Here is a 56,507-nt window from a genome sequence, read left to right as displayed (position 1 = left end):
GCAGCGGCTTGAAACCGAACACGTTGCCGATGATCGACGAGGTCAGGTTGGTGATCGATCCTTCCTCGAACAGGTCGAGATCGTAGGCGATGTAGGCGAAGTACTCGCCCGGCCGCCCGGGGACCTCGTCGATGCGGTAGCACTTCGCCTGATAGCGCGAGTGCGCGGTGAGCCGGTCGGTCCACACCACCGTCCAGGTCGCCGTGGAGGATTCACCCGCCACCGCGGCGGCCGCCTCGATCGGATCGACGCCGCGCTGCGGGGTCACCCGGAACACGGCGAGCACGTCGGTCTCCGTCGGCTGGTAGTCGGGCGCGTAATACCCCATCGAGGCATAGGTTTGGACACCCGGATCCCAGCGGTCGCGTTCGATTTCTTCGGCCATCGTTCCTCCTGCTGTGCCACTGCGGAACACCCGCACCCGGGCGAACGGGCGTGCCTTGGGATTTCCAGGATGACGGGCCGGATCCCGACAAACAATTTGATTGTTTCTCGGGATACTCAACGTTTTCTTCGAGTTTGTTACCGTCGTTCGATGGGTACGGTGAGCGCGGCACGGATGGAAACCTTCCTGGCCGTCGCCCGCCACGGCGGCATTCGCCGCGCCGCGGCGCAACTGCACATCACCGAAGCCGCCGTCTCCGCGGCTGTCGCGCATATCGAGAAACAGCTGGGGGCCAAGCTGATCGCGAAGTCCGGGCGCGGCATCACGCTCACCGAGGCAGGCCGCGTCTACGCCGAATACTGCCGCGGCATCCTCGGGCTGATGAAGGAGGCGCAGGCCGCCGTGCGCCGCGCCGAGACCGGGCGCCTGCGGATCGGCGTGGTCGCCACCGCGGGTGAATACGTTCTGCTGCGGCCGCTCGCGTCGTTCCGCCGCCGGTTCCCCGACATCGAACTGAGCCTGTCGGTGCATCCGCGCGACGCGCTTTTCCTCGAATTGCAGCATCACGAAACGGATCTCGTCATCGCGGGCCGCCCACCGCGCGACACCGGGCTGGTGGTGCGCGCCCGGAGGCCGAGCAGCCTGGTCGTGGTCGGCCTGCCGGAATTCGATCCGCTGCACGCCACCTGGCTGCTGCGCGGGCGCGGCTCGGGCACCCGCGAGGCCACACTCGGTCTGCTCGACCAGCTCCGGATCGAACCGGCCACGCTGACCCTCGGTTCGCACGGCGCCGTCCTGGCCGCCGCTCGAGAAGGGTTGGGCGTCACGCTGATCCACAGCGATGCCATCTCCCAGGATCTGGAGAACGGTGTCCTGCGCGTGCTGCCGGTCGAGGGCACCCCGCTGGACCGTCCGTGGCATGCCATCACCACCCGCACCCCGACGCCGACCACCCGGCTGTTCCTCACCCATCTGCTCGACCCGTCCGAGGTCGGCTCCGACGCCTTCCACTCCGGTTGATCCCTCTCCTGGGCGGGACGAGCGGGCGCGCAGAATCGCCGGATGGATGTGACAGACTGGCTGCCATGACCCGAGGGGACGTACCGTCCAACGTGTCCGACACCGCGCGCTGGGTCGCGGCCTACCGTGCGCGCGAAACGACGCGCCGGGACGCGCTGTTCCGCGATCCGCTCGCCGACCGGCTGGCCGGAGAACGCGGCCATGCCATCGCCGACAGCGCACCTCCCATGATGCGGGACGGGTGGCCGATCGTCACCAGGACCAAGCTGATCGACGACCTCGTCGCGAAAGCGATCGCCGAGGGATGCGACCGTGTGCTCAACCTCGCCGCCGGCCTGGACACCCGCCCCTATCGGCTCGAGCTCCCGGCCGAGCTGCTCTGGATCGAGGCGGACCTGCCCGAGATCGTGGCCGAGAAGAACGACGCGCTCGCCGGTGAGACGCCGCACTGCGTGCTCGTGCGCCGAGCGGTCGATCTGGCCGACCCCGACGCCCGCGGGAAGTTCCTCGACGAGGCGCTCGGCGCGATCGGCCCGGTCACCGCCCGTGCGTCGAAGGCCCTGGTGCTCACCGAGGGGCTACTGATGTACCTCGATCCGCCTACGGTCACCGAGCTGGCGGATGCCCTGACCCGTCCGGAGATCGCGTGGTGGCTGCTCGACCTGAGCCTGGGCATGAAGAAGATGCGTTCCGGGGACACCTTCGCCAACGCGCCGATGAAGTTCGAGCCGCCCAACGGTGTCCGCTTCTTCGAAGACCTCGGCTGGCAACCGATCGAGTTGGAGAACCTGGTGGTACACGCCCGCAAGTTCCGCCGTGCACCTTGGTACCTACGCCCGTTCACCTATCTGCCCCAGCCCGACGCCCGCAAACCCATGCGCAACCCCTGGTCGGGCATCATCCGCTTCCGCCACGCCTGACCGCGGCCGCAGCCGTGCCGATCGACGCTGCGGCCCGCCGTTACAGCTGGCCGTGCTGGGAGTCGAAGGTCAGAACGCGACCGCCCAGTTGGATCTGGGCGCCGGGTGCGAGGGTTACCGGCAGGCCGGGGGCCGCCCGGACCCAATCCTGACGACCGGGATGACGAATGTGGGTGCCGTTGGTCGAACCGCCGTCCACGACCGTGACGTCCCAGTCGACGAGACGGATCTCCGCGTGTGCTCGCGACATCCCGCCGGAGCTGTCCTCCAGCCGTATCGGGCGGGCGCCACGCGCGACCGCCGCCGAATACTCCGGCTCGCGACCGAGAACGCAATCGTTGTCCAGCACGAACGACGTGCCGTCGTCGAGTAGCAGCACACCCAGCGGTGGGCGCACCCCTTCGCTGAGCACACAGGTGAGCTGATCCATCCGGATGCCGCACACCGCGCAGAACGACACTCGCGGATCGTTGTGATGATGCCGTGCGCACTGGAAGCCGTGCACGATCACCCGGCGCCCCAGCGGGTTCGAGCCGGTCGAGCCGAGCGCGTCCGCGACGGCCTCGGAGGAGGGCACCATCGTCTCGGCGAGATTCGCGTCGTTGGCGATCGCGTACTCCCGATCGGTGCGATGGGCGGGCCGCGCCGGCCCCTGCTCGGAACCCGGCGGTACCGGCTGTGCGACCGGAGGTGTCGTGCCTTCGCGTGGCGCTGCCCGCCGCGGCGCCGCCTGGAGATCGACTTCTGTTGCGGCGTCCCCGGATTCCTCGCCTTTGCGCAGGCTCGGCGCCCGCTGTGGCGATGTTCCGGACACCTGCTCGGCACCCGGCTGGGTCGCCGGACGATGCGGTTGCTGCGCGATTTGCGGTCCCGTGGCAGGGTGCGGTTGCGGCGCCACGACCAAGGGCGGCTCCGGGACGACTGGCGGTTCGGCCGCTGCTCGTACTTCCAGGGGCTGCGGCTGCGCCGTTCGGCGGGGTGCCGGGCCGCGCTCCCGCGCGCAGGTCGCCCGGGGCTCGGCGGGGGGCGGCTCGTGCGCCGATCGAGGTTGCCGCATGGACCCGAAGACGCCCTGGCTATCCGGTTCGCCGTCGATCGCACCCGGCCACCGCACCGCGCCCGACCCCGGGGCGGTCCCCTCGCCGAGCGCGAAGATCCCGCGCCCCGGCAGGGATTCCGCGGCCCAGCCCGCCTCGTCCACGAACAACCCCGCGCCATCGACAGGCGCGGGCGTCACCATGCGGTCGACGGTGAATCCGGCGTCCCGGCCGCGGAGCACCTCCGGGTCGCCGGGACCGGCGAGGACCGCGGTGACCCCACCGTGCAGGAACACCGCGAGACCGTCGTCCACCGGCGTGATCACCCCGAATTCGACCTCGTCCTCCTCACCGTTGGATAGGCTCATCAGCCACGTCGTGGCCAGCCGCGCCACCGCGCGCCCGCTGCGGCGCCGGTCGCGCGCGACGGCTTCACGCACGATGTCCAGCAGCGCCGTCATCGTCCGGGCCGCCACCGTCTCCGCCGTGACGGCGCTGTCGCCCCGGTGCGCGACGACCACGACCACGCCGCTCGCACTCGCCACCAGATGGGCGCCGGGCAGCACCTCGATCTGCGCGCTCACAGGAACCGGCCGCCCTGGAACCGCCACCGGTGGAACACCACCCGCATCGGCCCGTTGACGATGAGCCAGAAGACGATCCACGTGAGGACGAATTGGATGCCGAACGCCGCGGCCGACGGACGCAGATGCTCGGGCAACACCACCGTGGTGTGGCGCACGAGGATCCACATCAGCGCCCCCTCGTTGACGATGGTGACCAGACCGAACAAAGTCGGCCAGTCTTTCTCCCAGCGGAATTGCTGGAGGAAATGGTAGAGCAATTCCCACAGCACACCCACCAGAACGGTAGCCAGCAGGACCGACAACGTCACCCGGTACGCCTGACCGATGCTCGACGAGCCGGTCGGCAGAAACGGAGTGATGATCAGCGCGACGACCAAGCCGATCACACTCAGCGCGAGAAGACGGGTCTGGATTCGCCCGTTCAAGGTAGGAAGCATGTGCTCAGATCTTCTCGTTCGTAACCCACAGCCACCATTGCCGCGTCGAGCGCAGCGGACCCATCCTGCGGCAGAACCCGACCGCGGCCAGATCGTCGGCGATCTCCTGCGCGGCGATCTGCAGCCCGAGGAAGGTGTCCACGCCGGCGAACGGCCCGCCGAGCGTGGCGCTGCCGGAGGCGTACATCCGTCCGGTGCCGCTGCGAGTGCCGATCAGCTCGAACGAGGTGTCCACGTCGAGCCTGCCCAGCGGATTGCGCCCGGCACCGGCATGGTCGAGTAGGTCGGCAAGCAGACGGTGCTCGCGGATGTCGGCTTCCAGCCCGGTACAGTCGACGATGTAGTCGACGGTCGTGTCGAGCGGTTGCGTCGGCGGCGGAAACGGCAGCGGCGCAGTGGCATCCGGAAGAATCGTCGCGACCACGCCTTGGCGTCCCTCGGCCGGGCGCGGAGCCCGCATCGTGCCCGCCATCACCTGATACCACCCCTCCCGGCGGCCCCGGCGCAACTGTTCCTGCCAGTTGTCCCGGATCGGGGTATTGGTGCCGGAGATCTCCTTGTACGCCCGCGCCCGTTCCTCGCCTTGCAGGTTGCGCACTTTTTGCTTCAACTGACCGCCCCACACCGACTTCGGGTAGTTGAACCCCTGATAGGCCCATCCGTCGCCGCCCTTGCGCCTACTGAAGACGTTCTTGCCGTGCGGGCCGGCGACATACGTGCGGAACAGGTGCAGGATGCGGGTGTCGAGCCGGTACTTGTCCCGGTCGTCGATGAGCCGTTGCAGGACGCGGCTGGCCACGATCCCGCTGCCGCGGATCAGCACGGTACCCGGCCGCCGCTGCAGCGCCTGGTAGACGTGCTCGTGCGGCTCGTAGGCGTTGACCACCCGCGTCGGGTCACGATGGGTTTCGCGATACTCCTGCAGATCCGGCAGCAGCTTCAGACCCGGATACCCCACCGCCACATGGACATAAGTGCTGCGGAAGGCGACCCGCTTGGTCGGCGCCGCACCCGCCGGCGGGGTGAGGATGGTGAAGTATCCGCCACCGTGGCGCTTGCGGACCATGCGTACCTGGCCGCGATGCAGGGAGCGGGCGTAGCCGATGCGGTGGAACTCCCGCTCCATGGCGGCGAACGCCTGGCCCGCGCGCGGGGTGTAGTAATTGGCGAAGATGGGCTCCACGAAGACGTTCCACAGCGGTTTGATCGACTTGTCCGCGATGGCCTCCCGCACCGCGTAGGAGGGGAAGCCCCAGATGTTGTCCGGCATCGAGGCCGAGTCGCTGCGCAGGCGCTCGCCGCGCGGAATCTGCGAGACCCGGGTCAGGTACTCGTAGGAGGCCCAGGGGTGCTCCTGCGGTCCGAGCACCGCCATCGCCTCGGCGGGCACGCCGAAGATCCGGAGCGTGTCGTAGGTGACGAACGATCCGATTCCGCTGCCGATGGTCACGAACGGCACGTCGATCACCGGAATCCCGGCGCTGCCCAGCATTTCGTCGGTCCACACGTCGGTGTCGACGAGGGCCTGCGTGATATCTCCCCGCATCGGCCGGACTCTACCGGCAGATTCCTATCAACTGCTTGTCATCGGCTTTCGGCTGACGATGCCGCTGCTGACGCGCGGTGCACGACGCGCGCGCAACGATCTGCGCCGAACCTGCCACGCGGTCCGCCCTCGCGGACGTACCATGCCGTTCGTGGCCGATTCCCCTCGTTCCACCCCTCTGCGGGTTCTCGTATACAGCAACGACGCCGACACCAGGCGCCAAGTGATCCAGGCCTTGGGCAAGCGTCCCAGCCCGGAGTTACCGGAGTTCGAGTACCTCGAGGTCGCCACCGGTGCGGTGGTGATCGCGCAGATGGATGCCGGCGGCATAGACCTGGCCGTTCTCGACGGTGAGGCGAGCCCGACCGGCGGACTCGGCATCGCCAAGCAATTGAAGGACGAAGTGGACGCGTGTCCGCCGATTCTGGTGCTGACCGGGCGGCCGGACGACGCGTGGCTGGCCAACTGGTCCCGCGCGGAGGCCGCGGTGGCGCATCCCATCGATCCGCTCCGGCTGACCGAGGCCGTTGTCGCGCTGCTGCGTAGCCGTTCCACGGCCTGAACACCGAGGCCCCGCCTCGTGCAATTCATAGCGATCATGAATTAGTCACGGACCTTCCCCGAGCACACTTCGGCGCGGAGAAAACCCGTTCCCGAGTTCCCCCCGGTAGCACTCCCGGACACCGCGCATCTGTCGCCGTCGCCGACTCTGAGCCCGCTCGGGACCACATTCGACGTCGCGGTATCCGCGATCGGCCACCAGCCAACTGACCGTTCACCCAACGTCGGGAGCGCTCGCGCGGATTACCACCGTTTCGGTCATAAATGCTTGTACTGAATTCGATCAAACGGCGGGCCCAAACCCGCTGCGGAGCGACCGTTCGGTTGTAGGCTGTGCCCTACCTCACATGGAACCGGATCCAGGAATGACCGGTTCCGAGTGGAGCCGAGGGGCGAGTCCGTCCGAGGCGGACACCGACGTCAGCCCGCCTCGGACGCTGTTATCAGCTGCAGCTCGCAAGAGGGGAAGTGCAGTCGTGAATATCGAGGTGCCGACGCTCGTACTCGGCGCGATCGCGGCGGCGTTCGCGCTGTTCTCCATCGCCCTATCGGCCCTGGTCGGGCCGAAGCGGCGTAATCGGGCGAAGCTGGAACCGTACGAATGCGGGATCGAACCCACCCCGCATGCCGTGGCCGGGGGTCCCGGAAACGTTACGGGACAACGCTTTCCGGTGAAGTACTACCTCACCGCGATGTTGTTCATCATCTTCGACATCGAGATCGTGTTCCTCTACCCGTGGGCAGTCCACTTCGATGCGCTCGGTCTCTTCGGTCTCGCCGCGATGGCGTTGTTCATCGTCAACGTCTCGGTGGCCTACGCCTACGAGTGGAAGCGCGGCGGTCTCAGTTGGGACTGAGTGCCGCGCAACCGAATTCGTAGCAGACGAGTGGAAGCGAGTCAGTAGAACATGGGTCTCGAGGAAAAACTGCCCAGCGGCTTCCTGCTGAGCACGGTCGAGGATTTCGCCGGATACCTGCGCAAGGGCTCCCTATGGCCGGCCACCTTCGGGCTGGCCTGCTGCGCCATCGAAATGATGGCCACCGGCGGGGGCCGCTTCGATATCGCCCGCTTCGGCATGGAAGCATTCCGCGCCTCACCGCGGCAGGCGGATCTGATGATCGTCGCGGGCCGGGTGAGCCAGAAGATGGCCCCGGTCCTGCGCCAGGTCTACGACCAGATGACCGAACCGAAATGGGTGCTGGCGATGGGCGTCTGCGCCTCGTCGGGCGGGATGTTCAACAACTACGCCATCGTGCAGGGCGTCGATCATGTGGTGCCGGTCGACATCTACCTGCCCGGCTGCCCGCCCCGGCCGGAGATGCTGCTGAACGCGATCCTGGCACTGCACGCCAAGATTCAGCAGATGCCGCTCGGCGTCAACCGCGAAGAGGCCATCCGCGCCGCCGAACAGGCCGCGCTCGCCTCGACGCCGACCATCCGAATGGAGGGTCTGCTGCGATGACCTTCGACACCCCCGACGACACCGACATCCCGCCCGCGCACGACGCGATCGACGCCGCGGCCACAGCGGGCCCCGAAGGCACTTTGCCGGAAGAGGATTCCGCGCAGAGCGGAGCCGACGTGATCGGGGTGCGCCGCGGCATGTTCGGCGTCACAGGCACCGGCGACACCTCCGGTTACGGCGGCCTGGTCCGCCCGGTCACTCTGCCCGGCAGCACGCCCGCCCCCTACGGCGGGTACTTCGACCAAGTGGTCGACGCGCTGCGCGCCGCCCTCACCGCCGCCGGCACCCGCTCGGACGCGGCGCTGGAGAAGGTGATCGTCTTCCGCGGCGAGCTCACCCTGCACGTGCACCGGGAGCAGCTGCTGCCGGTGGCGCGCGCGCTGCGCGACGATCCCGCACTGCGTTTCGAACTCTGCCTCGGCGTCAACGGGGTGCACTACCCGGAGGATTCCGGCCGTGAACTGCACGCCGTCTATCACCTCATGTCGATCACGCACAACCGCCGCGTGCGGGTGGAGGTCTCCGCACCGGACGCGGACCCGCATATTCCCTCGCTCTACGAGGTGTACCCGACCACCGACTGGCACGAGCGCGAGACCTACGACTTCTTCGGCATCTTGTTCGACGGGCACCCCTCGCTGACCCGGATCACCATGCCGGACGACTGGCGCGGCCATCCCCAGCGCAAGGACTACCCGCTCGGCGGGATCCCGGTCGAATACAAGGGCGCGCGCATCCCGCCGCCCGACGAGCGGAGGGCTTACAGCTGATGAACGACACCGACACCGCGCCCGGCGTCGCCGAGGGCGTCGCACCCGAGCCCGTCACGGTCACCGTGGCCGGGCAGGACTGGGACCAGGTGGCCGAGACGCTGGCGGGCGCGGGCGAGGAACGCATCGTCGTCAACATGGGCCCGCAGCACCCGTCCACGCACGGTGTGCTGCGCCTGATCCTGGAGATCGAAGGCGAAACGGTCACCGAGGCCCGCTGCGGAATCGGCTACCTGCACACCGGGATCGAGAAGAATCTCGAATTCCGCAACTGGACCCAGGGCGTCACCTTCGTCACCCGCATGGACTACCTGTCGCCGTTCTACAACGAGACGGCCTACTGCTTGGGCGTGGAGAAACTGCTCGACATCACCGAGCAGATCCCGGAGCGCGCCACGATCGTCCGCGTGCTGCTGATGGAACTCAACCGCATCTCCTCGCATCTGGTCGCCCTGGCCACCGGCGGCATGGAGCTCGGCGCGCTGACTCCGATGCTGTTCGGCTTCCGCGAACGCGAGCTGATCCTCGACGTGTTCGAGACGATCACCGGACTGCGCATGAACCACGCGTACATCCGCCCCGGCGGCTTGGCCCAGGACCTGCCCGACAACGGGGTCACCAAGGTACGCGAACTGCTCGCACTGCTGCCCAAACGGCTGCGCGACATGGAACACCTGCTCACCGCCAACCCGATCTGGAAGGCGCGCACCCAGAACATCGGCTATCTCGACCTGCAGGGGTGCATGGCCCTCGGCATCACCGGACCGGTGCTGCGCGCCACCGGTCTGCCGCACGATATCCGCAAAGCCCAGCCCTACTGCGGCTACGAGAACTACGAATTCGACGTCCCCACCACCAGCGGGTGCGACTGCTACGGCCGCTACGTCATCCGGGTGGAGGAGATGAAGGAGTCGCTGAAGATCGTCGAGCAGTGCCTGGACCGGCTGCGGCCCGGCCCGGTCATGATCGATGACAAGAAGATCGCCTGGCCTGCCGACCTCCAGGTCGGGGCGGACGGACTCGGCAACTCGCCCCGGCACATCGGCAAGATCATGGGCACCTCCATGGAGGGGCTGATCCACCACTTCAAGCTCGTCACCGAAGGCATCCGCGTCCCCGCGGGCCAGGTGTACACGGCGGTGGAGTCGCCGCGCGGCGAGCTGGGCGTGCACATGGTCAGCGACGGTGGCACCCGGCCCTACCGGGTGCACTATCGCGACCCCTCGTTCACCAATCTGCAAGCGGTCGCGGCGATGTGCGAGGGCGGCATGGTCGCCGACGTCATCGCCTCGGTCGCCAGTATCGACCCGGTCATGGGCGGAGTGGACCGATGAACCCGACATCGAACAGCGAATCCACCGACGGCGGTGGCCGCGTGCCGGGCGGGACGCAAGTCCTGCTGAAGCTCGGCACCCGGCCCGAGCCCTATCAGCCCTTCGTGCGCGAACGACTCGAGACCGACGCCAAGGAGATCATCGCGCGCTATCCGCATCCGCGCTCGGCGCTGTTGCCCCTGCTGCACCTGGTGCAGTCCGAGGAGGGTTACGTCACCGGCACCGGGATCGAGTTCTGTGCCGAGCAATTGGGCCTGACCGGCGCCGAAGTCACCGCCGTGGCCACCTTCTACTCGATGTTCCGGCGCACACCCACCGGCGACTACCACGTCGGAGTGTGCACCAACACGCTCTGCGCGGTGATGGGCGGCGATGCCATCCTCGCCACGCTCGAGCACCATCTCGGCATCGGGCACGGCGAGACCACGGCAGACGGATCGATCACGCTCGAGCACGTCGAGTGCAACGCGGCCTGCGATTTCGCGCCGGTGGTGATGGTCAACTGGGAGTTCTTCGACAACCAGACCCCCGAATCCGCGCGCGCCCTGGTGGACGCGCTGCGCGCCGGCGAGCAGGTCACCCCGACCAGGGGCGCGCCGCTGTGCACGTTCAAGCAGACCGCGCGCATCCTGGCCGGGTTCCCGGACGAGCGCCCCGGCGCGCTCGACGGCGCCGCGGGCGAGGCCACGCTCGCCGGTCTGCGGATCGCCCGCGAACAGGGCATGCAAGCCCCTGTGCCGCAAGCGGATCCGGAGGGCCCGCGATGACGCTCACACCGGTATTGACTACCCACTGGGACGATCCGCGGTCCTGGACGATGGACGCCTATCTGCGCCACGACGGCTACCAGGCGCTACGCACCGCTCTGCGGATGGAACCGGACCAGATCATCCAGACCGTCAAGGACGCGGGCCTGCGTGGCCGCGGCGGCGCGGGCTTCCCCACCGGCATGAAGTGGAGCTTCATCCCGCAGGGCCCCGGGCCCGACGGCGTCACGAAACCGCACTACCTGGTGGTGAACGCCGACGAGTCGGAACCCGGCACCTGCAAGGACATTCCGCTCATGCTCGCCTCGCCGCACGCGCTGATCGAAGGCGTGGTCATCGCCGCCTACGCCATCCGCGCGGCGCACGCGTTCATCTACGTGCGCGGCGAGGTGGTGCCGGTGCTGCGACGGCTGCAGGCCGCGGTGGCGCAGGCCTACGAGGCGGGCTTCCTCGGGCACGACATCCTCGGCTCGGGTTACGACCTCGAACTGATCGTGCACGCCGGGGCGGGCGCCTACATCTGCGGCGAGGAGACCGCGCTGCTGGACTCGCTGGAAGGCCGCCGCGGCCAGCCTCGCCTGCGCCCGCCGTTTCCCGCTGTCGCCGGTCTCTACGCCTGCCCGACCGTAGTGAACAACGTGGAATCCATCGCCAGCGTGCCGCCCATCATCCGCAACGGCATCGCGTGGTTCCGCTCGATGGGCAGCGAGAGGTCGCCCGGATTCACCCTCTACTCACTGTCCGGGCACGTGGCCCGGCCGGGGCAGTACGAGGCGCCGCTGGGCGTCACGCTGCGCGAACTGCTCGGTTATGCGGGCGGCGTGCGTGCCGGGCACCGGGTGAAGTTCTGGACACCGGGCGGCTCGTCCACGCCGCTGTTCACCGAGGAACACCTCGACGTGCCGCTGGACTACGAAGGCGTCGCGGGCGCGGGATCCATGCTCGGCACCAAGGCCCTGCAGATCTTCGACGACACCACCTGCGTGGTGCGCGCCGTGCTGCGCTGGACGGAGTTCTACGCCCATGAATCCTGCGGCAAGTGCACCCCGTGCCGGGAGGGCACCTACTGGCTGGTGCAGCTGCTGCAACGGATCGAAGCGGGCGCGGGCGTCACCTCCGATCTGGACAAGCTGCTCGACATCAGCGACACCATCAACGGCAAGTCGTTCTGCGCCCTCGGCGACGGCGCGGCCAGCCCGATCATCTCCTCGCTGAAGTACTTCCGCGAGGAGTACGCCGAACACCTGCGGCTCGGCGGATGCCCATTCGACCCGGCGCGCTCCACCGCGTGGGCCGAGTCAGGAGAAGAGGTCCGATGAAACCGGTATCGCGCAGCGATTCGATCAGGGGTGGCGGCCGGGCGACGAGTGGGCCTGCCACGGTGGGCGACCGCACCGGCGGGGCTGCGCCCGCCGACCTGGTGACCGTGACGATCGACGACACCGCCGTCAGCGTGCCGCCCGGCACGCTGCTGATCCGGGCCGCCGAACTGATCGGTATCCAGATCCCCCGCTTCTGCGACCATCCGCTGCTCGACCCGGTCGGCGCCTGCCGTCAATGCCTGGTCGAAGTCGAGGGACAGCGCAAACCGGTCGCCTCCTGCACCATGGCCGTCACCGACGGCATGGTGGTGCGCACCCAGCTCACCTCTCCCGCGGCCGACAAGGCGCAGGAGGGCGTGATGGAGCTACTGCTGATCAACCATCCGCTCGATTGCCCGGTATGCGACAAGGGCGGCGAGTGCCCACTGCAGAACCAGGCGATGTCCACCGGCCGCCCCGAATCCCGGTTCGACGGACGCAAACGCACCTATCCGAAACCGATTCCGCTGTCGACAGCCGTGCTGCTGGACCGGGAACGCTGCGTGCTGTGCGCCCGCTGCACCCGTTTCTCCCAGCAGATCGCGGGCGATCCGTTCATCGAGCTGATGGACCGCGGCGCGCTGCAACAAGTCGGCACCGCGCAGGCCGAACCATTGGACTCCTACTTCTCCGGCAACACCGTGCAGATCTGCCCGGTGGGCGCCCTCACCGGCACCGCCTACCGATTCCGCGCGCGTCCGTTCGACCTGGTGTCCAGCCCGAACGTCTGCGAGCACTGCGCCTCCGGTTGCGCGCAGCGCACCGACCACCGGCGCGGCAAGGTGCTGCGCCGGCTGGCCGGGGACGACCCGCAGGTCAACGAGGAGTGGAACTGCGACAAAGGCCGCTGGGCGTTCGCCTACGCCACCGAACCCGACCGGCTTACCACCCCGCTGGTGCGCGGCTGGGACGGCGCGCTCGCCCCGGCCTCCTGGTCGGAGGCGCTGGCCGCGGCCGCCGAGGGACTGGCCGCGTCGTTCGGCAACGCCGGCGTGCTCGTCGGCGGCCGGGTCACCGAAGAGGACGCCTATGCCTACGGCAAGTTTGCACGAGTCGCCCTCGGCACCAACGACATCGACTTCCGTTCCCGCGCGCATTCGGCGGAGGAGGCCGACTTCCTCGCCGCCCGCGTCGCGGGCCGGTCCGCCACGGTGACCTACGACAGCATGGAGGCCGCACCGGTCGTCCTGCTCGTCGGATTCGAACCCGAAGAAGAGTCGCCGATCGTCTACCTCCGATTGCGTAAGGCCGCGCGTAAGCGCCGCCTGCCGATCTACTCGCTGGCGCCGTACTCCTCGCGCGGGCTCGAGCGCATGTCCGGGCGGCTGATGCGCGCCGTGCCCGGCGCCGAACCGCATCTGCTCGACGCCATCCGAGCCGGCGAGATCACCACGCCGGGGGCGGATCCCGCCCAGCTGGCCGATCTGGCGCGGCTGCTGCGCGAACCCGGCGCGGTGATCATGGTCGGTGAGCGGATGGCGGGGGTCGCGGGCGCACTGTCGGCCGCCGTGCGCCTCGCCGACGAGACCGGAGCCGCCCTCGCCTGGGTGCCGCGCCGGGCAGGCGAACGCGGCGCGGTCGAAGCGGGCACCCTGCCCGGCCTGCTCCCCGGGGGCAGGCCGGTCGCCGATCCCCGTGCCCGCCAACAGGTTCGAGCCGTCTGGAACGTTCCGGAACTGCCCGTCGGCGCAGGCCGCGACACAACGGCCATCCTGGAGGCCGCGTCCGGCCTCGGCGCACTGGTCATCGGCGGGGTCGATGTCGCCGACCTGCCCGACCCGGCCGCCGCGCTGGCCGCGATCGACGCGGCCAGGTTCGTGGTGAGCCTGGAGCTGCGCCGCAGCCCGGTCACCGAGCGCGCCGACGTGGTGTTCCCGGTGGCGGCGGCCATGGAGAAATCCGGCACCTTCCGCACCTGGGAGGGCAGGCCTCGCCCGTTCGCCGCCGCGCTCGGCGAGGACATGGTGCGGCGCCGGTCCGCGCCGCTGTCGGATCAACGTGTGCTGCACGCCATCGCCGAGGAGATGTCGGTGCGTCTGGGCCTGCCCGACGTCGAGTCCGCGCGCGCCGAAATCGACGAACTCGGCGCGTGGGACGGCGCGCCCGTCACCGCGCCCACGCACGAGCCGCATCCGCTGCCGCGGCCCGAACCCGGCACCGCGGTGCTCGCCAGTTGGCGCATGCTGCTGGACGCGGGACGCATGCAGGACGGCGAACCGAATCTGGCGGGCATCGCCCGGCCGCCCATGGTGCGCCTGTCGGCCGCCACCGCCGCCGAACTCGGCGTCCAACCCGACGATCCGGTCACCGTCGCCTCCAGCCGCGGCGCGGTCACGCTCCCCCTGATGATCAGCGACCTGCCCGACCGCGTGGTGTGGCTGCCGCAGCACTCGCCCGGCTGCTCCATCGCCGAGCAGCTCGCCGTCCAGCCCGGCGCGATCGTGCATCTGCGGCACGCCGACGAGAGGATGAAGGAGCACCGTCATGAGTGAGCTCGCCACGCTCGTCACCGCGTCGACGGTCACGCACGCCGCTGCCTCCGATCCGTACACTCCCGCGGGCTTCGGACACGACCCGTTGTGGCTGGTGATCGTCAAGGCCCTGGCCATCTTCGTCTATCTGATGTTGATTCCGCTGATCGCGGTGCTCGCGGAGCGCAAGATCGTGGCACGCATGCAGATGCGGATCGGCCCGAACCGGACCGGCCCCTTCGGGTCGCTGCAGAGCATCGCCGATGGCGTGAAGATGGCCCTCAAGGAGGACATCGTCCCGGCGATCGTGGACAAGCCGATCTACATCTTGGCACCGGTCATCGCGGTGGTGCCGGCGTTCATGGCGTTCGCGGTGATCCCGCTCGGACCCGAGGTGTCGTTCTTCGGCGTCACCACCCCGCTGCAGCTCACCGATCTGCCGGTGGCGGTGTTGTACATCCTCGCGATCACCTCCATCGGCGTCTACGGCATCGTGCTGGCCGGCTGGTCGTCGGGCTCCACCTATCCGCTGCTGGGCGGGTTGCGCTCGACTGCGCAGGTGATCTCCTACGAGATCGCGATGGCGCTGTGCTTCGCGACCGTGTTCCTGCTCGGCGGCACCATGGCCACCTCCGGCATCGTGTCCGCGCAGGAGGGCACCTGGTATGTGTTCCTGCTGCTGCCGTCGTTCCTGATCTACTGCGTCTCGATGGTCGGCGAGACCAACCGGGCGCCGTTCGACCTGCCCGAGGCCGAGGGCGAGCTGGTCGGCGGCTTCCACACCGAGTACTCCTCGCTCAAGTTCGCCATGTTCATGCTGGCCGAATACGTCAACATGGGAACGGTTTCCGCGCTGGCCACCACCCTGTTCCTGGGCGGCTGGCACGCACCGTGGCCGCTGAACATGTGGGACGGCGCGAACTCCGGCTGGTGGCCGGTGCTGTGGTTCACCGCCAAGGTCTGGACGTTCCTGTTCGTATTCATCTGGCTGCGCGGCACACTGCCCCGGCTGCGCTACGACCAGTTCATGAATCTCGGCTGGAAACTGCTGATCCCGACCTCGCTGGCCTGGGTCATGGTGGTGGCCACCGCACGGGTGCTGCAGGCCGAGGGGTACCCGGTGCAGACTCCGATCCTGGTGATCGGCGGCTTGGTGGTCACCGGCTTGCTGGTGCTGCAGTTCCTGCGGGCGGGCCGGGCCATGGGAACACCGCCGCCGGTCGAGGAACCCGTGGCCGCGGATCCCACCGATTCGACGGTCTTCCTCGGGTTCCCGGTGCCGCCGCTGCCCGCCGACGCGCACGCGCGCGACGCCACCCGCACCAAGGCCGGTCTGCTCGACCCGCTGGCAGGGTTCGCGGTCACCGCCGCGACCATGTTCAAGAAGCCGAACACCGAGTTCTATCCGGAGCAGAAGACGCCGACCGCGCCGCGCTACCACGGCAGGCATCAGCTCAACCGGCATCCCGACGGCTTGGAGAAGTGCATCGGCTGCGAGCTGTGCGCGTGGGCCTGCCCCGCCGACGCGATCTATGTCGAAGGCGCCGACAACACCGAGACCGAACGGTTTTCGCCCGGTGAACGGTACGGCCGGGTCTACCAGATCAACTACCTGCGCTGCATCGGCTGCGGATTGTGCATCGAGGCCTGCCCGACCCGGGCGCTCACGATGACCAACGACTACGAGATGACCGACGACAACCGGGCCGACCTGATCTACGAGAAGGATCGGTTGCTGGCGCCGCTGCAGCCCGGGATGAGCGCGCCGCCGCACGCCATGCACCCCGGCGCCGACGAAGCGGACTACTACCTCGGCCGGGTACCCGGCGACGCGCCGGCCCCCAACGGCGCCACGGCGGTCCCCCGGCCGGGCGAGACACCGCGGCAACCGGCCGCGGCGGCCGCGGAAGGAGCGACACGGTGACCGACTTGATCCTGGCGGCGGAGCCGTTGACCCGCGCCTCCACCGGCGAGACCGTCCAATTCTGGATCCTCGCCCCGCTGGCCGTACTCGGCGCCCTCGGTATGGTGTTCGCATCCCGAGCGGTGCACTCCGCGCTGTGCCTGGCCGCCACGATGATCGCGCTGGCCGCGTTCTACATCGCCCAGGACGCACTGTTCCTCGGCGTCGTGCAGATCGTGGTCTACACCGGCGCGGTCATGATGCTGTTCCTGTTCGTGCTGATGCTCGTCGGCGTCGACTCCGCCGAATCACTGCGGGAAACCATCCGGGGCCAGCGGCTGGCCGCCGCAGCGGTCGGCGCCGGCTTCGGGCTGCTGCTCAGCGGCGGCATCGCCCACGGCGTGCGCGAATCCGGGATCACCTTTCCCGCCACCGGATTTCCCGGCCGCAACGTGATCGCCGAACTGGCCGAGCTGATCTTCCTGCGCTACGTGTGGGCCTTCGAACTCACCGGAGCTCTGCTGATCACCGCCACCATCGGCGCCATGGTGCTGGCCCACCGCGAGCAGTTCGGGCCTCGTACCGATCAGCGCGAGTTGTCGCGTCGCCGGTTCCGCGAGAAAGGACACCGCGCGACCCCGCTGCCCACCCCCGGCGTCTACGCCAGGCACAACGCGGTGGACGTCCCCGCGCGGCTGCCCGACGGGTCGTTCGAGGAACTGTCGGTCAGCACCATCCTGCGGCACCGCCGCACCAGGGCGCTCACCGAAGCGGCCGTCATCTCGGTCGGCACCACGCCCACAGCGGACGGGACCGACAACCCCAGCGACGAGGAAGGCAACCGGTGAATCCCGAGAACTACCTGTTCCTGTCCGCCCTGCTGTTCACGATCGGCGCGGCCGGAGTGCTGCTGCGGCGCAATGCCATCGTCGTGTTCATGTGCATCGAACTCATGCTCAACGCGGTGAACCTCGCGTTCGTCACCTTCGCCCGGATGCACGCCGACCTGGACGGTCAGGTGTTCGCGTTCTTCACGATGGTGGTCGCCGCGGCCGAGGTCGTCGTCGGCCTGGCCATCATCATGACCATTTTCCGTGCCCGCCGCTCGACCTCGGTCGACGACGCCAACCTGTTGAAGTTCTGACGTGGACACCGCAACGCTGTGGCTGCTGCCCGCCCTCCCCCTGGCGGGCGCGATCGTCCTGCTGCTGACCGGACGCTACGCCGACAAGTGGGGTCATCTACTCGGCACCGTCACGGCGCTGGCCTCGTTCGGGGTCGCGGTGTTCGCCTTCGCCGAGATGCTAGGGCGCGACACCGCCGACCGCGCGGTGCGCGAGGACCTGTTCAGCTGGGTCCCGGTGACCGGCCTCCAGGTCGATTTCGCGCTGCAACTGGACCAGCTGTCGATGTGCTTCGCGCTGCTGATCACCGGCGTCGGTTCGCTGATCCACGTCTACTCGATCGGCTATATGAGCCACGATCCGGCGCGGCGTCGGTTCTTCGCCTACCTGAACCTGTTCCTCGCGGCCATGCTGCTGCTGGTCCTGGCGAACAACTACCTTGTGCTCTACCTCGGCTGGGAGGGCGTCGGCCTGGCCTCGTACCTGCTCATCGGGTTCTGGCACGAAAAGCCCTCGGCGGCGACGGCCGCCAAGAAGGCGTTCGTCGTGAACCGGGTCGGTGACATGGGCTTGGCGATCGCGATGATGGTGATGTTCGCGACGTTCGGGTCGGTCGACTTCGGCGTCGTGTTCGGCGCCGCGCCCGGTGCGAGCGAGGGCACGCTCACCGCGATCGGCCTGTTGCTGCTGCTGGCCGCATGCGGCAAGTCCGCCCAGGTGCCGCTGCAGTCCTGGCTGGGCGACGCGATGGAGGGCCCCACCCCGGTGTCGGCGCTCATCCACGCGGCCACCATGGTCACCGCGGGCGTATACCTGATCACCCGCTCCAACGCGATCTTCGATCTCGCACCGAACGCGCGCCTCGGCGTGGTGCTGGTCGGCGCGGTCACCCTGCTGTTCGGCGCGATCATCGGCTGCGCCAAGGACGACATCAAGAAGGCGCTCGCCGCCTCCACGATGAGCCAGATCGGCTACATGGTGCTCGCGGCCGGACTCGGGCCCGCCGGATACGCCTTCGCCATCATGCATCTGCTCACCCACGGGTTCTTCAAAGCCGGGCTGTTCCTCGGCGCCGGTTCGGTGATGCACGCGATGGACGACGAAACCGACATGCGCCGCTACGGCGGATTGCGCACTCTGCTGCCGATCACCTACGTCACCTTCGGCCTCGGCTACCTCGCCATCATCGGGGTGCCGCCGTTCGCCGGGTTCTTCTCCAAGGACCGGATCATCGAGGCGGCGTTCAACCAGGGCGGCCCGGGCGGAATCGCGCTGGGACTGGCGGCGCTGCTCGGCGCGGGGCTGACCGCGTTCTACATGACGCGGGTCATGCTGATGACGTTCTTCGGCGAGCGCCGCTGGAAACCGGACACCCACCCGCACGAATCCCCCGCGGTGATGACCGGTCCGATGATCCTGCTCGCCCTCGGCTCGATCGGAGCCGGTGCCGCGTTCGTCTTCGGCTCCTCGCTGCAGAACTGGCTCGAACCGGTCGTCGGCGCCCACCACGGCGCCGAGACCGTTCCGGCCGCGCTGGTCACGATACTCGCGCTGGGCGTGGTCGCCGTCGGTGTGGCGGTCGCCTACTCGCAGTACGCGCAGCGCGAGATCCCCGAGACCGCACCCGAATCCGTCTCCGCGCTGACCGTCGCGGCGCGGCGCGATCTATACGGTGACGCGGTCAACGAAGCCGGGTTAATGCGGCCCGGGCAGCACCTGACCCGGGCGCTGGTCTTCCTCGACAACCGCGGCATCGACGGCGTCGTGAACGGCACGGCGGCGCTGATCGGCGGGTTGTCCGCGCGGGCCCGGCGAGTGCAGTCCGGATTCGTACGCTCCTATGCCCTGTCCATGTTCACCGGCGCGGCCCTTGTGGCCGCCGCCCTGCTGGCGGTGAGGTTGTGGTGAACGAGTTTCCCTGGTTGACGACGCTGTGGCTGGCCCCCATCGTCGGTGCGGCGATCGTGCTCGCGCTGCCCGCCGCGCGGCGCACCCTCGCTCGTGCGGTGGCGCTGGGCTTCTCGGTGCTGGTGCTGGGAATCGGCATCGGGCTCGCCGTGCGCTTCGACACCGCGGGCGCGCAATACCAGTTCGTCGAATCCCATCGGTGGATCCCGGCATTCGGCGCCGGCTACACCCTCGGTCTGGACGGCATCGCGCTGGTATTGGTGCTACTGACCGCGGCTCTGGTGCCATTGCTGATCCTGGCGGGCTGGCACGACGATCGCGAAGTCGGCAGCGGTAGACGGGTGGCCCACACCTACGTCGCGCTCACCCTGCTCGTCGAGGCGATGGTGCTGATCTCCTTCCTCGCCCTGGACATCCTGCTGTTCTACGTGTTCTTCGAGGCGATGCTCATCCCGATGTACTTCCTCATCGGCGGGTTCGGGCCGCGCGCCGGAGACGCGCTGCTGCGCAGGCAGCGTTCCCGCGCGGCGGTGAAATTCCTGCTCTACAACCTGTTCGGCGGGCTGATCATGCTGGCCGCGGTCATCGGGTTGTACGTGCTCACCGCCCGGGAAGGCATGGGGGAGGGATCGTCGGGCACGTTCGACTTCCGCACGGTGGTCGCCGCCGCCAACGCCGGGCAGCTCGGCGCCGGACCCGCAATGCTCAATGCCCTGTTCCTCGGCTTCATGTTCGCCTTCGCGGTCAAGGCGCCGCTGTGGCCGCTGCACACCTGGCTGCCCGACGCCGCCGTCGCGGCCACGCCGTCCAGCGCGGTGCTGATGATGGCGGTGGTGGACAAGGTGGGCACCTTCGGTATGTTGCGCTACTGCCTGCTGCTGTTCCCCGACGCGTCGGACACCTATGCGCCGCTGGTGATCACGCTCGCGGTGATCGGCATCGTGTACGGCGCCCTGCTCGCCATCGGGCAGACCGACGTGATGCGGCTGATCGCCTACACTTCGATTTCCCACTTCGGCTTCATCATCCTGGGTGTCTTCGCCATGACCAGCCAAAGCCAGACCGGCGCCACGCTGTACATGGTCAACCACGGCATCTCCACCGCCGCGCTGTTCCTGGTGGCCGGTTTCCTGGTCTCGCGGCGGGGGACTCGGCTCATCGCCGAGTACGGCGGGGTGCAAAAGGTGGCCCCGGTGCTGGCAGGCACGTTCTTCATCGCCGGTCTGGCGACGCTGTCGCTCCCCGGGCTCGCCCCGTTCGTCAGCGAATTCCTGGTGCTGATCGGTACATTCACCCGCTACGGGTTCGCCGCCGTGATCGCGGCCAGTGCGCTGGTACTCGCGGCCCTCTACGTGCTGTGGCTCTACCAGCGGATGATGACCGGACCGGTGAAGGAGGGTAACGAGCGGATCTATGATCTGGCGCCGCGCGAAGTCGTCGTGGTGGTCCCGTTGATCGCCGCGCTGTTGTTCCTCGGCATCTATCCGAAAGTCCTCACCGACTTCATCAATCCCGCGGTGAGCCAGACCTTGACCACGATCGGCCGCAACGATCCCGCGCCCTCGACGCCCCCACTGCCCGAGGCCGGCTCGGCCCACCATCCCGGAGGTGCCCACAAGTGAACGACCTCGCCTCCGCTACGACACTCGCCGCGAGCGTCCCCGCGCCGAGCATCGAATACGGCGCCTTGTCTCCCATGCTCATCGTGTTCGGCGCCGCCGTGCTCGGCGTACTGGCCGAAGCGTTCGTCGCCCGGAACTACCGCTATACCGTTCACCTGGTGCTGAGCGTGGCGGGCTCGGCCGCCGCGCTGATCGCCGTGGTGGCGTTGGCGGGCACCGAATCCACCGCCGTCGCCGGGGCGGTCGCGATCGACGGCGTGACGCTGTTCCTGCAGGGCACGATCCTGGTCGTGTCGATCCTCGCCATCCTGTTCATCGCCGAGCGCGGCGCCGAGCCTCGTCAGCAGGCGCGGTCCGGGCCGGGAACCTGGAGCCGGGCCGCCGCCACCCGCGAGCGAGGTGTGGACGCGTTCACGCCACAGGCTTCGGCGGTGCCCGGCAGCGCGGCCGAAACGGCGGCGCTGCGCGCGGGCGTGGCGACCACCGAGGTGTTCCCCTTGACACTGCTCGCCGTCGGCGGGCTGATGCTTTTCCCGGCGTCCAATGACCTGCTGACCATGTTCGTCGCGCTCGAAGTGCTGTCGCTGCCGTTGTATCTGCTGTGCGGACTTGCCCGGCACAAGCGTTTGCTCTCCCAGGAGGCGGCGCTGAAGTACTTCCTGCTCGGCGCGTTCTCCTCGGCGTTCTTCCTCTACGGCGTCGCGCTGTTGTACGGCCAGGCGGGCACAGTGCGGCTGGGCGGCATCGCGGACGCGATCGCCCAGCATCCGGAGAACGCGACGCTGGCGGTGCTCGGGGTCGCGATGCTCGCCGTCGGTCTGCTGTTCAAGATCGGCGCGGTGCCGTTCCAGTCCTGGGTGCCGGACGTGTACCAGGGCGCTCCCACCGCGATCACCGGTTTCATGGCGGCGGCTACCAAGATCGCGGCGGTCGGCGCGCTGGTGCGGGTGCTGCAGGTCGCGGTGCCCGGCCTGCGCGACGACTGGCGCCCGATCCTCGCGACCGTCGCGATCGCCACCATGGCCCTGGGCGCGGTCATGGCGATCACGCAGACCGACGTCAAACGGATGCTCGCGTATTCCTCGGTGGCACATGCCGGTTTCCTGCTCACCGGCCCGGTGGCGGCGAACGACCGCGGTGTCGCGGCGGTGCTGTTCTACCTGGCGGCCTACGGCATCGGCACGCTCGGCGCGTTCGCCGTGGTCAGCCTGGTCCGCGAACCGGACGGCGACGAGGCCACCGGCCTGCCCCGGTGGGCGGGACTGGGCCGTCGCTCCCCGTGGCTGGCCACCGTTTTCGCACTGTTCCTGCTTTCCTTCGCCGGGCTGCCACTCACCAGCGGTTTCGTCAGCAAGTTCGCCGTGTTCGAGGCCGCCGCGTCGGGCGGCGCGGCAGCACTGGTCGTCGTCGGCGTGATCTGCAGTGCCATCGCGGCGTTCTTCTATCTGCGGGTCATCGTGCTGATGTTCTTCACCGACCCGCCCGCCGACGCTCCGGTGCTGGTCGCCCCGCCGATGACGACGACGATCGTGGCGATCACCGCGGCGGTCACGTTCGCGCTCGGCGTGTTCCCGCAGCCGCTGCTCGACCTCGCCGATCAGGCGGCGACATTCGTCCGCTGACGTGGCCTCGGCCGCTGCGATGCCGTCGCTGGGTGACAGCGGCGGCATTGCCGTTTTCGCGCTTCGGTGCGCTCAGGAGCCGCGCCGGCGTTCCAGGGCCTTCGCGATCAAAGCCCGGGCGCGATCGCCGTACTCGGCTTGGTCGGCGAGGATCGCGAAAGTTCGCTCGTGCAGGGCGATCTCAGACGGCCGGGTGATGGTCAGTTCGGCCGAGACCGTCTCGGTGAGCACCTGCGCGCGGTCGTAGATGACGAAGTTCGTCGCGGGGGCGCGGTAGTCGGCGCAGATCGGGATGATGCCCAGTCGGACCCTCGGATTGGCCATCACCGCGAGCAGGTGGGCGAGTTGCTCGGCCATGGTGGCGGCGTCACCGACCGTGCGCCACAGCGCGGCCTGGTTGACCACGAAGTGGAACCGGTGTTTGGCCCGGAAGAGCACTTGCTTGCGGGCCATGCGCGCGGCCACCGCGTCCTCCAGGTCGTCGCGTCCGCCGGTGACGGCGATGCAGGCGGTCAGGATCGCCCGCGCGTAGCCCTCGGTTTGCAGCAGACCCGGCAACGTGTCCGGCGCGTACCAGCGGATCTGCGTGGTCTGCGCCTCCAAGTCGATCGACTGCCGTTGCCTACGCGCGTGTCCGGAGGCGACGGTGCGCTGCCACTCCAGATACATCGACTGCAGATTGCGCGCGTTGGCGACCAGATCGTCCAGCACGGCGGTATTGCCGCACGCCTCGCACCACGCGGCCAGGTCCGCCTCCGAAGGCGTCTGCTTGCCACCCTCGATCCGGGAGACCTTGCTCGAATGCCAGCCGCACCTGGCGGCCAGCTCCAAACCGGTGAGGTGGGCGGCACGACGTAGTTCACGCAGGCGCGCGCCCAGCACCTCGCGTGCGTCCGACACACCGTTCACTCGCCTACGTGCTCACTCTCGCAATATCGTTGATGGTCGATCCCCTTGGGCCACAGCCGCTCCCGTACCCGCAAGTAGCGGGCGACCAGTGCCGGGTCGGTAGTGATCGACAACCCCGTGAACGCCCCGTCCTCGGCGAAGGTGTTGAAGGCGACTGTGTTCGTGTCGAACAGCCAGTAATCGTCATAGGGCAGATCGACGGGATCGATCAGATGCCGCGGCAGCCAGCGCACCGCCTCGCCGGTGACGATGTTGTCGTCGGTCGCCGACAACAGCCACCGGGTGTAGCCCGTGTGCGGGACCGTCACGACGCGTAGTCGTTCGAGCGCGACCCCGCGACCGGCTGACTCGACCATCAGAGCATCCCAGGCTTTCCACGACTCGGGCTGTTCCTCTCGCTCGTACGCTACTCCGGCATCGAAGCGGCGCAACGCCTCCTGCTCATCGTCCATCAGGTACTGGTCGCGAACCTCCAGATGGAACGCGCGGAACCGAGCCGCCCGGAACAGCGGCTCGTAGCAGCGGTCGCCGTCGACGTGCAGCATCAGCGCACCACCACAGCGGTTTCGTGACATTCGAGAGTCAGCTGGGCGAGCAATTCGGGATCGGTGACCGGTTCCCCGGCCACCAGCACCGAACCACAGGTTCCGCTCGCCTCCACCCGTAGCCACATACCCGGCTCCAGCCAGTCCAGCAGTTGGTGCGGCACCAGGACCGTCCCGGTGCGGTCGGTGGCATCGCCCTGCACCACGAGCACGCCGGTGTCGGTGGCGTACACGGCGGGACAAGCTCCATGATCGGATCCGGATCCGAGAAGTCGCAGGTTCATAGCTGATCCTTTGCGAGAGCGGCGGACGATGTCGTGCAATCGTCCCTACCGGAGGCTCTGCGGGTCAACGCACTTCGCAAAGTCGCGCAAAGTCGTGGCGGCGGTGCCGGTGTGGCTTCTACCGTCGATTCGGCAACTCGGGGCCACGGCGCCGACGTCGATCCCGGGCTGCCTTCTCCCCCGAGGGAAAGGGCTCCGACATGATGAGACGACCCAGGACTGCCGCCGATTTCGCGGTGCTGGGTGTGCTGGCGCCAGGCGGATTGCTCACCGTCGAGCAACTGGCTCAGCAGGCGCGACTGACCGCATGGTCGGTACGCAGCGCATTGCTGCGGCTGCAGTCGCGCGGTTTGATCATGGACTGCCACCACCGCGGCCGCTGGACCATCACGCAGCGCGGCCGCGGCGAATGGGCCGCGAAGGGACGGCGATTCACCTTGTGAGCCGAGGCGGTGCACAGTCGGGGCCACCGCCTCGCTCGATCCGCTCAGTCGTAGTCCGGATAGGTCACGGATGCGGCAGATTGCTGTCCGGGTTGGCACTGCGGCGGCGGGCCGTCCGGGCGCTCGCCGGGCGGCGGGCCATCGGGGTGATCACCGGGCGGCGGGCCGTCCGGGCGCTCACCCGGCGGCGGGCCGTCCGGGTGATCACCGGGCGGCGGGCCCTGCGGGTGATCACCAGGAGGCTGGCACTGCTGTCCTGGCACCGGCCCCTGGGGAGCGGCGGCGCTGGCCACACCGGCCCCGATGCCGAGCGCACCGAGCGCGAGGGCCCCGGTCACGGCGGTCATTGCCAGCTTCGATGTGAAACTCATCTGCGTTCCTCCTGTTGTCGGATCAGGTCCGAAGCCGTCGGCCGCTGCTCGCGGCCGACCCGAGAATCGTTGAGCGTCAACATTTGTCCTTCGTTGGCGGAAGCTATGTGCCGACTGTGAACCACCGTGCCGTCCCGGTTCCGCGAAGCCCGCGCTCACAGCGGACACATAGGTACGGCACAGCGAACCCCAAGCGTTCCTGGCCATGGTTGGACGATGTCCGCGACGACCACCGGGAACGGCCCGGCCGAACGAGTTGTCCTGCGCCGCGTCGACGGCAGCCCGATCACCGTCCTGGTGGTCGACGACGAGCCCGTGCTGGCCGAGATGATGTCGATGGCGCTGCGGTACGAGGGGTGGGAGGTCACGACCGCGGGTGACGGCCGGACCGCCATCGCCAAGACTCGCGAGGCCCGCCCGGACGTGGTGGTGCTCGATGTGATGCTGCCGGATATGACCGGCCTCGAAGTACTCGGAAAACTACGCTCGCAGCTTCCGTCCCTGCCGGTGCTCCTGCTGACCGCCAAGGATTCGGTGGAGGATCGCATCGCCGGGCTGACCGCGGGTGGCGACGACTACGTCACCAAACCCTTCAGCATCGAAGAGGTCGTGCTGCGGCTGCGTTCGCTCCTGCGCCGCACCGGCGTGGCCACCGAGGACAGCGACGCGCAGCTGGTGGTCGGTGATCTCGTGCTCGACGAAGACAGCCACGAGGTCACCCGTGCCGGTGAGGTGATCGTCCTGACCTCCACCGAATTCGAATTGCTGCGGTTCTTCATGCGCAATCCGAAGCGGGTCTTGAGCAAAGCGCAGATCTTGGACCGGGTGTGGAGTTACGACTTCGGCGGCCGGTCCAACATCGTCGAGCTGTATGTCTCCTATCTGCGCAAGAAGATCGACAATGGACGCGCACCGATGATCCACACGCTGCGCGGTGCCGGGTATGTCCTCAAGCCCGCGGGCTGAGGCGGCGCGCCGGGCGCTTCGGCCACGGCGCTGGTCGTTGCGGGCCCGCCTGCTGGTCGGTCAGATGCTGCTGCTGGTGATCGTCGTCGTCGGGATCGGCGCCGCAACCGAGTTCGCGCTGCGGCAGTTCCTCGTGAACCAACTGGACACCGAACTGATCGACGTGCAGAAGCGCTCGCTCGGCGACGTCGGCGGCGGTCCCGGTCTCGCGCCGCCCCCCAGCGGGCAGCCGCCACCCCCACCACCTCCTCCCCCACCCCCTGGCACCGGTCCGGGACCGGACTTCCTCGACCGTCGCGGCATCCAGCCCGGCATGATCGGCGCCATCGTGCGCGAAGGAAGCGTCACCAAAGCGGGCCGCATAGGCGCCGATGGCACGCAGGGGTCGCTGTCGCGGGGCGCGCAACAGCAACTCGCCGCGGTGGCGGTCACCGGCAGGCCGGTGGATGTCGCTCTCGGCGGCCAGGGCCGGTATCGAGTGGTCGCGGACAAGACCTGGTCGGGCGAGGTCGTCGTCACCGGTTTGCCGCTGACCACCGTCGACGCGACGTTGCTGCGCGTCCTGCTGATCCTGGGAATCGTCACGGCGGTCGTGTCGATCGTCGCCATACTGGTCGGCATCTGGCTGATCCGGCACGCACTCGCGCCGCTGGACCGGGTCGCGGCGACGGCCGCGCGGGTGGCCGGCCTCGAACTCGGTCGCGGGGAAGTGGTGCTGCCCGTGCGGGTTCCGGCCGCCGACGCCGATCCGCGCACCGAGGTCGGCCAGCTCGGCTCGGCGGTCAACCGGATGCTCGATCACATCACCAGCGCGTTGTCCGCGCGCCACGACAGCGAGACGCGGGTCCGGCAATTCCTCGCCGATGCCAGCCACGAACTGCGCACCCCGCTGGCCGCCATTCGCGGTTATGCCGAACTGGCGCAACGCAAACGCGCGGAGGTGCCCGGCGAGGTGGCCAACGCGATGGCCCGGGTGGAGTCCGAATCCCGGCGGATGACGGATTTGGTGGAGGATATGCTGCTGCTCGCGCGGCTGGATTCCGGCCGCGGACTCGAACACGAGCCGGTGGATCTGACCCAGCTCACGGTGGACGCGGTGAGCGACGCCCACATCGCGGGGCCCGAGCATCGCTGGGATCTGGAGCTACCAGACGAGCCGGTGGTGACCACCGGTGACGCTGCCCGGCTGCATCAGGTGCTGGCGAATCTGCTGACCAATGCCCGGGTCCATACCGGCCCCGGCACAACGGTGCTCACCTCGCTGGACTTCCACGGCGACGGAGGAGCCGTCCTACAGGTGACCGACGACGGTCCGGGCATACCGGAGGCGCTGCAGCCCACGGTCTTTCACCGCTTCGCGCGCGGCGACACCTCGCGCTCGCGGCGGGCCGGCAGCACCGGTCTCGGCCTGGCGATCGTCGCGGCCGTCGTCAAGGCGCACGGCGGTGACATCTCGGTGGCCAGCGAACCCGGCCACACCGAATTCACCGTGCGCCTGCCCGGTGCCGGAACCGGCGCCGCGAACTGATCGGCCCGTCAACCGCATCGATGCCGAACCGGGTGGGAACAGCGGAACGTCGTAGTTGTGCCTACACGGCCGATTTGTTCGTCACGGATACACGATGCTCTTCGCGCCCACCATGCGCACCAGGCTGAAGATCGGCAGTCCGATCACCAAATGCTCGATCCCCGTCGAGATACCCACCCACAGGTCGCTGGACAGTGCCAGTGGAATGATCACCGCCGCGGCGGTGAGGATTCCCACGATCCAGCTGAAGAACAGTTCCGGTGACGGAGTGCCCAGGCGAAGCAGATACCAGAGCACCCCGCCCAGCAGCGCGCAGATGAAGGCCACCACCGCGAACCAGTAGGCGTCCTGGGCCATCGGATTCCACACCCCGAAATTGCCGCTCTCGCTCACCCTGGTGGCAATGATCTCGATGATCCAGGCGCACAGCCAGGCCGCCAGCGCGGTCACCACCGCCGCCGCGATCACACCGCCGGTGAACATGCCGATGTTGACCTCCGGCCCCTGCTGGGGGCGGGATCGCTGCTGGTCCGGATGATCGGACTGCTGATGCGCGTTGTAGTCGGGCTCCCGTCCGTACCCGGCCCCCTGGCCATATCCGGGATCCCGGCCCTGTCCGAGGCTTTGGTTGTACCCGTGATCTTGGCCGTACCCGGGCTCACGGTAATTTCCCGGCTGATAACCGGCTTCGTAACGTGCGGTGTGCTGGTCGCGCGGATCCATGGGATTCAACCGCCGATCACCTCCGTCGAAAGCGTGTGTGTGCGTCGAGTGTAGGGCCGGACCGGACACGCCGCTGCCCCCTACCCAACTCCGCTCGGCCCGTGGGCCGGCCGCGGCCGATAGCCGCGCTCGGACGAAACCCACCGTTTCGCAACGGGCTTCCACCTGCTCGAGTCCGGCGCGCCCAGGCCGGCCGTTGTCGCTGATCGGCGGACGACGGTTGACCAGCGAAAAACCCTCCGACCCTTCCGAAAGGAGTACAATCATGACTGCCGCACCTCGGACCGAGCAGCGGACCAATCGCCGCCTCGCCGACGATGTCCGGAATTTCACCGCTTCCCCCCGGCTGGCCGCAGGCCTACAGCGCGTGCTCATCGATCTCATCGAACTACATCTGCAAGGCAAGCAGGCGCACTGGAACGTCGTCGGGACCAACTTCCGCGACCTGCACCTCCAGCTCGACGAACTCGTCGACGCCGCCCGCGAGAGCAGCGACACCATCGCCGAGCGGATGCGAGCCCTCGACGCCGTGCCCGACGGGCGTTCCGACACCGTCGCCGCGACGACGAGCCTGCCGCCCTTTCCCGCCCAAGAGGTGAACACCACCGACGTCGTCGATTTGATCACGACGCGGACCTGCGCGGCGATCGACACCATCCGCGACGTGCACGACGCCGTGGACGCCGAGGACCCCAGCACCAGCGATCTGCTGCATCAGGTCATCGCCTCGCTGGAGAAGCTGGCGTGGATGATCAAGTCGGAGAACCGCGGCATCTGACCGCCCGCCCCGCCGCGCGCGCTGCTCGCACGCGGCGGGTCTGCCTCAGAAGTGCGCGGCGCCGCCGTCGATGGACAGCGGCACCGCGGTGATGTACTTCGATTCGTCGCCGACCAGGAACCGAGGGCGCCGACGTCATCGCGATCGACCTGGCCGGGCCACTGCCCGGCGTGCCCAACGACTCGCCCACCCCCGACGATCTGGACGAGACCGTGCGGCAGGTCAAGGGGGCAGACTCGACATCGTGATCGCCAATGCGGGCATCTGTATCCCGGCCGCATGGGACAAGATCACCCCCAGGCGTTCCGGGACACCATCGACACCAACGCGATCCGGGAACGACCCGACGCTATGTGACTGAATATTCGCGCAACGTAAGGGGCGTCGGCCCATTGGCGATACGATGACGCTGTAGATTCTTCCACTCTGACGCATCGCAGCTTCGACATGCGGCGAACTCACCATATGCGCTGCTTAGAGCCTGTCCTCTACTCGTCGCTATGAGCCGCGCCCGCCGCCTCCGGGGCCGGTAGCTTTGCGATTTCACATACGGGACGGCACGTAAGCACGTTAGTATGTGAACAATGATTCACGAACAGAGGAGCGCAATGATGCGTACCCCCCTTCGGCTCGCCGCCGCCTCGGCCGCAGCGGCGACTCTCGTCGTCACCGCGGCCGGTGCGACGGCCGAACCGATCAGCTCCGCCCCGGTGACCACCGTCGCGGCCGGAACCGGCTCGTCGGCGGCGGACTCCGGATCGGCGGCGGCGCGCACGGGCTTGTACTACCTCGAGCGCGGCGACATCATCGGAATTCTCGTGCTGATGGTCGCCGCCCCTTTGCAGATACTGACCAGCGGAATCTGCGACCTGGCCACGATGTCCGCGCTTCCGAGTCCGTGCGTCGCAGGGCCCCAATGAACCGCACCCGGCTCCCGTTCGGAAGCGCGGCCGAGCGCATGAATAAGGTTCACGGGCAGAGTTTCTGACGCGCGAGGTCTCCGGTGGTGGGTGATCGACCGACTCCGACTCCGGAGGCCTCGGGACCAGCCCGGCGGTGCAAGCGATACTGATCGGCCGTCGGCACTCCGAGATCGCCGCTGGACGACTCCCTCGGTTTGTCTGCATATCAAGGGGTAGGCAATGGTCGCGATAGCGACGATCCAACGCCTCAGGAGAAACCACCCATGAATCAACCCCGCGACACCGCCCACGAGGCAGACTCGCACGAAACCTCGGATGCCCGAGAAAAGAGCATTCTCGAGGGCCGATCCGAGGCGTCCGGCAACCTGGCGGGCCCAGGCCCCAACAGCGACCGAGATGAAGACCCCGACACGTAATCCGCGACCAGAACACGATGCGGTCACCGAGAATTCACGCCGCAGGGCGAGGTGACCACGATGCGACAGACCCGCCCACGGTCACCCCCGGCTGGAGCCGATAGAGAACACCGTGTCGATGAGCCGGCCGAACCGGCGGGTGAGCCTCTCGGCCGACTCCTCCGGATGCTCCCGAGCCCAAGCCATGATCGCGTCCACCGCGGCTGTCCAGATCCGGGCGAGCGCGTCGATGTCCTTCTCGTCGGTGTCGCCGAGTTCGTGCAGGAACCGGCGTACTCCCGAGGCCGCGTGGTTCGCGATCCGTTCCCGGTAGGCGTGGGCCGATTCTCCCGCGCCACCGGCATCGGGAGCGGTGGGGTCGTGAATGATGCGCCAGGCGGTGCGGTCCGGGCCGAGAGTGTCGAAGATGCCGCGCAGCGCGTTCGCCGGTACGGCGAAAAACTCCGCCTCGCCGCCCATTTCGAGATCCAGGCGCTCGAGCAGCGGCTCGCCCACGATGGTCAGGCATTCGGCGTACAGCTGCTCCTTCGAGACGAAGTGCTGATACACCAGCGCTTTGGAGATACCCGCGCGCGCCGCGATGGAGACCATCGAAACTCCCGCGAATCCGTGCTCGGCGAACTCCCGCAAGGCGGCCGCCAGAATCTCTTGGCGTCGATCGTCGGAGGGCATGCCCTTGGTTCCCAGACCCGCGGCCGTTGACATGGCCTCGAACTTACCTTACGGTCACTTCAACGGAAGTGACCGTAAGGTCATATCAAAGGTGTCGGAGGAACCAGGCCATGTCCCTGTGGCAACAGATCAATCAACCGGTCACCTACGCCATCCCGTTCTTCGTCCTGGCCATGGCGCTCGAGATCGCCGCCCTGCGCGGGCACGACGACCTGGCCGGCTATGCGAAGGTCGATGCCCGCACCAGCCTGATCATGGGGGCGGTATCCGTATTCATCAGTGGCGCGGCGAAATTCGCCGCACTGATCGCCTACGCGGCGCTGTACGTGCGCGCACCGTGGCAGCTCGATCCGCGCAATCCGCTCGCGTGGGTCGCGGTCATGGTCGGCGTGGACCTGCTCTGGTATCTCTACCACCGGGTCTCACACCGCGTACGGCTGGTCTGGGCCGCGCATCAGGTGCACCACAACAGCCGGTACTTCAACTACGCGACAGCGCTGCGGCAGAAGTGGAATCCGTGGTTCGAACTGCTCTTCTGGACGCCGCTGCCCCTGCTGGGCGTACCGCCGTGGATGGTGTTCACGTCCTGGTCGTTCAACCTCGTCTACCAGTTCTGGGTGCACACCGAGACCATCGGGAAACTGCCGCGGTGGTTCGAGTTCGTGTTCAACACTCCCTCCCACCACCGCGTGCACCACGCCAGCGATCCGGAATACCTCGACAAGAACTACGGCGGAATCCTCATCCTCTGGGACCGCGTGTTCGGCAGCTTCCGCGCCGAAACGTTCCGTCCGACCTACGGACTCACCAAGAACATCGAGAGCACCGATATCCTCACACTCCAGTACTACCAATTCGGTGCGCTGTGGCGCGACCTCCGCTCCACGCGGCGCGTGCGCGACTGGCTCGGCTACACCTTCGGACCTCCTGGCTGGGAGCCCGGTGCGGGGGCGACACAGATCGCCACCCGGGCCGGCCTGGATTGAATTTCGCAACCGACCACAGGGTCACCGTCGGTCGATACCGGGCGTGATCACCTCCATGTGGCGGCGTTCTCGCGGGCGTAGGACTTCAGATCCCGTGCAGGGTGGCCGGTGATCCGTTCGACCGTATCGGTCACCACGGCATTGCCGCCGTCGCGGATCAACCGGAACAGGGCCAGTTGCCAGATGATCGAGCGTTCGTCCAAACCGGCTTTGCCCGCACCGACGTACGAGCGCCGTGGGGCCTGCGCTTTTCGGCCGTCACCGGCACGACCTTCCACGTCGTGCTCAGCGGCACGTGCTGGCTGCTGGCCGACGGAACCCAGCCCCTCGCGCTGAGCCCGGGCGATGTGGTTTTCCTCCGCACCGGGAACTCGCACGCTCTCGCGAACAGCCCGCACACGCCGCTGATCGAATTCGCTCCCGAGCGCTCGGAACCGGATTCGCCGATCGGTCATGTACGCGTGGACGGCACGGGAGCGCGGTCGATTCTGCTCTGTGGCGCATACCAGCTCGATCGAACGCGGCCGCATCCGCTGATGAGGGAATTGCCCGTGTTCCTGCACCTACCCGCCGGGAACGCGGAGCTCGGTCATCTCGTCGGCCTGCTGGCGACCGAATTCGACCAGGATCGGCCCGGCCGGGATGGCATCGTTCCCCCGCTGGTCGACGCGATGCTGCTTTACATCCTGCGCACCTGGGCCGACCAGCGCACCGATGCGCCGGGATGGGCGCGGGCGCTCGCCGACCGGGCGGTCGGCCAGGCTTTGCGCGATATGCACACCCACCCGGCCGCCCCCTGGACAGTGGAACAACTGGCGGCGCGAAACGGACTGTCCCGTTCGGTGTTCGCCCAGCGGTTCACCGCACTGGTGGGCGAACCTCCGGTGTCGTATCTGACCTGGTGGCGGATGACCAGCGCAGGCCGCACGCTCCGCGAATCCGACGCTCCGCTCAGGAATGTGGCCGCGCAGGTCGGCTACAGCTCCGAATTCGCCTTCGCCAAGGCGTTCAAGCGCGCTTACGGCGTGGCGCCGGGGACATACCGCCGCTCGGCGATGATCGATATACCGAGCGTTCCGACCCGGACTCTGGCCTGAGGTCAGGATTCCTCGGCGCGGTAGAGGGTGTCGAACCAGACCTCGCCGGTGCGCATCCGCGCGGGCGCCTTGGTGGTCGGCGGTGGCAGGCGGCCAGCGGATGCGGGATCTGCGCGGCGTTCGGCTCTCCCGCGACGGGAACGAGGCAGCGAAGAACGACCCGACCACGAAGTCGCCTACCGCGACATCGCGCACGTCCGCGCCGACCTCTCGAGTCTCCGGCGAGAGGTGTACCCCGGGGCAGCCACACGACGTGCCGTCCGTGGGTCTGCGCCACGGTGCTGCGGCGGCGGGCAACAGCGAGCGGTCGGCAATCGGCTACGCCTCAGGTCCGCTCGTGGCCCGCTTCTCGATCACTCCGGCGAGGGCCGAGGCGATCATGGCGACCGCTCGATCATCGTCCTGGGCCGTTCGCCGCAGGATGCCCAGCGCGATGGTCCCCGGCATCTCGGCGAGTGCCTGAGTCAGGCGTATCCGCACAGCGGAGTCCGCGGTGGGTGCGGCGAGTTCATCGGCCAGCGCGCTCATGATCCGGTCCGCGCACTCCGGATCCAGTGCCAGTGCGCCGAGCACCTCCGCCGCCTCGACGTCGTTCGCACCCTCGACCACCATGCCGACCAGCGCGGGCACGGCTGCGGTCACGCCACGTGTACCCAATGCCAGAGCCGCGTGCCCGCGCACTGTCGCGTCGGTGTCCCCGAGGGCGTCCGCGAGCAGCGAGGTCGCTTCGTCGCCGGGCATCTCGGCGATCGCCTGCACCGCGCGCCGCCGGATGTCGACGTTCTCGGAGTACACGCCGGATGCCACGCTCGCCACACCGTCACCGCCCGCCCGCGCCAGGGCCCACCGCAGAGCGCCGGCGACGTTCGGATCGGATTCGGCGAGCACCGCCTCAGCCAGCAACTCGAGGGGAACCGGAACGTCCTCGGGCGGGGCCAGGACGGTTTGCTGGCGGCGCGCAGCGCTGGGCGAGTGGAGGCCGTGCAGGAGTTCGACGATGCGCAGGACGCCCTGCCAGCCGGTGGGCGCCGAGGCGTCGACGGCACGCAGTCGCTCGAGCAACTCCTGCTCACGCCGCAATCGCTCCTCGGTCCGCCGGATGAGGTCACCGACCAGCGCGGACGGTGTGAAGGCGGGATCCTCCAGGGCGGATCCGATCTGCCGCAGCGACAATCCCAGGGACCGCAGACTTTCCACGTGGAAGATCCGGCGGATGTCCTCGGCGGAGTACTCGCGGTAGCCCCCCACGGTGCGGCCGGTCGGCCGCACCAGTCCGAGGGAGTCGTAGTGCCTGAGCATCCGGGTACTCACTCCGGAACGGCGCGCCACCTCGCCGATCAGCACGCTGTTCCCTCGACCCGTTCCGGGCCGAGCGCGACGATCCGTTTCGCCTCGTCGACGGCCGGGTCGAAACCCGCATCCGGGTCGTGCAGGAGCTGCTGGGTGGCGCGGGCATGAGCACGCACCGCCGGGTCCGCACTCGCCCGCGCGGTCCGCAGGGCGGGCTCGATCACGTCTCCGAGCGCGATGAGTGCCCGGCTGAGGCTCCGTTGCACATTCCGGTCACCGCGACCGAGTTGTCCGGCCAGTTCCGCGACCAGACCTTCCTCTTCCCCCGCGGGGACGAGGACGACGGCCGCACGCCACGCACTTCGCGCGACCTCGTCGTCGGCGTCGTGCAGCAACGACCGGGTGATCGCGGGCCACGAATCCCGGTCCCCGATCTTCGACAGCGTATGCAACGCCTGGCTTCGGGCCTGGGAGCGTTCGGACCGCAGCTCCGCGCGGAGTCTGGGCACCGTGATCTCCGATGGGAAGCGCGTCAACGCCCAGGTGAGCATGTCGCGCACGAAGAAATCGGGCTCGATCGCGCACCGTGCCACGAGCGCGTCGACGAAGCCGTTGTCGGGGTGCGTGCCGACCGCCAGCGCCGCCTGGAGCCGCGTCGACGAGTCTCCGGCGGACAATGCTTCGAGCAGCCGCGTGTCGTGTGAATTCCTGTGTGCCGAGTTGATGGGGACCACCTCCTGCACCCAGTGAAGACCATGTCACAGTGTCAAGGTCAAGCGCGGGAGGCGCGGGGCGATCAGCAGCTCAGCGGGAACCGGTCGAGCCGGCGCGAACCCCGGCCGCGGGAGGGGCACCGTGCCTCCGCCAGGGGTCGAGGCCGCGCCGCTCGGCAGCGCGCTTGCGGCTCACGTCCGGAGACAACCTCGCCGCTCGAGGATGTCGCCAACGGCGATCGCGACCGGCACCGAGGCCGGAGTTTCACGCCGCCGACCGCGCACGGCCGCCCAACATGGTTGCGTGGAGCGTCTCGTCTCGGTGCGGCTTCGGCCGGTTCGAACCGGTGAGCCGTAAACGGCTTTCGCCGATCCCCTCAGCGCTGGCGCCAGCTCAGCGGACCCGGCAGGTCGACACTGTTCTTCTTGCTGCGGGAGTTCCACGACCACGGGCCGATCTTGATACTCCACGAGGACAGACCCGATTGGGTGAAATTGAGTTTCAGCGGCCCGAAGGATCTACGCTGACGGTACTTGATGGGCATTAGCGACCTCCCTTACTCGACCCCCGGCTACGGAACCGGTTATCTCCCATTACTTTCCCTGGTCAGAAGAGACCAAACAACGACAACCGGGCAGCAACGGCAGCGGTGTGATCGCGCGACCGCCCACGGCCCCGTGGAACTGCCCGACCCGCGCTCGACCGGTGCCTGCTGTACGCAAACCGAGCCGGTAGGGTAACCGCGCGGCCTGGATAATGTTGACGGCCAATGATTCTCCGTGGTGGAGGTGGGATGACGCGGGTCTTCCTGAGTCATTCGAGTCGGGACAACATACGAGCCGTCGCCCTCGTGCGTTGGCTGGGCGAGCAGCGGCCAGGGCTGGCGGGAAATATCTTCCTGGACTCGGACGAGAAGGCGGGGATCCCCCCGGGCGTGCGCTGGCGGGATGCGCTGCGTCGCGTCATCACTCGCTGTGAAGCGGTGATCTGCTTGACTTCCCGGGATTGGCATGCGTCCACCGAGTGTGTAGCGGAATATCTGACAGCGGAGAACCTGGGCAAGCGCATCTACTGCGCGGCACTGGAACCGGTGACCGATCTCGATGCCACCCGCGCGTGGCAACGCTGTGATCTGTTCGGCGACGGTCCCGTCACGGAGATTCCGGTCGACGGCTCTCCCGAACCGGTGCGTTTCCGTACCGAGGGCTTGCGCCGGTTGCTGGCCGGGTTGGGCGATGCCGGAATCGGCGCCGAGAATTTCCCGTGGCCGCCCGCGAATGAGCCGGACAGGTCGCCGTATCGCGGCTGGCAACCGTTCGACGCGGTGGATGCCGCGGTGTATTTCGGTCGCGACGCGCAGATCAGGCAGGGCTTGGATCGCCTGCGTGGGATTCGAGCGGCCGAGTCGGAGTCGTTGTTCGCCGTGGTGGGCCCGTCGGGTACCGGGAAGTCGTCGTTCCTACGCGCTGGGTTGTTGCCGCGGTTGGTGCGTGAGGACCGGCAGTTCCTGGTGCTGGGGCTGGTGCGGCCGGAAAGGCACGCGCTCACCGGTGCGCACGGCTTGGCCGCTGCGATCCACGCCACCCGGGTCCGGCTGGGTCTGACCGCGCCTGCGCTCGGAGACATCAAGGCCGCCTTGCCCGCAGACACCGATCGGATCCGTGATTGGCTGCTCGAAATGCAGCATGCCGCGCGAGACAGGCAGCTCGACGACGGGGCCGCACCCCCTCCCACGCTTCTGCTGCCGATCGATCAAGCAGAGGAGTTGTTCGTCGCGGACGCCGGTGTCCAGGGTGAGCAATTCCTTGCCCTGCTCGGCCGGTTGCTCGTCGCGCCGCAAGACGAGGCCGTGCGACAGCCGCCGATCATCGCGGTGCTCACCATTCGCACCGATCGCTACGAACAGTTGCAGAACGCGCCCCAGCTCGACGGTATGCGGACCTACGTGTTCAACGAGTGCCGGTGTTGCGGCCGACCGCGATCCGCTGCAACCGATCGCCGCTGTCCGTAGTAACGGCGTCATACGGCTGCGCGAAGCCGCGACCGCCCGGCAGATCGGCCCCGCGCTGACCGGAGATGGCAATGGAGTGCGCGACATCGCGTTCAGCCCGGACGGGAGCCGGATGATCTTCGGCGACGCCGACGGCGCGCTACGGCTGCGGGACACGACCACCGGAGAGCAGATCGGTGTGCCCTGGAACGGCGACGGTGGCAGCGCGGTGGTCGCGGTGTCCTTCAGTCCCGACGGCAAACGTGTCGTCAGCGCGGACTCCAATCACGCGGTGCGGCTGTGGGATACCACCACCGGCCGACCGATCGGAACGGCGCTGACCGGCCATACCGATCTGGTTGCCGACGTGGTGTTCAGCGCGGACGGCACCGAGGTCGTCTCCGGCGGCCGCGATGGCTCGGTGCGGATCTGGGATGTGGCGAGCATCGCGCTCGCGTACCAGAGTTCGGCGTTCGACGCGCTGGCGGTGAGCCCGGATGGTAGCCGGATCGTGTCCGGTAGCGAAGACGGCGTCGTCCAGTTGTGGGATGTTCGTTCCGCACAGCCGATCGGCAGGCCGATGACCGGGCACACCGGCGCGGTGACTCAGGTAGCCTTCAGCCCCGACGGAAGGCGGATCGCCTCCGCGAGTGTCGACGGCACCGCACGGTTGTGGAACGCCGATACGGGAAAGCTTTTCGGCGGCCCACTCGTGGGCCCCCGTGGAGTGCTGTCGGGTGTTGCCTTCAGCCCCGACGGCGTGCGCCTTGTGACCAGCGGCGAACGTAGGTGGCGCTGGTGGGATGTCGAAAGCGGACAGCCCCTCGACTCGCCCCCGGCGATCGGGGATGCGCTGATGGGTACCGCCGTCACTGTCAGCCCCGACGGCCGTCTTTTGGCCGCAGGCAGCGATCAAGTCCCTTCGGTGCTGCTGTTCGATGTCGCGACCGGTATACGGTCGAGCTTGCTGTCCATGGGTACCACCGGAAGCGTGCAGAGCGCGGCGTTCAGTCCGGACGGAAAGACGATTGCCTCCACCGCCGACAGTCGAATCATCATGTGGGACGCAGCCTCCGCGAAACAATCAGCCATATTTCAAGGGCACACCGAGGCCGTGTCGAAGGTAGCCTTCAGCCCCGACGGGCGCGTCCTCGCATCGGTCGGTCTCGACCGGACCATCCGGCTCTGGGACATCCCGAGCGGGCAGCCCCTCGCGGCACCGCTCACCGGCCACACCGCCGCGATCACCGACGTCGTCTTCCTGCCCGACGGCAAGACCATCGCCACGAGCGGTGTCGACGGCACGATCAAGCTGACGCCGGTGTACTCCGCCGATCCGGCGAGGATATGCGCCAAGCTCACGGTGAACCCGAGTCCCGAGGAATGGGACGACTTCGTGGCGAAGGCGATCCCATATACCGAACTCTGCCCAGGTCTACCGCGCGCTGCCACGCCCTGAGTACCGATGACCGGCCCCCAAGACTCCTACCTGCGCACCCTGGTCCAGGAAGCGGGTGAGGAGGTGCCCGAGGGCTTGACCAAGGCGGAGGCGTCGCAGCTGATCGGCAAGTTGCAGCAGCGCACCGGCCGCGGCGCCTGACCGGCCGGTCCTTGCCGCCCGACCGCGGGTGTTGGACCAGACAGCGCTCGAGCAGCAGGTGGCGAACCTCGTGTAGGGCGTGGGTGACGATCCCGCCGGGCGGGTGACCTGTCCTGGTTCTGTGGTGGTCGAGGTGGGTAAGCAGTTCGAGTGCCAGGTCTGGAGTTACCTCCATTCGAAGGAGGTCCGGGTCGAGATCGTCAGCGACCAGGGCGAGATCTCGGTGAACCGTTCGTAGCACCCCTGTCGATGCCTTTCTCGTCCTGCTCGGCGAATTCGTACCGTTCGAAGCGCACGTTGCGGCGCGTGAGTTCATCGACGGCCGCTTCGATATCGGGGACGGGAAAGTTCAATACGGTGAAGGTCGCGGGCGTGTGGCCCGGCTTCGGGTACACCAGGACCGTGCCCCCGCCGCCGAGGTGTAGCTGGAGCATCCCGTTCTCCTCGGAGACTCGTATCCCGAGCGTCTCGGCGTAGAACCTCTTGGCCGCCTCGATATCGTCCACCGAGAATCCACTGAACGCGCTGCTGTCGGTAAGCATCACTCGCCTCTCTAGGTCATCGCAGCCCGGTGCTGCTCATCGAATCGAACGTAGTCGCCATCGGAGTCGACCAACCCCGGCCGCAGCCCCGCCCCGGCAGACTCGATCGGCACGACCGTAGTGGTGTCGTTGTCAGGTGTTCAGCGGAGCGGTGGGCGGGAAGGTGACCGGCAACTCGGTCAGTGCCCGATGGAAGGGCCCCGGCCGCCAGTTCGGTGTCTGGTCCGGCAGGTTCAGTTCGATCTCCGGCAGTGCGTCGAGGAGTTGGTCGATCGCCTCTTGCGCGATGAGATAGGCCAGGGGTCGCGCCGGGCAAGCGTGCGGGCCGAGGCCCCAGGCCAGGTGGGAGCGATTGCCGGTCAGGTCACCGGTCCGGATCGCGGGATCGTTGTTGCACGCGGCCATGCTGATGACGACGGGCTGGTGCGCGGGCAGCCAGACGCCGTCGATGAGAATCGGGTGGCGGGGATAGGTGATCAGCAGGTTCGCCAGGGGCGGGTCGTTGAACAAGACCTCGTCGAGGGCATCGCGAGACGACAGGTTGCCGCCGAGGAAGCTGTCGCCGAAGCGCTCGTCGGTGAGGATCAGCAGCAGGGTGTTGGTGATCAAATTGAGCTCGAATTCGATCCCGGAGCCGTAAACCTGGGACACATGATGGGACGCCTCCACGTCGTCCAGCCGGGCGGGATGCTGGAGCAGGACCGAGGTGATGTCGCGTTGCGGTTCGGCGCGTTTGAGTGTCACCAATCGCATCAGCGCCTCCCCCAGCATCTGATTGCCCTTCTCGGCGTCGACACCCTCGAGGAGGGCAGCGGTACCGGCGGCGACCTGCCCGCCGATATCAGGCGGGCAGCCCAGCAGATAGTTCACGACTTCGAATACGAGCGGGAACACATACTGGCGGATCAGGTCGGCATGGCCGTCCTGGCAGAAGGAGTTGATCAGCGGAACGGCCAGTCCCTCGACGACGGCGTGGAGGGCATACAGATCGACCTCGTCGATGCTCGCGGTGATCGCCCCTCGGTAGCGGGTGAAGTCGGACCCGGTGCTGCGACTGGCCATGGGCCGCCACTCCAGGAGCGGGAGGATGGGGCAGTCGGCTGGGATGTTCTTCTGCCAAGCGCGCGGGTCGGCGGGGAAATGCTCGGGATCGTTGAGGATTCGCACCGCGGTGCCATAGCCGATCACCAAGGTGGCGGGTACCCCGGGCGCCAACTCCACCGGCGCCAAAGACCCGTACTGCCGTCGCATTTCGCGGTAGGCACGGTGGGGCTCGGCGGCGAACTCGGGTGAATACAGGGGCACCCGTGTGTCGTCCGAATCGATCGGCGAACCGTGCACGACCGGGCACGACGGCGCTGGAACCTCGGACTGCGGCGTACTCAAGAAGCAAACTCCCAAACTGTCGGTATGCACTGCACGATTGCTGATATACGGCTCACCGCTCGAGCGAGGAACGGGTCGCCGGGGTTACGTCGGAACCGGTCGATGGTATAGCGCGCACGCATCGGGCTCGTCAGCGCACGAAACGTGCTGACCAGAATGTTTTTCGGTCCCGCGCGGCCGGACTCTCGTCCGGCCGCTACACAGCGATGGGCAGCGGAACAGAGTTGTATCAGACTCCGAGCGCGTCCAGCGAATCGTGATCGTCGATGGCCGTGGTGATTCGCTTCAGCAGCGTCAGGCACGTCTCCACCGGTTGCATCTCGGGCTGATACACCGCCCTGCCGATCGTGAACGCCCACGCGGCGTAGGCGAACATCGACTGTTGCCGGTAGGCCAGCCATGCGTCGTCGAACGCCGGGGCCCGGCCGTCGAGGGGGCCGAGTTCGTCGAGGTAGGCCGCCAGCAGTTCGCGGTCCCACGCCCGGCGATCCTCCGGCTCGCATCCCGAGTTCACGGTGTAGGCGAAGTCGTGCGCCCAGCCACCCCGCATCACCACCTGCCAGTCGACGAATCCCATTCGCCCGGAACCGGTTCGGTAGGTCTGGCCGATGTGCGGGTCACCGTGCAGCAGGGTCTGGGGCAGCTCGTTCGTCGCCTTGTCGATCGCTCGCTCGACACCGGCCCACAGCCGATCCGCCTGGCCGTGCAGCGCCTCGGGCACCACTTCCTCGGCCCGGCGCAGTCCGACCTCGCAACGCTTCTTCATGTCGATGGCGGCGAGATATGCCTGCAGCGCTTCGGTCGTGGTTTTGAGGTCCGTGATCGAGGGGTGCATCCAAAAGGTGCGGTGCAGCCGAGCGAGATTGCGCACCAGATCTTCGATCTGATCGCGGGCGATCGGTGCGTTCGGCTCGATGAACCGCGCACCGCGGGTCGAGGCGATGTCTTCCATCAGAGCAATCGAACGCCACGATCCGGCGTCGGCGGCGCCCCAATAGCCGAAAGGGGCCTCCATATCGACCTGAGGCCGAAAGTCCCTGAAGAAACGGGTCTCGCCGTCGATCATTTTCCCGCCGCCGAGCAGAATCCGCTGCGAGAAGGCTGTTGTCGTCTTCGCGAAGAGATCGGTCGGCAAATTCGCCCGCTTGCCCGCGTCGTTGTACTCCACGCGTATCGCTACGCGAGTGGAGGTTCCGCGGCTGCCGTTGGAGGTCTCGAACGAGAGCACCTCGGCCCCGGGGACATCGCGGCACAGGACGGCCGTCAGCCACCGCGGTGTCACCGTTTCGCCGGACACCGGGACGTCGTCGACATCCCGGGCCTTCGGCCGGAAGATCTTCTCGCCCATGATGTGAGCACCGACCGTGACAGACCGTCCGAGCAGCCAGAGCTTGTGGTTCATTCGCTTGCCTCGATTCCGGGATTCGACTCGACCGCCCGGGCGACTGGATGCCTGGCGCACGGGCCCGCAGGACAGTAACCCATGCTCTCGAAACGCCCTTCCGCCGATGCGATTGCCGAACCCGCTCGGCGAGAACGGCTCCGGGCTGACATGCGCACGAACCCCACCGGACTTCTCACCCGTGGGATGAGCGGGCCGTCGGGCAGCCGACCCCGGCAGGGGCGACCCCGAAAAGCCACCGCCGAACTCGGGCGTGCGCATCCGGCCTCGGATGCGGCAACGGCGAAGGGCCGTCCGCGTCACCTGGTACGACCGCGTATCACTCGCGCCGAGCGGACTTCGCGGCCTGCGCCGCGTCCTTTTCCGCCTCGTCGAGCTTGCGGGTGTCCCGCGGTTCGGCGAAGGGCTGCATGTCCTCCGGCAATCCCTGGGCGATGGCTTTGCCGTGATCGAGTTCGGCGTTGATCTCGGCTCCCAGCAACAGCGCGATGTTGGTCAGCCACAACCACACGAGGAAGATCACGACACAACGCCGAACTCACCCGCGGCGTGCGCTAGGGTTCGAACCCGTGTCCAAGCTGCGGCGGCGCGTGGCCGAGGCTGCGGAAGCGGCTCTGGCCCAGCGCAAATACGTGTCGGCGGTCGATGTATTCGCCGTTCTGGGGTGGGTGCGATCCAGTCATGTCGACCGCTGGCGGCAGGGGCAGGTGCGGTCGTTGGAGCAAGTCACGGCGGTGGACGGGCGGCGGATGCACGACGCGGCGCGACTGTTGAGCGAATGGGCGCGCGAGCACGACCTCACCGCGAGTACAGCGGCGTATCTGTCGGGCGGGCGCGATCGCGAGGCGCTGCGGTTCGTCGACAACGGCGAGGACGAGATGTTCCGGGTGCACTGGCTGTCGGGGAAGCTCACCCCGGCGCAGCGCGAACAGGTCGTCCAACGCCACAACCGTGCCCCGGATCTGACGGTGGTCGAGGCCGCTGAGCCGTGGACCTGCGCCGAATGCGCCGAAACCGGCCCGTATCTGATCACCTCCGCCGCCGGACCGCTGTGCCTGACCTGTTCGGATCTCGACCATCTGGAGTTCCTGCCCGCCGGGAACGCGGCGCTGAGCCGGCGCGCTAAGAAGGAGAGCACCCTCGCGGCCGTCGTGGTCCGCTTCAACCAGCGACGTAAGCGCTACGAACGGCTCGGCGTCCTTGTCGAGGAGGCCGCCCTGACCCGCGCCGAACAGCAATGCCTGGCCGACGACGACGCCCGCGCCCGCCGCCGCGAGCGCGACCGCGTCCGCCGCGCCGCCCAGGACGTCGAATACTGCGCCCGCATGTCCGACGAAATCCGCCGGCTGTTCCCCGGCTGCCCCACCGATCGGGCCACCGAGATCGCCGAACATGCCGCCGCCCGCGGCAGCGGCCGGGTAGGCCGCACCGCCGCAGCCAAACTTCTCTCCCCCGAAGCGCTCACCCTCGCCGTCATAGCCTCCATCCGCCACCGCGACACCGACTACGACCACCTCCTCATGACCGGCATCCCCCGTCCGGAGGCCAGGGTCCGAATTCGGCCCACCGTCGACCAAGTGCTCGAAACCTGGCGCGGCTGAGACGCGACCGCGTCACATACTGACGCCCACCGCATCCAGCGATCGGCACGCGCAGAGATCACCGACTACTGCGATCGAATGTTTCCGTCCCCTTCGATCGGGACTTGAACGTGTGATGACGCGGTAGACGCAACGCCACACTGCCCTCGGTGTGGCCGGGGACGGCCAATACTTCCGCCCCACCGCCGAAGTCGAGTACCTCACCATCGCGCAATTCGCGATGCACAGGGGACGGGCGCGACGTCGGGCCCAGTTCCAGGGCCTCGGCGATCGGACGTTCCCAGTCGCGCAGCACTGGCGCCGGTTGCGGGCGTTCGCCCCGCACGATATCGGCATCGGCGTGATGGACCCAGATCTCCGCTCCCCACTCGGCCAGGTCGGCCGCCGATCCGATGTGATCGTCGTGGGCATGGGTGAGAATCACGCGCCGTACGCAGTCAGCGGTGAAGCCCAACGCATCGAGACCTTTTTCGATCTCTTCGGCCGCGCCGGGCAGCGCACAGTCGATCGGCGTCACCTCCGCGCCGTCGTTCCACACATAGACGTTGAGGTCGTTGACCTCGGCAAACCGCAGCGCCGAAAGCTGGGGCGACACAGACACGATCTCCACACGGCGAAGCTACCCGCGACAAGGCGCTCTACCCGCTCGATCTGCTTCAGGCAGCAAGACAACGCATCGGCGTCGACAATGCGCTACGCGATGGTCCTCGTCGGCTTTCGGTCGGTACCCCGCCAGAGCCTCGCGGCCGAAGTCGCAGAAGCCAGGGCAGAAGATCTCACGATGATGACCACTCCGTCGATGAATGGTCGCGAGTCAGATCCGGGTGCCGATGTCGCGGGCGACGATATTGTCCATTGCGCGTTCGGCGACCGCGGCGATGGTCATCGACGGGTTGCACGCCGCGGTGTTGCCCGGCATCAACGCTCCGTCGAGGACGTAGAGTCCCGGTTGGTCGTGCACGCGGCCGTCGAGGTCGCAGACCACGCCCATACCCGCCCCGCCCAAGGGATGCCAGGTCGACGGGAACAGGGCATTGGTATCGAGCAGCATGCCGTCAGGACCGGCGATCCGTTGTACGGCGGGGCCGATGTGATTGTCCTGGATGTAGCTGTCACCGTCGGTGGGCCAGTGCAGGATCGCCTCGTCGCGTGCGGAATCGTAGGTGAACGCGCCGCGTCCGTCGCTGACGCCGTATCCGACCATCATGGTGCTGCGAGGGTCCAGCGACAAAGGCGGGATGGATGCCTGGATCACCGTGTGGGCGGCATGCGGATCGTCCCAGTTCTTGCTGCCGTAGACCACCGGTCCGCCCTGGGGAGCGCCGAATTCGGCGGAGGGATCGGTCCAGACGTAGATGCGGTCGGCGTTGGTACCCCAGCCCTGGCCCAACCCGTCCGGCAGATCGCGGATGAGCCCCTTGGCGCCCGCGCGCACCAGCAGGCGGGTGGTGTTGAGACTGCCCGCCGCCAAGATCAACGCGCCGGTGGTGAGGATCTTGTTCTCGACCACCGTGCCGGTGGTATCCAGGCGCTGCACATGCACGATCCACCGGCCGTCGGATGCGCGTTCGACGTCGGTCACCTCGTGCAGGGTTTCCACCCGCACCGATCCGGTGGCCTCGGCGGCGGCGATATAGGTGACATCGACCGAGTGCTTGCCGCCGTTGTTGACGCCCATCGCGCCGTCACCGTTGGTGTAGGACGGCTTCATCTCCCCGCGCAACTCGGCCAGCGCGAAATCCCAGTCGATGGGCATCGGGATCTTCGACAACGGCATCCCCGCCCGCCGGACACGATCGGCGAAAACTCGCGCGGCCCGGTAGTTGTCGCTGGCGATCAGCTCGTCGGGCGCCTCGGCCAAGCCCAGCATCCGGGCCACTCGCGGATAGTGAACCTTGTTCATCAGTGCCCAGTCCAGTTCCGCGGGGAAGTGGGTGTCGAACACCTCCTGCGTTGGCTGTAGCGACATTCCCTGGTAGACAAGGGAACCGCCACCGACGCCCGACGCGCACAGGGCGGTCATGTTCACTCCCGGCACCGCTTCGACCAGGCCGGTGTAGGGCTCGAACACCATCGGCCGCCCGAACAGATTCGGGCTGGAGCGACACCACAGCAATCGCTTGTCCGGTGACGAGGCGCGGGGGAACGTCTCGGCATTCGGTCCGGTGGTCCAGCGCATGCCGCGCTCGAGCACGGTCACGGGGACGCCCGCTTGCGCCAGGCGCAGGGCACTGACTCCGCCACCGAAACCGGAGCCGACCACCACCACGCGGTGCTCCTCGTGGGTCAGCGCGACGTTGTTCACCTGTGCGGCGGCGGGGACGGGTGTGCGGGCGGCCAAGGCAGCGGCACCGGTCGCGGCGATACCGGTCAACAGTGACCGGCGCGAAATTACTGGCATTACAGATCCTTCGGTGGCAAATACATGTCGAACCACGTCCTGAGCGTCGTGCGAGCCGGGTTCCGACTGCCGGATCAGGTGGTGCGCGTGGCAAGGCGATCTCCGCCGCAAGCCGGGTGAGGCCGACTCGGGCGGTCGGAGACCTCGGTCAGCGCCGATTCGAGCCCGGCGCGAGGGGCGGTCAGTCGAAAGCGCAGCCGGTGACGGGTTTGTCCGCAAGGCGATCGAGCAGGTAGGTGATCGCGTTGTCCGGCCCGAAGCCATCGATCATCTCCGGCCCGAAATGATTCGGGATAGTGGCCCCGGGAAGGATCGGCGGCAGATCATTGGTGCGGAAAGTCACCGTGGCGCCCTTCGCACACCAATCCTCGGCCAGCTGACGCGCTTGACCGTAAGGGACGGTGTCGTCGTTCAAACCGCTGGTGATCAACACCGGCGACGCCGGGGTGAGATTACCGATACGCAACTCGGCCAGCGCGGGCCCGGCCTCGGGAATCGCCGCCAGATGCTCGCTCAGCGAACGGCCGTCGTTGGTCAGCGAACTGGTCTTCAGAAACGGGTGACGGATGATGATGTCGCCGATGCATTCATCGCTGAGCGTCTCCAACATCGCCCGCCCCGCGGGCGTGGTGATCCGATCGACAGCCTTGTTCAAATCCGGGTACCGCGCGAGCAGACCGTTGATCGCGAACCCGATGGCACCACCGATCAACGCGCCATCGATACGTTCCAGGATCGCCGCCAGGTCCGCCACCGGCCCGCCTGCCCAAGTGCCCTTGAGGTCGAGTTCCGGCGCGTAGTCCGGTTGCATCTCCGCCGCCGCGGCGGTCGCTCCGCCGCCTTGCGAGTAACCCCACAGCACCACCGGGGTCTCCGGTCCCACACCCGCCAGATTATGAGCCGCGCGCACCCCGTCGAGCACCGCGTGCCCCGCCTCGATCCGGTTGGCGTAGGTGTGAATCCCCGGCGTGCCCAGACCGATGTAATCGGTCACCAGCACCCGCGCACCCAGCCCGCTCCACACCGCCGAAGCCGGAAATTCCTGATTCGCCGACAACCCCGGCGAAGGATCCGCGAACACCGTCAACCCGGTGGAGAACGCCACCGACATCGCACAGCGATCGCCTTGCCCCGACGTACCCGGACCGATCACCACCGTCGGACGCGGACCCGGCCCCTGCCACGGTCCCGTCGCATCGATGAACGTCCCGGACACCGCCACCGGCGACCCGTCCTGCAACCGCGAGGTGTACATGACGTGCTGCGCCTTGCCCGGCCACCCCTTGTCCGTGGGCAGCGTCGCGAACAGCGCCATCGGCGCGGTCTTGATGATCGCGCCTCGTTCCGACGGGATCTGCGCGGGCGGAAGGTAGAAATCTCCGACCGGCGCGGCTGCCGCCTCCCGCGTGTCGACTCCCACCACAGTCACCACGGTGACGCACACCGCGGCCACCACCCCCGCCACCGGAGCGGCCCAGCGCCGACCCCACCGGGAACGCCCATGCTGTCGTTGCATCGATCAACTCTCCGTGAACTCCACCCGGCACCGTCGCCGGGTGTCCTACGTCGCAATAGCCGATTGACATGAACTACGTCACAGCATGCGACCCACGGAACGGTAACATGGTTACCCAAAGGTTGGAATCGCGTCATCACCATCCCCTGAAGGTCGGCGGGAAATCGGTCCGAGTAGGTCGGCGCGGGCGGCCGACGGGCTGAGGTCGACCCCGGGTATCGCGCGAGTTCGAAGACCTCGCGGTGGTGGCCCGCGCCTTGCGGACGACCAGGATCGCCGCCGATTGCGTCTGAGGAGGTCGGCGTCCTCGACTCGCCGCACTGTGGGTCATCGCGGGACCGCGACAGGGGCGGAGGGGCCGCAGTAGGGAGTGGGGATGGACAACGGCCCGATCAGCGGGGGCTCAGCGGTCTCCAGCGGATCGCGCCGCGGGGCGGGAGGCACGGGGTCGTCGGGCGGGCGTGGAGCGTCGCGCGCGCGGCAGGGAATGAGTGTGGTGTCGCGGTCTGCGCAGTCCGCGTGTAGATACGGTTCGGCGTAGTGCAGTGACCGGCGGCCGGTCGCTCGTCCGGATCTCGCCCACCGGCGATCCTCGACGATCGGACAACACCGGGAGTCGACACCGACGGAAGCCGACCGGCAGGCGGTGTTCGTCAGGCCCACCTGTGTAGCAGCGGAGGAGCAGTGGCCGCGGTTTGCGCACGCCGCCTCCGGGAGGGCGCGCAGGACGACCGACAGCCCGGTTGCGCCGAGCCGGGCCCCGCTACGAGATCGGCTCCGCCGCACGGCGATACGCGACACCGTGGGAGAAATCGACTGATTCGATCATGAATTTGTATCCGAAGTGAAGATCAAATGGTGTTACCTCGGCACAATATATCGTTAGCCAACTATTAACGGTGATTATCGCCACAATAACGGAAGTGGATTTATAGATCTCTTTTTCCTAACGTTGCTGGTGCACGCCATATGGCGTTGTTATCCAACTGTGAAAGGAAGCTTCGTACATGTTCTCTCGCAAGGCCCTGATCGCCGCCAGCAGCATCTCCGCCGCCGCCCTGTTCTTCGGCCCTGTCGCGGTGGCCTCCGCCGCCGGAACCGGCGCCGGTTCCGCTGCCACCGGCTCCGCTGCCACCGGTTCCGCCTCGGGTTCGGCCGACGGCGGCTCGTCCACCGGTTCCGCCGGTTCGTCCTCCGGTTCCGCCATGCTCGACTCCGGCAGCTCGGCACTCGACGGCGGCACCTCCGCGATCGTCAACATCATCGATGCGATCACCGGCGTCCGGGACCTGAACCAGCCCCAGCCCGCCGCCTGATCCGGCCCCGGTAGCTCACCACTTCCTCCGAGCCACCGCTCGGGACCGGCATTTCTTCTCACCGCCACGCTGCGCATCAGCGATACACGTACCATTGCAGTGTATTTGCCAGATTTCTAATATTCATTCGACGTGCCAGCGTAGCCACGGCGAATGAACCCCGGCGATTACATTTGCCTGCCAAGGAGATAGCGCCTTCACGCTATGAGCGCGGGGCTTCCTTGAACACCAACTGCGGGACCGGTGGCGAAATCGAATCCATCGCTACCGGGAATCGCGGACACAATGGACCGGCGCCACCGACCGGACGATCGCCGTGCCGGCCTACCGGCGCCACGCTTCATTCCGCTGGCTCCACGACCAGCCCGAACACGGCGTCAGCTGGGCTGACGAATCTGATGGCTCGGCCCCGCCGGGCTGACGGGCGATTCGGCCGACAGTGGAGTCATCTCAGCCACCGGACGGCCCGGAGTCGTTTGAGCCCGGTCGGCGAGGCTGCGCCGATGCTCGGCACGGCTGGGCCTCGACGCCACTTACGCCGCTCGAATATGCAGGTCAGATGCCTACGCGGGGGTCGCTTCCGCGCAGCGGCATCAAATGTGACGAAGTTCGGCCATGGAATGTGATGCAGGCCATTGCCCGAGAAAGGCACGGTTGGGCATTGTCAGCGATTCGTTTCGGAAAGAACCTCGTTGGAGATCCCGAATGACCGACCACAATTTCGCTTACGACCTCACGCTGGACGAGGCACGACGGCGCAGCGCCGTCCTCGCGGCACTGGGGGACGACTGGGATCCGGTCACGGTGCTCGCCGAGGAAGATCTGGCGTACGACATGCTGTACTCGAATCTCGATGATGAGCAGCAGCGAATCTACGAGGAACTCGTCCGATCCGGGATCCTGCCCGATCGGACGACGCGCGATACCGCCTGCTGATCTCACCGCCGAGCACAAACCACGGTTCGTTGTGTTACCTCCGGTTTCTGATCCGGATTGCGGTTGCCGAGCATATTTCTTCGGCGACGCGGGCCGCGGCATGAAGGCGTGACGAACGTCAGCCTGTCGTCCACGCATTCGGCACCGACGGTAATGACAACCTCCGCCACCGTCTTAACACCTGAACATGAGCGGGCTTCAGGTAGACGCTGGTGGGTGTGGCATGGAGGTTGTGTTCTGCTTGCTCGAGACGCAGGCGTCCGTGTCGGGCCGATATGCGCACTTCGAACCCAGCAGCGGCGTGTTCCAAGGCACGCTTCGATCCGGTACTGCGCGAAAGCGCTCCAACGGGGCAGGACGTGGCGGTCGATTCCGGCGGCCAGCTGGGCGACAACAGGTCAGTCGCCGAGGTCCAGCGTCGGCCTCGGCAGTCGGCCGCCACGACCAGGTTGCGTCTTCCGGCCGGTGACGGCCTTCCGTGTGTGGGATCACCATGGGGCCTGACTATTCGGCGCCGCGACTGGTGAAGTCGAAGGATCCGCCGTCGATGCCCCAGGAGATGATCCGTTCGGGGTGAATTCGGATGACCGCGCGTTCCTGGGGTGGGAACGGTGGCTCCTCGTCATCGAGCGCCTCGGCTGTGCCACGTACCTCGATGCCGCGAATCACATATGGCTCCAATGAAACCTGTTGGTCGATCACGAACGACACCCGGCTACCCGCCTCGACATTGCGGTACTTTCGACTGGCACGCATCCCCATGCCCCCGATGTCGATCGTGCCGTCGGCGTTCATCCGATAGCTGGTCGGGTTGTTCTGCACAACGCCTTCGGGCGACACCGTGGCCAGCCGACCGATCCCGGCCTCCGCGAGAAACCGCTGTTCATTGATAGTGAAGGTCATGTCAGTTACTCCTTGGTGATTCGATATCTGGTGCCCCGGCGATCAGCCGGAAGGTGTCGGGTGGAGGAGGCAAGCTGCCTACTCCGCGCGACACTGCCTTCCCCGTGTTCTGAGATCAGAACAGAATCAGCGCGGCGCACAGTCCGGCAATGGCAATGAACTGCAGGGTGACCCGATACTTCAGAATGCTGTCCCACTTGTCCTGCAGCGCACGGGCATTCGCCGGGATGATGCCGCTCTGCGCAGCGGCGGTCTGTTGGGAATTGATCGGTTTGGCGACGCGGACGTAGAAGGCGAGCCAGGTGAACAGTGCCGCCACCGTGATCCCGGCCGCGATCGCGGCGCCGACCTGCCCGGCCAACAGTGCGATCAGCAGTGTGAGCACGGCGGTGACCACGCCGCCCGCACCGACAATCGGCATGCGCTTGTCGCCGTAGTAGTGACCCCAGCCCGCACTCACGGTCACAGTCGCGTCATCGAGCTTGCGGTACACCGACCGGGTGATCACGGCCACGCTGACATCGGTGCCATAGACGATGGCATTGGAGAGAACGGCGGCGGCGGCGATGACCTGGCCGGTGAGAATGAGCATTTCGACTTCCTTTTCTAGCAACGTTAGAAACTGGAGCAACGGTAGCAGTCGTCCGCTATGTTGTCTAGCCTTGCTAGATTTCAACCGCGCGCCGCAGCACGCGCTCCCGCACGCTGCGTCCTCCCCGGCTCATGCACCGGGGAGGACGGCGCGTCGACCCCGTTGCCCATGAAGCTGTCGGGGCATATCTCGGTGCACAGCCTCGCGAAGTACGTGAGGTGTCCGACGACGGGCTACCGCGCTATCAGGCTGACAGTGACACTGCTGCGCGGCGGCGGCCCGATGGTGTTCGAGGGGTGCAGTCCGACACGGCGCGGCTGGTGGCGACAAGCATCCGCGCCCATGCGGTCGACCAGCCGCGCCATCGGCTGGGGCCCGTGGCCTCGGCAGAGGCCTATCGGGTCCATTGGTCGAGCAACACTGCCAGGCGGGCGTCCCGCTGCGCCGGCCGCAGACGTCCACCGCGGTCCAGGGTCGCCATGCCGTGCAGGGTGCTCCAGCCGACCTCGGTGAAGGTCTCCGGATCATGCTCGCCCGCGAACGGCGAGAAGGCCGCGAACATGACGGCGAACGCGTCCCGCAGTGGCTGCGAGGCATTCTCGCCGAACGCGAGGTTCACCTTCATCAGAAACATCGCGTCGTAGAGCGCGGGCCGCGCGGTCGCGAAGTCGAGGTAGGCCCGCGCTACCGCCGCCAACGCCGCGCGCGGCTCGCCGCCCGCGGACTCCAGCGCCGCGCGGCTCCACGCGGCCATCTCCGCGATCCCTTCCTCGGCGACCGCCGTGACGATCTCGTCCTTGCCCGCGAAGTGTGAATACAACACAGGCTGGCTGTATTCGATCCGTTCCGCCAGTCTGCGCACAGTCACCGCGTCCCAGCCCTGCGACTCGGCCAGTTCCCGGGCGGTGTCGATGATCAGCCGGTGCCGTTCGGCACGTTCCCGTTCTCGCCGCGTCTGGGTCGTCATAGGCCGATTTTAGCATTGCTATACCATCTAGTGTCACTAGATCTAGGATTCATCAGCACAGCGACGACGGCCGCGGCCGCAGCGCGGGCCGGGTCGACCATCGCGCCGATCGAAGCGGTGTTGATGACAGTGCAGCCTTGACCGATCGAAGCCGAACGCACAGCGTCGTCAGCCACCTCGCGTATGTAGCGGGACCAGGGCTGCCCGTTGTTCAGTGAATCGAACCCAACACGACTTCATGCGACCACTGCTCGTGCAACACCCGCGCCAGAAGCGAATCCGTCGACGCTACGCAAACCGGCAGTCGCGCGGGATCTTTCACGATCGCCTCCACCGGCGATCCCAGCATCCCCCACGGCGGAATCTCGTTCGCCAGATAGCCTTCGACGCGCAGCTGAGAATAGCCCGCACCCCACCAAGATTCGCAGATCGACCGAAACTCGGCGGTCGCTGGAAGTCATGACCGACCGATGACGTCGCGAAAGACCCCGCCCGGCGATGAGGCCGGACGGGGTCGAGTGTCCCCCAACGAACGAGACGTCGGGTTCTTCGCCGCTATCTACTTCGCCTGAACAGGGGGCTGGTTGATAGTGGTGAAGTACTGGATGGCGGCGCCGATGGCGACCGGGGCGGTGACCAGTATCTGGCCCGCGATGGTGCCCAGAGCGCCGATCGCGATGATGCCGCCGAGGCAGCCGATGGCCGCGGCCGGGATGAACGCGCCGAACAGGCCGACGATCGCCGCCGAGGCGACGGTAGCGCCCGCGATGCCGCCGAGCACACAACCGACGGCGCCGCCGCCGATGCCGCCGACCAGGGTGCCGATGGTGGCGCCCATGGCGATGGTGCTGGTCATGCGCGACCAGGCGGCCTGCTCACGGTCGTATTCGTTCTTCCACGGCGCCTTGTCCTCGAACGGCAGGGCGACCGGCTTGTAGGTCGCGTGCGCCATGTCGAACTGCGGGGTCAGTGTCGCGGAGCGACCGGCGATGTCGGCCACGATCGGGAACTCGAAGTCATCGACCCGGAAGGTCAGCGGCATGCCGGTGAGCACGGTGCCGTTGACGGCCTTGACCTTGAACACACCGTCCTCGACGACCATCGAGCCGGCATCGGTCGTGACGATGGACTGGGTATCGGTGGCGTAGGCGGTGAAGTCGACGGCGTCGTCGCTGTCGGGCTGCGCACCGGCCGAGCCGGAGGCGATCCCGACTGCGGCGACCAGCCCCGCGGCCACCGCAACGATTTTCCTCATCCTTGGTTCTTTCCTCTCGGTTTCTCACAGGAAGCGGCTACGCCGGGCGCGCCGCACACACCCGCCGCGGTTACGGCGGGCAGGTCAGAGGTCGAGGACGATCGGGCCCGATCTGGCCCGCGAGACGCACAGCATCATCGTGTCGCCCCGCTCCCGCTCCTCCTCGGTGAGCAGCTCGTCCCGGTGCTCGATGTCGCCGGACAGCACCGCGGTCTCGCAGCTGCCGCAGGTGCCTTCGCGGCAGGAAGTGACGATGCCGATGCCCGCGGACTCCAGGACGTCGGCGATGGACTGGTTCGCACCGATCCGGAAGGTCTGCCCGCTCGCCGCCAAGCGCACCTCGAACGGCTCGTTCGGAGCGAACTGCAATTGGCGCGGCACGAAACGCTCGACGTGCACCGGCACCCCGCGGCGCGCGCCCTCCTCCTCGGCGGCGGCCAGCAGCGGCTCCGGCCCGCAGCAGTACACGAGGGTTTCGGCGAGGTCGGCGAAGATCTCGCCCAGTGGGAGCAACCCGTGCTCGTCCTGCGGCAGCAGATTCGCCCGCGGGTAACGCTCCGCGATGGCGTCGGCGAACGCCATGTGGCCCCTGCTGCGCCCGCCGTAATACAGCGACCAGCGCGCACCCGCCGCTTCCGCGGCGCCCATCATCGGCAGGATCGGCGTGATCCCGATGCCTCCGGCGAGGAAGACATACCGGTTGGCGCCGCGAAGTTCGAAGTTGTTGCGCGGCATGGACACTCGCAGCACCGAGCCCGGTTGCGCGGCGCGGTGCAGATAGGCCGAGCCGCCGCGCCCGTCTGGTTCGTGCAGCACCGCGACGCGCCAGCGCTCCCTATCGTCGGGATCGCCGCACAGCGAGTACTGCCGCACACCGGCGGCGCCGACCGCGACATCGATGTGGGCTCCCGGTGTCCACGACGGCAACTCTCCGCCGTCGACGGGGGCCAGCTCGAGCGAGAACACGCCCTCGGCCTCGTCGCGGCGGCGCCAGACTCGCACCGCTCTGTCAGTCATATCCGTCCCCTAGCCCGGCAACGTCTCCGCGATCACCGTCGCCGAGATACGCCGCCACCGCAGCGGGCGAATGGGCAGTCGATTCGCACAATCGACGTTGACTATCGCCCGCTCCCCCGGACTCGCGCCGCCCCGAGACTGACGCCATGACCACTGTGGCGCAATTGGTGGACAAGACCACCCAATTCATTCGGGACCAGGTCGTTCCGGTGGAACGCGAGGTCGTCGTGGACGGGCGGGTGATGGACGACGCGCTGCGGCTCGAGCTGCAGAAGAAGGCCAAGGACGCCGGCGTCTTCGGCCCGCTGTCGGATCCGCGGTACGGCGGCCTCGGCCTCGACACCCGAGCCCAGGCCCAGGTGCTCGAAGCCGCGGGCGCCAGCCTGCTCGGCCCCATCGCGGTGAACGCGTGGGCGCCGGACGACGGCAACATCCACCTGCTCGCGCACGTCGCGAACGAGGAGCAGAAGCAGCGCTACCTCGCACCGCTGGCCGCGGGCGACGTTCGCTCCGCGATCGCTATGACCGAGCCCGGCCCCGGCGCCGGATCCGATCCCGGCATGCTGCTGACCGTCGCCGAGGAGACCGATTCCGGCTGGGTCATCAACGGCGCCAAGCACTTCACCACGGGCGCGCAGGGCGCGGCGTTCACCATCTGCGTGGCGCGCACCGGCGACGGCCCGACCATGTTCCTGGTCGACCAGGACAACCCCGGATTGCGGGTGGGCCGCCGCATGCCGACGCTCGACCACACCAGCGCGCCCGGCGGCCACTGCGAGGTGACCTTCGACAACTGCGAGGTACCCGAATCCGCCGTGCTGGGCCAGGTCGGCCAGGGACTGGCACTCGCCCAGGTCCGGCTGGCGCCCTCACGGCTGGTGTTCTGCATGAACTGGCTCGGGCTGGCGGTGCGGGCGCATCGGCTGACCATCGAACACATCGGCACCCGCACCTCGTTCGGCGTCCCGATCGCCGAACACGGCATGGCCCAAGGGCTCATCGCCGACAACGAGATCGACATCGCCGCCGCCCGCGGCGTGATCCGCACCGCCGCCGAGACCATCGACGCGCAAGGGCCGACCTCCTCACAGGCGCGGCACGAAGCGTCGATCGCCAAGACGTTCGTCTCCGAGGCGGTCTGGCGGGTCCTCGATCGCGCGGTCCAGTTGCACGGCGGGCTCGGTGTCTGCGAGGACCACCTGGTCGCTCGCTTCCTGGTCGAAGCCAGGGCCTTCCGGATCTACGAAGGTCCCTCGGAAGTCCTGCGCTGGTCCATCGCCCGCCGCGCCCTGCGCACCAAACGCTGAAGGAGACGTCATGACCACGCGTGAGATCGCCGGCTTCGCGGCTGCCTATCCCGAACTCGATTGCGACACCGTCGATTACGAATACCTGCGGGCGGTGTCGCAGGAGATGGTCCCGTTCGGCCGTCACGTCGGCACGCTGATCACCGAGATCGGTCCGGAACGCGCCGTCGTCGAGATCCCCGCCGTCGGCACGGTCCGCAACCACATGGGCACCGTGCACGCGGGCGCGCTGTTCACCGCCGCGGACATCGGCGGGGCGGCCGCGTTCGTCGGCGCCGCGGCCGCTCGCC

The 56,507-nt window shown here is 67.8% G+C and carries 58 protein-coding genes and 1 pseudogene (1 of these 59 running past the window's edge); 33 read left to right on the top strand and 26 right to left on the bottom strand.

Going from position 1 to position 56,507, the window contains the following annotated elements; all coding sequences use genetic code 11:
* A protein-coding gene (locus tag NA8_RS03035) for a form I ribulose bisphosphate carboxylase large subunit (protein WP_063048817.1) crosses the window boundary here: on the bottom strand, positions 1–385 show its 5' end (the start). Its footprint begins 1,058 nt before the window's first position; only the first 385 of its 1,443 coding nucleotides appear in the window; its start codon is at positions 383–385; its stop codon lies off the left edge, out of view.
* A gap of 150 nt (positions 386–535) precedes the next feature.
* On the opposite strand from NA8_RS03035, the gene NA8_RS03030 reads away from it, so the two are divergent.
* Positions 536–1,405 carry a LysR family transcriptional regulator gene (locus NA8_RS03030; RefSeq protein ID WP_245663651.1) on the top strand — a complete coding sequence of 290 codons (870 nt, stop codon included), beginning with the start codon at positions 536–538 and terminating at the stop codon, positions 1,403–1,405.
* A gap of 65 nt (positions 1,406–1,470) precedes the next feature.
* Positions 1,471–2,325, top strand: a complete 855-nt coding sequence (locus NA8_RS03025) for a class I SAM-dependent methyltransferase (RefSeq protein ID WP_063048815.1) — start codon at positions 1,471–1,473, stop codon at positions 2,323–2,325.
* 40 nt (positions 2,326–2,365) lie between these two features.
* Here NA8_RS03025 and NA8_RS03020 read toward each other — a convergent pair whose 3' ends face one another.
* Genes NA8_RS03020 through NA8_RS03010 form a run of 3 tightly spaced genes read right to left on the bottom strand, consistent with a single transcriptional unit; the run spans position 2,366 to position 5,932 of the window.
* A complete protein-coding gene (locus NA8_RS03020) occupies positions 2,366–3,946 on the bottom strand; it encodes an FHA domain-containing protein (RefSeq protein WP_063048814.1) in 1,581 nt (526 codons plus the stop codon).
* Entirely contained in the window at positions 3,943–4,386 is a 444-nt protein-coding gene (locus NA8_RS03015; RefSeq protein WP_063048813.1) for a hypothetical protein, read from the bottom strand. The genes NA8_RS03020 and NA8_RS03015 overlap by 4 nt, the downstream gene beginning before the upstream one ends.
* 4 nt (positions 4,387–4,390) lie before the next feature.
* Complete coding sequence (locus NA8_RS03010) at positions 4,391–5,932, bottom strand: hypothetical protein (protein WP_063048812.1); 1,542 nt, start codon at positions 5,930–5,932, stop codon at positions 4,391–4,393.
* Between the two features lie 142 nt (positions 5,933–6,074).
* On the opposite strand from NA8_RS03010, the gene NA8_RS03005 reads away from it, so the two are divergent.
* The 14 genes from NA8_RS03005 to nuoN all read left to right on the top strand — a co-directional run bounded on the left by NA8_RS03005 (position 6,075) and on the right by nuoN (position 22,841).
* A complete protein-coding gene (locus NA8_RS03005) occupies positions 6,075–6,494 on the top strand; it encodes an Rv3143 family two-component system response regulator (RefSeq protein WP_063048913.1) in 420 nt (139 codons plus the stop codon).
* A 475-nt stretch (positions 6,495–6,969) separates the two neighbouring features.
* Complete coding sequence (locus NA8_RS03000) at positions 6,970–7,350, top strand: NADH-quinone oxidoreductase subunit A (protein WP_062969000.1); 381 nt, start codon at positions 6,970–6,972, stop codon at positions 7,348–7,350.
* A 51-nt stretch (positions 7,351–7,401) separates the two neighbouring features.
* Positions 7,402–7,956 (top strand): NuoB/complex I 20 kDa subunit family protein, encoded by a 555-nt coding sequence (locus NA8_RS02995; protein ID WP_040866749.1) that lies wholly within the window; start codon positions 7,402–7,404, stop codon positions 7,954–7,956.
* A complete protein-coding gene (locus NA8_RS02990; RefSeq protein ID WP_174550030.1) occupies positions 7,953–8,729 on the top strand; it encodes an NADH-quinone oxidoreductase subunit C in 777 nt (258 codons plus the stop codon). Before NA8_RS02995 ends, NA8_RS02990 begins: the two co-directional genes overlap by 4 nt.
* Positions 8,729–10,063 carry an NADH dehydrogenase (quinone) subunit D gene (gene nuoD, locus NA8_RS02985; RefSeq protein WP_063048811.1) on the top strand — a complete coding sequence of 445 codons (1,335 nt, stop codon included), beginning with the start codon at positions 8,729–8,731 and terminating at the stop codon, positions 10,061–10,063. Before NA8_RS02990 ends, nuoD begins: the two co-directional genes overlap by 1 nt.
* The gene (gene nuoE / locus NA8_RS02980; RefSeq protein ID WP_084466477.1) at positions 10,060–10,830 is read left to right on the top strand and encodes an NADH-quinone oxidoreductase subunit NuoE; all 771 of its coding nucleotides are present in this window, start codon (positions 10,060–10,062) and stop codon (positions 10,828–10,830) included. Before nuoD ends, nuoE begins: the two co-directional genes overlap by 4 nt.
* Positions 10,827–12,149 carry an NADH-quinone oxidoreductase subunit NuoF gene (nuoF, locus tag NA8_RS02975; RefSeq protein ID WP_063048810.1) on the top strand — a complete coding sequence of 441 codons (1,323 nt, stop codon included), beginning with the start codon at positions 10,827–10,829 and terminating at the stop codon, positions 12,147–12,149. Before nuoE ends, nuoF begins: the two co-directional genes overlap by 4 nt.
* A complete protein-coding gene (locus NA8_RS02970) occupies positions 12,146–14,683 on the top strand; it encodes an NADH-quinone oxidoreductase subunit G (RefSeq protein WP_084466476.1) in 2,538 nt (845 codons plus the stop codon). Before nuoF ends, NA8_RS02970 begins: the two co-directional genes overlap by 4 nt.
* A complete protein-coding gene (gene nuoH, locus NA8_RS02965) occupies positions 14,676–16,586 on the top strand; it encodes an NADH-quinone oxidoreductase subunit NuoH (protein WP_084466475.1) in 1,911 nt (636 codons plus the stop codon). The genes NA8_RS02970 and nuoH overlap by 8 nt, the downstream gene beginning before the upstream one ends.
* On the top strand, positions 16,583–17,413 hold the full coding sequence (locus NA8_RS02960) for an NADH-quinone oxidoreductase subunit J (protein WP_063048809.1): 831 nt from the start codon (positions 16,583–16,585) through the stop codon (positions 17,411–17,413). Before nuoH ends, NA8_RS02960 begins: the two co-directional genes overlap by 4 nt.
* Positions 17,410–17,709, top strand: coding sequence for an NADH-quinone oxidoreductase subunit NuoK (gene nuoK / locus NA8_RS02955; RefSeq protein WP_063048808.1), 300 nt, complete (start codon positions 17,410–17,412; stop codon positions 17,707–17,709). Before NA8_RS02960 ends, nuoK begins: the two co-directional genes overlap by 4 nt.
* A 1-nt stretch (position 17,710) precedes the next feature.
* Positions 17,711–19,597, top strand: a complete 1,887-nt coding sequence (gene nuoL, locus NA8_RS02950; protein WP_063048807.1) for an NADH-quinone oxidoreductase subunit L — start codon at positions 17,711–17,713, stop codon at positions 19,595–19,597.
* Positions 19,594–21,219 carry an NADH-quinone oxidoreductase subunit M gene (locus NA8_RS02945; RefSeq protein WP_084466493.1) on the top strand — a complete coding sequence of 542 codons (1,626 nt, stop codon included), beginning with the start codon at positions 19,594–19,596 and terminating at the stop codon, positions 21,217–21,219. Before nuoL ends, NA8_RS02945 begins: the two co-directional genes overlap by 4 nt.
* Complete coding sequence (nuoN, locus tag NA8_RS02940; protein WP_063048805.1) at positions 21,216–22,841, top strand: NADH-quinone oxidoreductase subunit NuoN; 1,626 nt, start codon at positions 21,216–21,218, stop codon at positions 22,839–22,841. Before NA8_RS02945 ends, nuoN begins: the two co-directional genes overlap by 4 nt.
* Before the next feature lie 72 nt (positions 22,842–22,913).
* Here nuoN and NA8_RS02935 read toward each other — a convergent pair whose 3' ends face one another.
* The 3 genes from NA8_RS02935 to NA8_RS02925 are packed head-to-tail and all read right to left on the bottom strand — an operon-like array spanning position 22,914 to position 24,579.
* Positions 22,914–23,741 (bottom strand): helix-turn-helix domain-containing protein, encoded by an 828-nt coding sequence (locus NA8_RS02935; protein ID WP_245663650.1) that lies wholly within the window; start codon positions 23,739–23,741, stop codon positions 22,914–22,916.
* Positions 23,742–23,746: 5 nt separating this feature from the next.
* Positions 23,747–24,295, bottom strand: a complete 549-nt coding sequence (locus NA8_RS02930; RefSeq protein ID WP_063048803.1) for a DUF6879 family protein — start codon at positions 24,293–24,295, stop codon at positions 23,747–23,749.
* Positions 24,295–24,579: a hypothetical protein gene (locus tag NA8_RS02925; protein ID WP_157106498.1), complete on the bottom strand. Its 285-nt coding sequence runs from the start codon at positions 24,577–24,579 to the stop codon at positions 24,295–24,297. Before NA8_RS02925 ends, NA8_RS02930 begins: the two co-directional genes overlap by 1 nt.
* A 200-nt stretch (positions 24,580–24,779) precedes the next feature.
* Here NA8_RS02925 and NA8_RS02920 point away from each other — a divergent pair, with 200 nt between their 5' ends.
* Positions 24,780–25,022, top strand: coding sequence for a MarR family transcriptional regulator (locus NA8_RS02920; protein WP_063048801.1), 243 nt, complete (start codon positions 24,780–24,782; stop codon positions 25,020–25,022).
* Between the two features lie 44 nt (positions 25,023–25,066).
* Here the strand turns inward: NA8_RS02920 and NA8_RS02915 are convergent, their stop codons facing one another.
* On the bottom strand, positions 25,067–25,393 hold the full coding sequence (locus NA8_RS02915; RefSeq protein WP_157106497.1) for a hypothetical protein: 327 nt from the start codon (positions 25,391–25,393) through the stop codon (positions 25,067–25,069).
* 261 nt (positions 25,394–25,654) lie between these two features.
* Here NA8_RS02915 and NA8_RS02910 point away from each other — a divergent pair, with 261 nt between their 5' ends.
* A complete protein-coding gene (locus NA8_RS02910) occupies positions 25,655–26,359 on the top strand; it encodes a response regulator transcription factor (protein WP_063048908.1) in 705 nt (234 codons plus the stop codon).
* Entirely contained in the window at positions 26,337–27,887 is a 1,551-nt protein-coding gene (locus NA8_RS02905) for a sensor histidine kinase (protein WP_063048799.1), read from the top strand. Before NA8_RS02910 ends, NA8_RS02905 begins: the two co-directional genes overlap by 23 nt.
* An 81-nt stretch (positions 27,888–27,968) precedes the next feature.
* On the opposite strand, the gene NA8_RS02900 is transcribed toward NA8_RS02905, so the two are convergent.
* On the bottom strand, positions 27,969–28,610 hold the full coding sequence (locus NA8_RS02900) for a DUF6069 family protein (protein WP_063048798.1): 642 nt from the start codon (positions 28,608–28,610) through the stop codon (positions 27,969–27,971).
* 265 nt (positions 28,611–28,875) lie between these two features.
* Here NA8_RS02900 and NA8_RS02895 point away from each other — a divergent pair, with 265 nt between their 5' ends.
* From NA8_RS02895 to NA8_RS02890, 3 genes and pseudogenes are all read left to right on the top strand, one after another.
* Positions 28,876–29,388, top strand: a complete 513-nt coding sequence (locus NA8_RS02895; protein ID WP_063048797.1) for a Dps family protein — start codon at positions 28,876–28,878, stop codon at positions 29,386–29,388.
* Positions 29,389–29,489: 101 nt separating this feature from the next.
* Positions 29,490–29,721, top strand: a pseudogene (locus NA8_RS34825) (SDR family mycofactocin-dependent oxidoreductase); the annotation flags it as partial.
* A 278-nt stretch (positions 29,722–29,999) separates the two neighbouring features.
* Entirely contained in the window at positions 30,000–30,308 is a 309-nt protein-coding gene (locus NA8_RS02890) for a hypothetical protein (protein ID WP_157106495.1), read from the top strand.
* A 500-nt stretch (positions 30,309–30,808) separates the two neighbouring features.
* On the opposite strand, the gene NA8_RS02885 is transcribed toward NA8_RS02890, so the two are convergent.
* Positions 30,809–31,432 carry a TetR/AcrR family transcriptional regulator gene (locus NA8_RS02885; protein ID WP_063048795.1) on the bottom strand — a complete coding sequence of 208 codons (624 nt, stop codon included), beginning with the start codon at positions 31,430–31,432 and terminating at the stop codon, positions 30,809–30,811.
* 77 nt (positions 31,433–31,509) lie between these two features.
* On the opposite strand from NA8_RS02885, the gene NA8_RS02880 reads away from it, so the two are divergent.
* Positions 31,510–32,385, top strand: coding sequence for a sterol desaturase family protein (locus NA8_RS02880; protein ID WP_063048794.1), 876 nt, complete (start codon positions 31,510–31,512; stop codon positions 32,383–32,385).
* Between the two features lie 47 nt (positions 32,386–32,432).
* Here NA8_RS02880 and NA8_RS33425 read toward each other — a convergent pair whose 3' ends face one another.
* The gene (locus NA8_RS33425; RefSeq protein ID WP_169810449.1) at positions 32,433–32,663 is read right to left on the bottom strand and encodes a hypothetical protein; all 231 of its coding nucleotides are present in this window, start codon (positions 32,661–32,663) and stop codon (positions 32,433–32,435) included.
* Between NA8_RS33425 and NA8_RS02875 the strand changes: the two genes are divergently transcribed.
* The gene (locus NA8_RS02875; protein ID WP_063048907.1) at positions 32,562–33,482 is read left to right on the top strand and encodes an AraC family transcriptional regulator; all 921 of its coding nucleotides are present in this window, start codon (positions 32,562–32,564) and stop codon (positions 33,480–33,482) included. The genes NA8_RS33425 and NA8_RS02875 overlap by 102 nt on opposite strands.
* 318 nt (positions 33,483–33,800) lie before the next feature.
* On the opposite strand, the gene NA8_RS02870 is transcribed toward NA8_RS02875, so the two are convergent.
* From NA8_RS02870 to NA8_RS32395, 3 genes are all read right to left on the bottom strand, one after another.
* Positions 33,801–34,826 carry a MerR family transcriptional regulator gene (locus NA8_RS02870; protein ID WP_063048793.1) on the bottom strand — a complete coding sequence of 342 codons (1,026 nt, stop codon included), beginning with the start codon at positions 34,824–34,826 and terminating at the stop codon, positions 33,801–33,803.
* Positions 34,820–35,506: a HEAT repeat domain-containing protein gene (locus NA8_RS02865; RefSeq protein WP_439957360.1), complete on the bottom strand. Its 687-nt coding sequence runs from the start codon at positions 35,504–35,506 to the stop codon at positions 34,820–34,822. The genes NA8_RS02870 and NA8_RS02865 overlap by 7 nt, the downstream gene beginning before the upstream one ends.
* A gap of 356 nt (positions 35,507–35,862) precedes the next feature.
* On the bottom strand, positions 35,863–36,030 hold the full coding sequence (locus NA8_RS32395; protein WP_084466474.1) for a DUF4236 domain-containing protein: 168 nt from the start codon (positions 36,028–36,030) through the stop codon (positions 35,863–35,865).
* A 249-nt stretch (positions 36,031–36,279) separates the two neighbouring features.
* On the opposite strand from NA8_RS32395, the gene NA8_RS02860 reads away from it, so the two are divergent.
* From NA8_RS02860 to NA8_RS35660, 4 genes are all read left to right on the top strand, one after another.
* Complete coding sequence (locus tag NA8_RS02860; protein WP_169810451.1) at positions 36,280–37,497, top strand: toll/interleukin-1 receptor domain-containing protein; 1,218 nt, start codon at positions 36,280–36,282, stop codon at positions 37,495–37,497.
* Positions 37,379–38,935 carry a WD40 repeat domain-containing protein gene (locus NA8_RS02855; protein WP_369690241.1) on the top strand — a complete coding sequence of 519 codons (1,557 nt, stop codon included), beginning with the start codon at positions 37,379–37,381 and terminating at the stop codon, positions 38,933–38,935. The genes NA8_RS02860 and NA8_RS02855 overlap by 119 nt, the downstream gene beginning before the upstream one ends.
* 6 nt (positions 38,936–38,941) lie before the next feature.
* Positions 38,942–39,076 carry a DUF3072 domain-containing protein gene (locus tag NA8_RS32390; RefSeq protein WP_084466471.1) on the top strand — a complete coding sequence of 45 codons (135 nt, stop codon included), beginning with the start codon at positions 38,942–38,944 and terminating at the stop codon, positions 39,074–39,076.
* Positions 39,077–39,155: 79 nt separating this feature from the next.
* A complete protein-coding gene (locus NA8_RS35660) occupies positions 39,156–39,314 on the top strand; it encodes a DUF4333 domain-containing protein (protein ID WP_157106493.1) in 159 nt (52 codons plus the stop codon).
* Here NA8_RS35660 and NA8_RS02850 read toward each other — a convergent pair.
* The 4 genes from NA8_RS02850 to NA8_RS02835 form a co-directional block, all read right to left on the bottom strand.
* Positions 39,277–39,618, bottom strand: a complete 342-nt coding sequence (locus tag NA8_RS02850) for a VOC family protein (RefSeq protein WP_063048789.1) — start codon at positions 39,616–39,618, stop codon at positions 39,277–39,279. The two genes, NA8_RS35660 and NA8_RS02850, sit on opposite strands and share 38 nt — an antisense overlap.
* 132 nt (positions 39,619–39,750) lie before the next feature.
* The gene (locus tag NA8_RS02845) at positions 39,751–41,004 is read right to left on the bottom strand and encodes a cytochrome P450 family protein (RefSeq protein WP_063048788.1); all 1,254 of its coding nucleotides are present in this window, start codon (positions 41,002–41,004) and stop codon (positions 39,751–39,753) included.
* 229 nt (positions 41,005–41,233) lie between these two features.
* Positions 41,234–42,406, bottom strand: coding sequence for a phosphotransferase (locus NA8_RS02840; protein WP_063048787.1), 1,173 nt, complete (start codon positions 42,404–42,406; stop codon positions 41,234–41,236).
* 319 nt (positions 42,407–42,725) lie between these two features.
* A complete protein-coding gene (locus tag NA8_RS02835; protein ID WP_063048786.1) occupies positions 42,726–42,929 on the bottom strand; it encodes a hypothetical protein in 204 nt (67 codons plus the stop codon).
* A 46-nt stretch (positions 42,930–42,975) separates the two neighbouring features.
* On the opposite strand from NA8_RS02835, the gene NA8_RS02830 reads away from it, so the two are divergent.
* Positions 42,976–44,007, top strand: coding sequence for a DUF2293 domain-containing protein (locus tag NA8_RS02830; protein WP_063048785.1), 1,032 nt, complete (start codon positions 42,976–42,978; stop codon positions 44,005–44,007).
* Between the two features lie 58 nt (positions 44,008–44,065).
* Here the strand turns inward: NA8_RS02830 and NA8_RS02825 are convergent, their stop codons facing one another.
* The 3 genes from NA8_RS02825 to NA8_RS02815 form a co-directional block, all read right to left on the bottom strand.
* The gene (locus NA8_RS02825) at positions 44,066–44,602 is read right to left on the bottom strand and encodes an MBL fold metallo-hydrolase (RefSeq protein WP_169810450.1); all 537 of its coding nucleotides are present in this window, start codon (positions 44,600–44,602) and stop codon (positions 44,066–44,068) included.
* Positions 44,603–44,821: 219 nt separating this feature from the next.
* Positions 44,822–46,408, bottom strand: coding sequence for a GMC oxidoreductase (locus tag NA8_RS02820; protein ID WP_063048783.1), 1,587 nt, complete (start codon positions 46,406–46,408; stop codon positions 44,822–44,824).
* Between the two features lie 181 nt (positions 46,409–46,589).
* Entirely contained in the window at positions 46,590–47,924 is a 1,335-nt protein-coding gene (locus NA8_RS02815; protein WP_063048782.1) for a lipase family protein, read from the bottom strand.
* Positions 47,925–48,931: 1,007 nt separating this feature from the next.
* Between NA8_RS02815 and NA8_RS35450 the strand changes: the two genes are divergently transcribed.
* Complete coding sequence (locus NA8_RS35450) at positions 48,932–49,240, top strand: hypothetical protein (RefSeq protein WP_063048781.1); 309 nt, start codon at positions 48,932–48,934, stop codon at positions 49,238–49,240.
* Between the two features lie 705 nt (positions 49,241–49,945).
* Positions 49,946–50,176 (top strand): DUF6400 family protein, encoded by a 231-nt coding sequence (locus NA8_RS02805; RefSeq protein WP_063048780.1) that lies wholly within the window; start codon positions 49,946–49,948, stop codon positions 50,174–50,176.
* Positions 50,177–50,680: 504 nt separating this feature from the next.
* Here the strand turns inward: NA8_RS02805 and NA8_RS02800 are convergent.
* The 5 genes from NA8_RS02800 to NA8_RS02780 form a co-directional block, all read right to left on the bottom strand.
* Positions 50,681–51,079 (bottom strand): PPOX class F420-dependent oxidoreductase, encoded by a 399-nt coding sequence (locus NA8_RS02800; protein ID WP_063048779.1) that lies wholly within the window; start codon positions 51,077–51,079, stop codon positions 50,681–50,683.
* Positions 51,080–51,194: 115 nt separating this feature from the next.
* Positions 51,195–51,671 (bottom strand): hypothetical protein, encoded by a 477-nt coding sequence (locus NA8_RS02795; protein ID WP_063048778.1) that lies wholly within the window; start codon positions 51,669–51,671, stop codon positions 51,195–51,197.
* 394 nt (positions 51,672–52,065) lie between these two features.
* Positions 52,066–52,638, bottom strand: a complete 573-nt coding sequence (locus tag NA8_RS02790; RefSeq protein WP_063048777.1) for a TetR/AcrR family transcriptional regulator — start codon at positions 52,636–52,638, stop codon at positions 52,066–52,068.
* A 559-nt stretch (positions 52,639–53,197) separates the two neighbouring features.
* Positions 53,198–53,893, bottom strand: coding sequence for a DUF8020 domain-containing protein (locus tag NA8_RS02785; RefSeq protein ID WP_063048776.1), 696 nt, complete (start codon positions 53,891–53,893; stop codon positions 53,198–53,200).
* A gap of 84 nt (positions 53,894–53,977) precedes the next feature.
* Positions 53,978–54,910 carry a PDR/VanB family oxidoreductase gene (locus tag NA8_RS02780; RefSeq protein ID WP_063048775.1) on the bottom strand — a complete coding sequence of 311 codons (933 nt, stop codon included), beginning with the start codon at positions 54,908–54,910 and terminating at the stop codon, positions 53,978–53,980.
* A gap of 146 nt (positions 54,911–55,056) precedes the next feature.
* On the opposite strand from NA8_RS02780, the gene NA8_RS02775 reads away from it, so the two are divergent.
* Together NA8_RS02775 and NA8_RS02770 are read left to right on the top strand one after the other, a co-directional pair.
* On the top strand, positions 55,057–56,217 hold the full coding sequence (locus NA8_RS02775) for an acyl-CoA dehydrogenase family protein (protein WP_063048774.1): 1,161 nt from the start codon (positions 55,057–55,059) through the stop codon (positions 56,215–56,217).
* A gap of 10 nt (positions 56,218–56,227) precedes the next feature.
* Positions 56,228–56,507, top strand: a 280-nt coding sequence (locus NA8_RS02770; RefSeq protein WP_157106492.1) for a DUF4442 domain-containing protein, incomplete at its 3' end; no start/stop codon positions are given.

The organism is Nocardia arthritidis NBRC 100137, from assembly GCF_001612765.1.
GTDB lineage: Bacteria > Actinomycetota > Actinomycetes > Mycobacteriales > Mycobacteriaceae > Nocardia > Nocardia arthritidis.
This window is presented reverse-complemented; position numbering and strand designations above follow the sequence as displayed.

Coding starts and splice junctions, on each gene's coding strand:
- NA8_RS02785 (WP_063048776.1), bottom strand. CDS start 53,893: ATGAGGAAAATCGTTGCGGTGGCCGCGGGGCTGGTCGCCGCAGTCGGG.
- NA8_RS02780 (WP_063048775.1), bottom strand. CDS start 54,910: ATGACTGACAGAGCGGTGCGAGTCTGGCGCCGCCGCGACGAGGCCGAG.
- NA8_RS35450 (WP_063048781.1), top strand. CDS start 48,932: ATGTTCTCTCGCAAGGCCCTGATCGCCGCCAGCAGCATCTCCGCCGCC.
- nuoE (WP_084466477.1), top strand. CDS start 10,060: ATGAACCCGACATCGAACAGCGAATCCACCGACGGCGGTGGCCGCGTG.
- NA8_RS32390 (WP_084466471.1), top strand. CDS start 38,942: ATGACCGGCCCCCAAGACTCCTACCTGCGCACCCTGGTCCAGGAAGCG.
- NA8_RS02925 (WP_157106498.1), bottom strand. CDS start 24,579: ATGAACCTGCGACTTCTCGGATCCGGATCCGATCATGGAGCTTGTCCC.
- NA8_RS02885 (WP_063048795.1), bottom strand. CDS start 31,432: ATGTCAACGGCCGCGGGTCTGGGAACCAAGGGCATGCCCTCCGACGAT.
- NA8_RS03030 (WP_245663651.1), top strand. CDS start 536: ATGGGTACGGTGAGCGCGGCACGGATGGAAACCTTCCTGGCCGTCGCC.
- NA8_RS02895 (WP_063048797.1), top strand. CDS start 28,876: ATGACTGCCGCACCTCGGACCGAGCAGCGGACCAATCGCCGCCTCGCC.
- NA8_RS02900 (WP_063048798.1), bottom strand. CDS start 28,610: ATGGATCCGCGCGACCAGCACACCGCACGTTACGAAGCCGGTTATCAG.
- NA8_RS02905 (WP_063048799.1), top strand. CDS start 26,337: ATGTCCTCAAGCCCGCGGGCTGAGGCGGCGCGCCGGGCGCTTCGGCCA.
- NA8_RS02990 (WP_174550030.1), top strand. CDS start 7,953: ATGACCTTCGACACCCCCGACGACACCGACATCCCGCCCGCGCACGAC.
- NA8_RS02805 (WP_063048780.1), top strand. CDS start 49,946: ATGACCGACCACAATTTCGCTTACGACCTCACGCTGGACGAGGCACGA.
- NA8_RS02970 (WP_084466476.1), top strand. CDS start 12,146: ATGAAACCGGTATCGCGCAGCGATTCGATCAGGGGTGGCGGCCGGGCG.
- NA8_RS02790 (WP_063048777.1), bottom strand. CDS start 52,638: ATGACGACCCAGACGCGGCGAGAACGGGAACGTGCCGAACGGCACCGG.
- NA8_RS02890 (WP_157106495.1), top strand. CDS start 30,000: ATGCGTACCCCCCTTCGGCTCGCCGCCGCCTCGGCCGCAGCGGCGACT.
- NA8_RS02840 (WP_063048787.1), bottom strand. CDS start 42,406: ATGAACCACAAGCTCTGGCTGCTCGGACGGTCTGTCACGGTCGGTGCT.
- NA8_RS02795 (WP_063048778.1), bottom strand. CDS start 51,671: ATGCTCATTCTCACCGGCCAGGTCATCGCCGCCGCCGCCGTTCTCTCC.
- NA8_RS02915 (WP_157106497.1), bottom strand. CDS start 25,393: ATGAGTTTCACATCGAAGCTGGCAATGACCGCCGTGACCGGGGCCCTC.
- NA8_RS02775 (WP_063048774.1), top strand. CDS start 55,057: ATGACCACTGTGGCGCAATTGGTGGACAAGACCACCCAATTCATTCGG.
- nuoD (WP_063048811.1), top strand. CDS start 8,729: ATGAACGACACCGACACCGCGCCCGGCGTCGCCGAGGGCGTCGCACCC.
- NA8_RS02815 (WP_063048782.1), bottom strand. CDS start 47,924: ATGCAACGACAGCATGGGCGTTCCCGGTGGGGTCGGCGCTGGGCCGCT.
- NA8_RS02920 (WP_063048801.1), top strand. CDS start 24,780: ATGATGAGACGACCCAGGACTGCCGCCGATTTCGCGGTGCTGGGTGTG.
- NA8_RS02800 (WP_063048779.1), bottom strand. CDS start 51,079: ATGACCTTCACTATCAATGAACAGCGGTTTCTCGCGGAGGCCGGGATC.
- NA8_RS02820 (WP_063048783.1), bottom strand. CDS start 46,408: ATGCCAGTAATTTCGCGCCGGTCACTGTTGACCGGTATCGCCGCGACC.
- NA8_RS02930 (WP_063048803.1), bottom strand. CDS start 24,295: ATGCTGCACGTCGACGGCGACCGCTGCTACGAGCCGCTGTTCCGGGCG.
- NA8_RS03010 (WP_063048812.1), bottom strand. CDS start 5,932: ATGCGGGGAGATATCACGCAGGCCCTCGTCGACACCGACGTGTGGACC.
- NA8_RS02880 (WP_063048794.1), top strand. CDS start 31,510: ATGTCCCTGTGGCAACAGATCAATCAACCGGTCACCTACGCCATCCCG.
- NA8_RS02850 (WP_063048789.1), bottom strand. CDS start 39,618: ATGCTTACCGACAGCAGCGCGTTCAGTGGATTCTCGGTGGACGATATC.
- nuoF (WP_063048810.1), top strand. CDS start 10,827: ATGACGCTCACACCGGTATTGACTACCCACTGGGACGATCCGCGGTCC.
- NA8_RS03005 (WP_063048913.1), top strand. CDS start 6,075: ATGCCGTTCGTGGCCGATTCCCCTCGTTCCACCCCTCTGCGGGTTCTC.
- NA8_RS03015 (WP_063048813.1), bottom strand. CDS start 4,386: ATGCTTCCTACCTTGAACGGGCGAATCCAGACCCGTCTTCTCGCGCTG.
- NA8_RS02860 (WP_169810451.1), top strand. CDS start 36,280: ATGACGCGGGTCTTCCTGAGTCATTCGAGTCGGGACAACATACGAGCC.
- nuoH (WP_084466475.1), top strand. CDS start 14,676: ATGAGTGAGCTCGCCACGCTCGTCACCGCGTCGACGGTCACGCACGCC.
- NA8_RS32395 (WP_084466474.1), bottom strand. CDS start 36,030: ATGCCCATCAAGTACCGTCAGCGTAGATCCTTCGGGCCGCTGAAACTC.
- NA8_RS02995 (WP_040866749.1), top strand. CDS start 7,402: ATGGGTCTCGAGGAAAAACTGCCCAGCGGCTTCCTGCTGAGCACGGTC.
- NA8_RS03025 (WP_063048815.1), top strand. CDS start 1,471: ATGACCCGAGGGGACGTACCGTCCAACGTGTCCGACACCGCGCGCTGG.